The organism is Rhizobium sp. P2_G9 (assembly GCF_056403475.1).
Window position 1 is genome coordinate 57,672 of sequence record NZ_JBFUFK010000001.1, and the last position, 51,305, is coordinate 108,976.

78 protein-coding genes (1 of these 78 only partly in view) are annotated in these 51,305 nt (G+C 58.7%); 41 read left to right on the forward strand and 37 right to left on the reverse strand.

The window, feature by feature from the left end:
• Positions 1–34: the 5' portion of a sterol desaturase family protein gene (locus tag AC1DYF_RS00245; protein ID WP_477874020.1), read on the reverse strand. 974 nt of this gene lie to the left of the window's left edge; 34 of the gene's 1,008 nt are visible here — the first part of the coding sequence; it begins with the start codon at positions 32–34; the stop codon falls past the left edge of the window.
• A gap of 185 nt (positions 35–219) precedes the next feature.
• Positions 220–2,127, reverse strand: coding sequence for a heparinase II/III family protein (locus AC1DYF_RS00250; RefSeq protein WP_477874022.1), 1,908 nt, complete (start codon positions 2,125–2,127; stop codon positions 220–222).
• Positions 2,128–2,242: 115 nt separating this feature from the next.
• On the opposite strand from AC1DYF_RS00250, the gene AC1DYF_RS00255 reads away from it, so the two are divergent.
• A complete protein-coding gene (locus AC1DYF_RS00255) occupies positions 2,243–3,484 on the forward strand; it encodes a glycoside hydrolase family 5 protein (protein WP_477874024.1) in 1,242 nt (413 codons plus the stop codon).
• A gap of 155 nt (positions 3,485–3,639) precedes the next feature.
• Positions 3,640–4,113, forward strand: coding sequence for a VOC family protein (locus AC1DYF_RS00260; RefSeq protein ID WP_477874561.1), 474 nt, complete (start codon positions 3,640–3,642; stop codon positions 4,111–4,113).
• 9 nt (positions 4,114–4,122) lie between these two features.
• Here AC1DYF_RS00260 and AC1DYF_RS00265 read toward each other — a convergent pair whose 3' ends face one another.
• On the reverse strand, positions 4,123–5,217 hold the full coding sequence (locus AC1DYF_RS00265; RefSeq protein ID WP_477874026.1) for a glycosyltransferase family 4 protein: 1,095 nt from the start codon (positions 5,215–5,217) through the stop codon (positions 4,123–4,125).
• A 184-nt stretch (positions 5,218–5,401) separates the two neighbouring features.
• On the opposite strand from AC1DYF_RS00265, the gene AC1DYF_RS00270 reads away from it, so the two are divergent.
• Positions 5,402–6,847 (forward strand): lipopolysaccharide biosynthesis protein, encoded by a 1,446-nt coding sequence (locus AC1DYF_RS00270; protein ID WP_477874028.1) that lies wholly within the window; start codon positions 5,402–5,404, stop codon positions 6,845–6,847.
• Between the two features lie 16 nt (positions 6,848–6,863).
• Here AC1DYF_RS00270 and AC1DYF_RS00275 read toward each other — a convergent pair whose 3' ends face one another.
• The 3 genes from AC1DYF_RS00275 to wecB are packed head-to-tail and all read right to left on the reverse strand — an operon-like array spanning position 6,864 to position 10,118.
• Complete coding sequence (locus tag AC1DYF_RS00275) at positions 6,864–7,652, reverse strand: WecB/TagA/CpsF family glycosyltransferase (protein ID WP_477874030.1); 789 nt, start codon at positions 7,650–7,652, stop codon at positions 6,864–6,866.
• A complete protein-coding gene (wecC, locus tag AC1DYF_RS00280; RefSeq protein WP_477874032.1) occupies positions 7,649–8,971 on the reverse strand; it encodes a UDP-N-acetyl-D-mannosamine dehydrogenase in 1,323 nt (440 codons plus the stop codon). Before wecC ends, AC1DYF_RS00275 begins: the two co-directional genes overlap by 4 nt.
• Complete coding sequence (gene wecB, locus AC1DYF_RS00285) at positions 8,964–10,118, reverse strand: non-hydrolyzing UDP-N-acetylglucosamine 2-epimerase (RefSeq protein WP_477874034.1); 1,155 nt, start codon at positions 10,116–10,118, stop codon at positions 8,964–8,966. Before wecB ends, wecC begins: the two co-directional genes overlap by 8 nt.
• A 206-nt stretch (positions 10,119–10,324) precedes the next feature.
• Between wecB and AC1DYF_RS00290 the strand changes: the two genes are divergently transcribed.
• Positions 10,325–11,770 carry a glucosamine inositolphosphorylceramide transferase family protein gene (locus AC1DYF_RS00290; protein ID WP_477874036.1) on the forward strand — a complete coding sequence of 482 codons (1,446 nt, stop codon included), beginning with the start codon at positions 10,325–10,327 and terminating at the stop codon, positions 11,768–11,770.
• Here AC1DYF_RS00290 and AC1DYF_RS00295 read toward each other — a convergent pair whose 3' ends face one another.
• A complete protein-coding gene (locus AC1DYF_RS00295; protein ID WP_477874038.1) occupies positions 11,771–13,078 on the reverse strand; it encodes a VpsF family polysaccharide biosynthesis protein in 1,308 nt (435 codons plus the stop codon). It lies immediately after the preceding gene.
• 471 nt (positions 13,079–13,549) lie between these two features.
• Here AC1DYF_RS00295 and AC1DYF_RS00300 point away from each other — a divergent pair, with 471 nt between their 5' ends.
• A complete protein-coding gene (locus tag AC1DYF_RS00300) occupies positions 13,550–15,076 on the forward strand; it encodes a GumC family protein (protein WP_477874040.1) in 1,527 nt (508 codons plus the stop codon).
• The gene (locus AC1DYF_RS00305) at positions 15,073–16,191 is read left to right on the forward strand and encodes a glycosyltransferase (protein WP_477874042.1); all 1,119 of its coding nucleotides are present in this window, start codon (positions 15,073–15,075) and stop codon (positions 16,189–16,191) included. The genes AC1DYF_RS00300 and AC1DYF_RS00305 overlap by 4 nt, the downstream gene beginning before the upstream one ends.
• 19 nt (positions 16,192–16,210) lie before the next feature.
• Here AC1DYF_RS00305 and AC1DYF_RS00310 read toward each other — a convergent pair whose 3' ends face one another.
• The 28 genes from AC1DYF_RS00310 to AC1DYF_RS00445 form a co-directional block, all read right to left on the reverse strand.
• Positions 16,211–17,143 carry a UDP-glucuronic acid decarboxylase family protein gene (locus tag AC1DYF_RS00310; RefSeq protein ID WP_477874044.1) on the reverse strand — a complete coding sequence of 311 codons (933 nt, stop codon included), beginning with the start codon at positions 17,141–17,143 and terminating at the stop codon, positions 16,211–16,213.
• Between the two features lie 338 nt (positions 17,144–17,481).
• A complete protein-coding gene (locus AC1DYF_RS00315; protein WP_477874046.1) occupies positions 17,482–18,432 on the reverse strand; it encodes an integrase in 951 nt (316 codons plus the stop codon).
• Complete coding sequence (locus tag AC1DYF_RS00320) at positions 18,390–18,782, reverse strand: excisionase (RefSeq protein ID WP_477874048.1); 393 nt, start codon at positions 18,780–18,782, stop codon at positions 18,390–18,392. Before AC1DYF_RS00320 ends, AC1DYF_RS00315 begins: the two co-directional genes overlap by 43 nt.
• A 160-nt stretch (positions 18,783–18,942) precedes the next feature.
• On the reverse strand, positions 18,943–19,437 hold the full coding sequence (locus tag AC1DYF_RS00325) for a hypothetical protein (RefSeq protein WP_477874049.1): 495 nt from the start codon (positions 19,435–19,437) through the stop codon (positions 18,943–18,945).
• Positions 19,434–19,853, reverse strand: a complete 420-nt coding sequence (locus tag AC1DYF_RS00330) for a hypothetical protein (RefSeq protein WP_477874051.1) — start codon at positions 19,851–19,853, stop codon at positions 19,434–19,436. The genes AC1DYF_RS00325 and AC1DYF_RS00330 overlap by 4 nt, the downstream gene beginning before the upstream one ends.
• Positions 19,850–20,278 carry an HNH endonuclease gene (locus AC1DYF_RS00335; RefSeq protein WP_477874053.1) on the reverse strand — a complete coding sequence of 143 codons (429 nt, stop codon included), beginning with the start codon at positions 20,276–20,278 and terminating at the stop codon, positions 19,850–19,852. The genes AC1DYF_RS00330 and AC1DYF_RS00335 overlap by 4 nt, the downstream gene beginning before the upstream one ends.
• Positions 20,227–20,517 (reverse strand): hypothetical protein, encoded by a 291-nt coding sequence (locus AC1DYF_RS00340; RefSeq protein ID WP_477874055.1) that lies wholly within the window; start codon positions 20,515–20,517, stop codon positions 20,227–20,229. The genes AC1DYF_RS00335 and AC1DYF_RS00340 overlap by 52 nt, the downstream gene beginning before the upstream one ends.
• Positions 20,517–20,810, reverse strand: coding sequence for a hypothetical protein (locus AC1DYF_RS00345; protein ID WP_477874057.1), 294 nt, complete (start codon positions 20,808–20,810; stop codon positions 20,517–20,519). Before AC1DYF_RS00345 ends, AC1DYF_RS00340 begins: the two co-directional genes overlap by 1 nt.
• Positions 20,803–21,030 carry a hypothetical protein gene (locus tag AC1DYF_RS00350; protein ID WP_477874059.1) on the reverse strand — a complete coding sequence of 76 codons (228 nt, stop codon included), beginning with the start codon at positions 21,028–21,030 and terminating at the stop codon, positions 20,803–20,805. Before AC1DYF_RS00350 ends, AC1DYF_RS00345 begins: the two co-directional genes overlap by 8 nt.
• Entirely contained in the window at positions 21,027–21,359 is a 333-nt protein-coding gene (locus tag AC1DYF_RS00355; protein ID WP_477874061.1) for a hypothetical protein, read from the reverse strand. Before AC1DYF_RS00355 ends, AC1DYF_RS00350 begins: the two co-directional genes overlap by 4 nt.
• Positions 21,360–21,461: 102 nt before the next feature.
• A complete protein-coding gene (locus tag AC1DYF_RS00360; protein ID WP_477874063.1) occupies positions 21,462–21,866 on the reverse strand; it encodes a recombination protein NinB in 405 nt (134 codons plus the stop codon).
• 10 nt (positions 21,867–21,876) lie between these two features.
• Positions 21,877–22,359, reverse strand: coding sequence for a single-stranded DNA-binding protein (locus tag AC1DYF_RS00365; RefSeq protein WP_477874065.1), 483 nt, complete (start codon positions 22,357–22,359; stop codon positions 21,877–21,879).
• Positions 22,360–23,061, reverse strand: a complete 702-nt coding sequence (locus AC1DYF_RS00370) for a Rad52/Rad22 family DNA repair protein (protein ID WP_477874067.1) — start codon at positions 23,059–23,061, stop codon at positions 22,360–22,362.
• On the reverse strand, positions 23,061–24,002 hold the full coding sequence (locus AC1DYF_RS00375) for a Gabija anti-defense Gad2 family protein (protein WP_477874069.1): 942 nt from the start codon (positions 24,000–24,002) through the stop codon (positions 23,061–23,063). The genes AC1DYF_RS00370 and AC1DYF_RS00375 overlap by 1 nt, the downstream gene beginning before the upstream one ends.
• Positions 23,999–24,763, reverse strand: coding sequence for a hypothetical protein (locus AC1DYF_RS00380; RefSeq protein WP_477874071.1), 765 nt, complete (start codon positions 24,761–24,763; stop codon positions 23,999–24,001). The genes AC1DYF_RS00375 and AC1DYF_RS00380 overlap by 4 nt, the downstream gene beginning before the upstream one ends.
• Complete coding sequence (locus tag AC1DYF_RS00385) at positions 24,760–24,978, reverse strand: hypothetical protein (RefSeq protein ID WP_477874073.1); 219 nt, start codon at positions 24,976–24,978, stop codon at positions 24,760–24,762. The genes AC1DYF_RS00380 and AC1DYF_RS00385 overlap by 4 nt, the downstream gene beginning before the upstream one ends.
• A 3-nt stretch (positions 24,979–24,981) precedes the next feature.
• Positions 24,982–25,176 (reverse strand): hypothetical protein, encoded by a 195-nt coding sequence (locus AC1DYF_RS00390; RefSeq protein ID WP_477874075.1) that lies wholly within the window; start codon positions 25,174–25,176, stop codon positions 24,982–24,984.
• A gap of 2 nt (positions 25,177–25,178) precedes the next feature.
• Positions 25,179–25,457, reverse strand: coding sequence for a hypothetical protein (locus tag AC1DYF_RS00395; protein ID WP_477874077.1), 279 nt, complete (start codon positions 25,455–25,457; stop codon positions 25,179–25,181).
• Complete coding sequence (locus AC1DYF_RS00400) at positions 25,450–25,791, reverse strand: hypothetical protein (protein ID WP_477874078.1); 342 nt, start codon at positions 25,789–25,791, stop codon at positions 25,450–25,452. Before AC1DYF_RS00400 ends, AC1DYF_RS00395 begins: the two co-directional genes overlap by 8 nt.
• A complete protein-coding gene (locus AC1DYF_RS00405; protein WP_477874080.1) occupies positions 25,784–26,152 on the reverse strand; it encodes a hypothetical protein in 369 nt (122 codons plus the stop codon). Before AC1DYF_RS00405 ends, AC1DYF_RS00400 begins: the two co-directional genes overlap by 8 nt.
• Positions 26,145–26,486 (reverse strand): hypothetical protein, encoded by a 342-nt coding sequence (locus AC1DYF_RS00410; protein ID WP_477874082.1) that lies wholly within the window; start codon positions 26,484–26,486, stop codon positions 26,145–26,147. The genes AC1DYF_RS00405 and AC1DYF_RS00410 overlap by 8 nt, the downstream gene beginning before the upstream one ends.
• Positions 26,486–26,884, reverse strand: coding sequence for a hypothetical protein (locus AC1DYF_RS00415; protein ID WP_477874084.1), 399 nt, complete (start codon positions 26,882–26,884; stop codon positions 26,486–26,488). Before AC1DYF_RS00415 ends, AC1DYF_RS00410 begins: the two co-directional genes overlap by 1 nt.
• The gene (locus AC1DYF_RS00420) at positions 26,884–27,234 is read right to left on the reverse strand and encodes a hypothetical protein (RefSeq protein ID WP_477874086.1); all 351 of its coding nucleotides are present in this window, start codon (positions 27,232–27,234) and stop codon (positions 26,884–26,886) included. Before AC1DYF_RS00420 ends, AC1DYF_RS00415 begins: the two co-directional genes overlap by 1 nt.
• Before the next feature lie 10 nt (positions 27,235–27,244).
• Positions 27,245–27,448: a hypothetical protein gene (locus AC1DYF_RS00425; RefSeq protein ID WP_477874088.1), complete on the reverse strand. Its 204-nt coding sequence runs from the start codon at positions 27,446–27,448 to the stop codon at positions 27,245–27,247.
• A 23-nt stretch (positions 27,449–27,471) separates the two neighbouring features.
• Positions 27,472–27,819: a hypothetical protein gene (locus AC1DYF_RS00430; protein ID WP_477874090.1), complete on the reverse strand. Its 348-nt coding sequence runs from the start codon at positions 27,817–27,819 to the stop codon at positions 27,472–27,474.
• A gap of 129 nt (positions 27,820–27,948) precedes the next feature.
• Complete coding sequence (locus AC1DYF_RS00435; RefSeq protein WP_477874092.1) at positions 27,949–28,755, reverse strand: pentapeptide repeat-containing protein; 807 nt, start codon at positions 28,753–28,755, stop codon at positions 27,949–27,951.
• 30 nt (positions 28,756–28,785) lie between these two features.
• Positions 28,786–29,052 carry a hypothetical protein gene (locus AC1DYF_RS00440; RefSeq protein ID WP_477874094.1) on the reverse strand — a complete coding sequence of 89 codons (267 nt, stop codon included), beginning with the start codon at positions 29,050–29,052 and terminating at the stop codon, positions 28,786–28,788.
• Positions 29,052–29,339, reverse strand: coding sequence for a hypothetical protein (locus AC1DYF_RS00445; protein WP_477874096.1), 288 nt, complete (start codon positions 29,337–29,339; stop codon positions 29,052–29,054). The genes AC1DYF_RS00440 and AC1DYF_RS00445 overlap by 1 nt, the downstream gene beginning before the upstream one ends.
• 121 nt (positions 29,340–29,460) lie before the next feature.
• Between AC1DYF_RS00445 and AC1DYF_RS00450 the strand changes: the two genes are divergently transcribed.
• Positions 29,461–29,820 (forward strand): helix-turn-helix domain-containing protein, encoded by a 360-nt coding sequence (locus AC1DYF_RS00450; protein ID WP_477874097.1) that lies wholly within the window; start codon positions 29,461–29,463, stop codon positions 29,818–29,820.
• Positions 29,821–29,961: 141 nt separating this feature from the next.
• Here AC1DYF_RS00450 and AC1DYF_RS00455 read toward each other — a convergent pair whose 3' ends face one another.
• Entirely contained in the window at positions 29,962–30,642 is a 681-nt protein-coding gene (locus tag AC1DYF_RS00455) for an XRE family transcriptional regulator (RefSeq protein WP_477874099.1), read from the reverse strand.
• 93 nt (positions 30,643–30,735) lie between these two features.
• Here AC1DYF_RS00455 and AC1DYF_RS00460 point away from each other — a divergent pair, with 93 nt between their 5' ends.
• The 26 genes from AC1DYF_RS00460 (at position 30,736) to AC1DYF_RS00585 (ending at position 43,283) form a co-directional block, all read left to right on the forward strand.
• Positions 30,736–30,945 carry a helix-turn-helix domain-containing protein gene (locus AC1DYF_RS00460; protein WP_477874101.1) on the forward strand — a complete coding sequence of 70 codons (210 nt, stop codon included), beginning with the start codon at positions 30,736–30,738 and terminating at the stop codon, positions 30,943–30,945.
• A 62-nt stretch (positions 30,946–31,007) separates the two neighbouring features.
• Positions 31,008–31,763 carry an HNH endonuclease gene (locus AC1DYF_RS00465; RefSeq protein ID WP_477874103.1) on the forward strand — a complete coding sequence of 252 codons (756 nt, stop codon included), beginning with the start codon at positions 31,008–31,010 and terminating at the stop codon, positions 31,761–31,763.
• Positions 31,760–31,957, forward strand: a complete 198-nt coding sequence (locus AC1DYF_RS00470) for a hypothetical protein (RefSeq protein ID WP_477874105.1) — start codon at positions 31,760–31,762, stop codon at positions 31,955–31,957. Before AC1DYF_RS00465 ends, AC1DYF_RS00470 begins: the two co-directional genes overlap by 4 nt.
• Positions 31,958–32,317 carry a hypothetical protein gene (locus AC1DYF_RS00475; RefSeq protein ID WP_477874107.1) on the forward strand — a complete coding sequence of 120 codons (360 nt, stop codon included), beginning with the start codon at positions 31,958–31,960 and terminating at the stop codon, positions 32,315–32,317. It abuts the gene before it with no gap.
• Positions 32,318–32,770, forward strand: a complete 453-nt coding sequence (locus tag AC1DYF_RS00480) for a hypothetical protein (protein WP_477874109.1) — start codon at positions 32,318–32,320, stop codon at positions 32,768–32,770. It begins immediately after the preceding gene.
• Positions 32,767–32,913 carry a hypothetical protein gene (locus AC1DYF_RS00485; RefSeq protein ID WP_477874111.1) on the forward strand — a complete coding sequence of 49 codons (147 nt, stop codon included), beginning with the start codon at positions 32,767–32,769 and terminating at the stop codon, positions 32,911–32,913. The genes AC1DYF_RS00480 and AC1DYF_RS00485 overlap by 4 nt, the downstream gene beginning before the upstream one ends.
• Positions 32,914–33,108: 195 nt before the next feature.
• Complete coding sequence (locus tag AC1DYF_RS00490) at positions 33,109–33,459, forward strand: hypothetical protein (protein ID WP_477874113.1); 351 nt, start codon at positions 33,109–33,111, stop codon at positions 33,457–33,459.
• Positions 33,459–33,644, forward strand: a complete 186-nt coding sequence (locus AC1DYF_RS00495; RefSeq protein ID WP_477874115.1) for a hypothetical protein — start codon at positions 33,459–33,461, stop codon at positions 33,642–33,644. The genes AC1DYF_RS00490 and AC1DYF_RS00495 overlap by 1 nt, the downstream gene beginning before the upstream one ends.
• Complete coding sequence (locus AC1DYF_RS00500; protein WP_477874117.1) at positions 33,644–33,853, forward strand: hypothetical protein; 210 nt, start codon at positions 33,644–33,646, stop codon at positions 33,851–33,853. Before AC1DYF_RS00495 ends, AC1DYF_RS00500 begins: the two co-directional genes overlap by 1 nt.
• Positions 33,850–34,041, forward strand: coding sequence for a hypothetical protein (locus AC1DYF_RS00505; protein WP_477874119.1), 192 nt, complete (start codon positions 33,850–33,852; stop codon positions 34,039–34,041). The genes AC1DYF_RS00500 and AC1DYF_RS00505 overlap by 4 nt, the downstream gene beginning before the upstream one ends.
• Positions 34,042–34,302: 261 nt before the next feature.
• Entirely contained in the window at positions 34,303–34,707 is a 405-nt protein-coding gene (locus AC1DYF_RS00510; RefSeq protein WP_477874121.1) for a hypothetical protein, read from the forward strand.
• Positions 34,704–35,072 carry a hypothetical protein gene (locus AC1DYF_RS00515; protein ID WP_477874122.1) on the forward strand — a complete coding sequence of 123 codons (369 nt, stop codon included), beginning with the start codon at positions 34,704–34,706 and terminating at the stop codon, positions 35,070–35,072. The genes AC1DYF_RS00510 and AC1DYF_RS00515 overlap by 4 nt, the downstream gene beginning before the upstream one ends.
• 88 nt (positions 35,073–35,160) lie before the next feature.
• Positions 35,161–35,580: a hypothetical protein gene (locus AC1DYF_RS00520; protein WP_477874124.1), complete on the forward strand. Its 420-nt coding sequence runs from the start codon at positions 35,161–35,163 to the stop codon at positions 35,578–35,580.
• A gap of 3 nt (positions 35,581–35,583) precedes the next feature.
• Positions 35,584–35,784, forward strand: a complete 201-nt coding sequence (locus AC1DYF_RS00525) for a hypothetical protein (RefSeq protein ID WP_477874126.1) — start codon at positions 35,584–35,586, stop codon at positions 35,782–35,784.
• Positions 35,785–35,786: 2 nt separating this feature from the next.
• Entirely contained in the window at positions 35,787–36,188 is a 402-nt protein-coding gene (locus AC1DYF_RS00530; protein WP_477874128.1) for a hypothetical protein, read from the forward strand.
• 98 nt (positions 36,189–36,286) lie between these two features.
• Positions 36,287–36,946 carry a methyltransferase gene (locus AC1DYF_RS00535; RefSeq protein WP_477874130.1) on the forward strand — a complete coding sequence of 220 codons (660 nt, stop codon included), beginning with the start codon at positions 36,287–36,289 and terminating at the stop codon, positions 36,944–36,946.
• Positions 36,943–37,404, forward strand: a complete 462-nt coding sequence (locus AC1DYF_RS00540; protein WP_477874132.1) for a DUF1064 domain-containing protein — start codon at positions 36,943–36,945, stop codon at positions 37,402–37,404. The genes AC1DYF_RS00535 and AC1DYF_RS00540 overlap by 4 nt, the downstream gene beginning before the upstream one ends.
• A gap of 786 nt (positions 37,405–38,190) precedes the next feature.
• Complete coding sequence (locus AC1DYF_RS00545; protein ID WP_477874134.1) at positions 38,191–38,748, forward strand: helix-turn-helix domain-containing protein; 558 nt, start codon at positions 38,191–38,193, stop codon at positions 38,746–38,748.
• Positions 38,745–39,053, forward strand: coding sequence for a helix-turn-helix domain-containing protein (locus AC1DYF_RS00550; protein WP_477874136.1), 309 nt, complete (start codon positions 38,745–38,747; stop codon positions 39,051–39,053). Before AC1DYF_RS00545 ends, AC1DYF_RS00550 begins: the two co-directional genes overlap by 4 nt.
• A gap of 344 nt (positions 39,054–39,397) precedes the next feature.
• Positions 39,398–40,015 (forward strand): transcription termination/antitermination protein NusG, encoded by a 618-nt coding sequence (gene nusG / locus AC1DYF_RS00555; protein WP_477874138.1) that lies wholly within the window; start codon positions 39,398–39,400, stop codon positions 40,013–40,015.
• Positions 40,016–40,828: 813 nt separating this feature from the next.
• Positions 40,829–41,035 carry a hypothetical protein gene (locus AC1DYF_RS00560; protein ID WP_477874140.1) on the forward strand — a complete coding sequence of 69 codons (207 nt, stop codon included), beginning with the start codon at positions 40,829–40,831 and terminating at the stop codon, positions 41,033–41,035.
• A 274-nt stretch (positions 41,036–41,309) separates the two neighbouring features.
• Positions 41,310–41,696 (forward strand): hypothetical protein, encoded by a 387-nt coding sequence (locus tag AC1DYF_RS00565; RefSeq protein WP_477874142.1) that lies wholly within the window; start codon positions 41,310–41,312, stop codon positions 41,694–41,696.
• Between the two features lie 80 nt (positions 41,697–41,776).
• Positions 41,777–41,971 carry a hypothetical protein gene (locus AC1DYF_RS00570; RefSeq protein WP_477874144.1) on the forward strand — a complete coding sequence of 65 codons (195 nt, stop codon included), beginning with the start codon at positions 41,777–41,779 and terminating at the stop codon, positions 41,969–41,971.
• Between the two features lie 114 nt (positions 41,972–42,085).
• Positions 42,086–42,352, forward strand: a complete 267-nt coding sequence (locus AC1DYF_RS00575) for a helix-turn-helix domain-containing protein (protein ID WP_477874146.1) — start codon at positions 42,086–42,088, stop codon at positions 42,350–42,352.
• Between the two features lie 6 nt (positions 42,353–42,358).
• Positions 42,359–43,000: a hypothetical protein gene (locus AC1DYF_RS00580; RefSeq protein ID WP_477874148.1), complete on the forward strand. Its 642-nt coding sequence runs from the start codon at positions 42,359–42,361 to the stop codon at positions 42,998–43,000.
• Between the two features lie 16 nt (positions 43,001–43,016).
• Positions 43,017–43,283: a spike base protein, RCAP_Rcc01079 family gene (locus AC1DYF_RS00585; protein ID WP_477874150.1), complete on the forward strand. Its 267-nt coding sequence runs from the start codon at positions 43,017–43,019 to the stop codon at positions 43,281–43,283.
• Here AC1DYF_RS00585 and AC1DYF_RS00590 read toward each other — a convergent pair whose 3' ends face one another.
• On the reverse strand, positions 43,284–43,592 hold the full coding sequence (locus AC1DYF_RS00590) for a BrnA antitoxin family protein (RefSeq protein WP_477874152.1): 309 nt from the start codon (positions 43,590–43,592) through the stop codon (positions 43,284–43,286).
• Positions 43,593–43,655: 63 nt separating this feature from the next.
• On the opposite strand from AC1DYF_RS00590, the gene AC1DYF_RS00595 reads away from it, so the two are divergent.
• The 8 genes from AC1DYF_RS00595 (at position 43,656) to AC1DYF_RS00630 (ending at position 51,253) form a co-directional block, all read left to right on the forward strand.
• On the forward strand, positions 43,656–44,156 hold the full coding sequence (locus tag AC1DYF_RS00595) for a terminase small subunit-like protein (RefSeq protein WP_477874154.1): 501 nt from the start codon (positions 43,656–43,658) through the stop codon (positions 44,154–44,156).
• The gene (locus tag AC1DYF_RS00600) at positions 44,128–45,426 is read left to right on the forward strand and encodes a PBSX family phage terminase large subunit (protein WP_477874156.1); all 1,299 of its coding nucleotides are present in this window, start codon (positions 44,128–44,130) and stop codon (positions 45,424–45,426) included. Before AC1DYF_RS00595 ends, AC1DYF_RS00600 begins: the two co-directional genes overlap by 29 nt.
• 31 nt (positions 45,427–45,457) lie before the next feature.
• Positions 45,458–47,527: a portal protein gene (locus tag AC1DYF_RS00605; RefSeq protein WP_477874158.1), complete on the forward strand. Its 2,070-nt coding sequence runs from the start codon at positions 45,458–45,460 to the stop codon at positions 47,525–47,527.
• Positions 47,528–47,781: 254 nt separating this feature from the next.
• Positions 47,782–48,294, forward strand: coding sequence for a hypothetical protein (locus AC1DYF_RS00610; RefSeq protein WP_477874160.1), 513 nt, complete (start codon positions 47,782–47,784; stop codon positions 48,292–48,294).
• Between the two features lie 217 nt (positions 48,295–48,511).
• A complete protein-coding gene (locus AC1DYF_RS00615) occupies positions 48,512–48,745 on the forward strand; it encodes a hypothetical protein (protein WP_477874161.1) in 234 nt (77 codons plus the stop codon).
• A gap of 29 nt (positions 48,746–48,774) precedes the next feature.
• Complete coding sequence (locus AC1DYF_RS00620; RefSeq protein ID WP_477874163.1) at positions 48,775–49,776, forward strand: hypothetical protein; 1,002 nt, start codon at positions 48,775–48,777, stop codon at positions 49,774–49,776.
• Positions 49,777–49,816: 40 nt separating this feature from the next.
• Positions 49,817–50,812 carry a DUF5309 domain-containing protein gene (locus AC1DYF_RS00625; RefSeq protein ID WP_477874165.1) on the forward strand — a complete coding sequence of 332 codons (996 nt, stop codon included), beginning with the start codon at positions 49,817–49,819 and terminating at the stop codon, positions 50,810–50,812.
• A gap of 12 nt (positions 50,813–50,824) precedes the next feature.
• Positions 50,825–51,253, forward strand: coding sequence for a hypothetical protein (locus AC1DYF_RS00630; protein ID WP_477874167.1), 429 nt, complete (start codon positions 50,825–50,827; stop codon positions 51,251–51,253).
• Positions 51,254–51,305 lie beyond the last annotated feature (52 nt).

Below are 51,305 nucleotides of genomic sequence, written 5' to 3' on the forward strand. Positions count from 1 at the left end.
TGCGCGTGACCGCACTGACAAAATCAAACAACATGCCGGCTCCTTGGTCGCGGATACGATAACCGTGACAAGTGAGACATCCGAGGGACGGCCGGATGCCGCCTCACGTGGTTAATGCAGTTCTATGACATAGTTGTGCATCACGATACCGGATAGCATTTCCGGCGGGAAGCCGAATCAACACTGCGTTATCGCTAAAATATGCAAAACACGCCGATTTCAACCTTGGCGCTGTACCGGAAACAACCAGCTGCGGACACCACCTTCGTCCACTTTGCCCCGCCACGACACACGTTGGGCCGGCTCCCGGATGCCGAATCTGGGCGACACCCAGCCACCCTGACCCGGCCTGTCTCCTCCGGTGGAGATTTCGATTGCCGTGTCGGGAAGATGCATCTCCAGGAGTGGCTCGTCGCCGCGGCGCACCACCACCCGATTGCTGTCACGATCGACCGCAAGCCCGGCGGCAAGCTGAAAGACGATTTCCGCCTCGCGGGCGGCGCCGATCAGGCGGTCGATGACGGCAATTCCCCCTGTGTCTCGCGAAAGCGTGCGCTCGTGGACGACACTGTAGCGCCTTTGGTAGCCGTCCTGGCGAGCGCTCAGCCGCCAGTTCGGTTCAGGCCGGCTTTCGATCAGCTTCGCCTCAGCCTTGTGAGACCAGTTGAAGGCGCCGGCCACGGTGCTTTGGCTGACGCCGTCGATGTTGAGCGTATTGTGCGCGGGCGTCGACCGGAACCATTTGCGCCACACGCCGCCGGAACCGTAGAGCCAGGTGCCGGGATCGACGAGCACAGGCACACCATCGATCGATAGTGTCAGCGCCAACGCGTCGGCATGGCCATGGGCTGCAATCGACAGGTAGCCGAGTGGGCCATGGTCGAATGTCAGGCGGATGCGGCGGCTGTTGATCTCACCGTGCCAGACGCTCAAGCCTCCCTCCGGGAATGTCGTAAGTCCGGTGGGCGCTGGCATGGCCGCTGGCGGCGCGGCGAACAGCACGGCGCGGAAGTCGCCTGCCATGGGCAAAATACCGGGCTCGCGGCAGAAGCCGGCTATGGCGGCAGCGACGGACGCCGGATAGTCGGCCTCATTGCCCAGCGTCAACGCTCGCCCCTCGTCGTCATCGCCGAACGACACGGTCTTGTCTCCGAACTGACCAATGAAATCGGCGAACGCACCGAGACGTTGTTCGACCTGAGGCGAGAAGGGCTGGCCGGAGCCGCGCGCCGCCAGCGCACATAGCAAGACCAGTTCCGCCGTGAAGGCTGCATAGGTCGGGCTTTGCTCGGCACCGCTGCCATCCGGCAGGATCTGCTTCAGCATCTTCGCTTGCAGCACCTCATGGGCTGCACCCGAGGGTATTTCCAGCGCGAGACCGATCAGGAATTCGCCCGCCAGTTCCGCAACGAGATGATTGTTGGCCGAGGAGAAACGCGACTGAAAGCGCGGCAGCCAATAGGCGCTGGCGAGAAGAATTTCACCAACCCGTCGGCGGGTGGCATCGCTCATCCTGCCCTCCAGGAGGTCGCAGGTGACAATCAGGCTGATGGCGCGCAACGCCACCTCGATGCCCGACAACCAGCCGACGCCGCGGAATGGCGGGTTGGCGCGGTGCCAGCTTTCTATGGCTGCTTCGATCGCCGCGAGGCTGCGCGCGTCGTCTTCGAGCAGCACGTACGCTGCAAGCGCCGGCAGCATTTGCAGCCGGTTGATCTCCCACACGTATTTTATATCGCTGCGGCTGCCGTCGTGCCGGAAGTCGATGTCGAACGCATAGGCATCGGCGCCCGGCCAAAGTGTCCCGGTCACCGGGTCAAGCCGCCACAGATCGGGTGGAAACAGCGACGTGGGATCGCGCGCAGGCCAATCCTGGCCCAGCGCCGAAAACCGCCCGGCAAGCGTGGCTTCCGCGGCTCGCGCAATGGCTTGCCGCTGTGCTTCTGTCGCGGCAGTCACGCGCTCGCCAAAATCAGGAAATACAGGATGGATTGGCCTCGCCGCATAGCGCGTCCAGCCTTCGTCGCGACCGCGCGAGGCGGCACGGCTTCGATGCTCGACCAGCCGATGCAGTATTTCTGCCAACTCCATGTTGCGCAATCGATTGATGTACCAACCGAGTTTCATTGGGCCTCCAAGCCAGTCCATTCCTCGATACACCATGGCAGGCAAAAAGCCATGAACTGTCATTTGCTTTTCTACCGCTGCGGTTAATATTGCCGCGGGCGTCGAGGAGGTTGGCATGAAGAGACTATTTTGCATTCTGGCATTCTTCCTCGCCTGTTCCGCAATGGCACAGGCGGCGACCTTGCATCTGTCCCGCGGCGTCGGATTGCATGAATGGCTGAACTGGGCGCCGGTGATGCCTGACGGCTCCTATCGCTGGCCGCCGTATCGCAGCGAGGCGGAATGGCTCGGCGGCAGCCGGCCAATCACTGATTGGCCCGAGGGCGATCAATTCCTGCATATCCGCTCGCTGGGCTTCGATTTCGTCCGCCTGACCGTCGATCCCGGTCCATTGGTCGCAAGTGAAGGTGCCCAGAGGCAAGAGGCGCTCGCGGTGCTCGCCACGGATATCGACCGCGTTACATCCGCCGGCCTCAAGGTGGTTTTCGATCTGCATGCTGTCAGTCAGGTTCCGGCCTATAGCATGCAGATGATCTATGACGGCGCCGACAGCGATGGCGTCGCTCGCTACCGAGCCATGGTTAAGGATGTCGCGACCATGCTCGCTGGCATCGGTGCAGATAAGGTGGCGCTGGAGCCCTATAACGAGCCGGCTTATTATCCCTGCGGTGCGGGAGGCACGGACGATTGGCAGCGGATCATGGCGTCGACCGTCGCCGACATCCGTTCCGTGAGCCGGGATCTCACCATCATCGCCACCGGCGCCTGCGGCGGCAGCATCACCGGGCTCATCAACCTTGATGCCAATTTCGACGACCCGAACCTCTACTATAATTTCCACATGTACGAGCCGCACAGTTTTACCCATCAGCGCGCCGACGACAAACGGACATTCAGTTCCGGCCTGCCATGGCCCGCCGATACGGGGACGAGGGCTCAGGTTCTGGCGCATCTCAGGCAGCATATGGCCGCGGCTGGGCTCGATGAGGCCGGGCAGGCGGCAAACCTGGCTCTGGTCGGACCCGGCATCAACAAATATTTCGCCGAGAACTGGGGGCAGGAGCAGTTGCAGGCGCGGATCAAACAGGCCGTCGACTGGGCGCTGGCGCACAACATCCCGACCGAGCGGCTGTTCATGGGCGAATTCGGCGCCATGCTGATCTCCGACGACGGCCGCACCGGCGCCTATGATGCCGATAGGCTGCGCTATCTCACCGCACTCCGGCACGAGGCCGAGCGCTACGGCATTGCCTGGTCGATCTGGGAATATTCCAACCCCTACGGCATGAGCGTCATCCTGCCCAAAGGGCCAGCCATTCCGGATGCCGAGATGCTTCATGCCCTGGGGCTGCAATGATTTCAGCCGAACTATCGTTGCACAAAAGCGGAGGCCGATGGCGCGAGTGCATGCCCTTTTCGTATTGAACCGAAGACGAGGACCATGCATTTTCCCTTGGGCCGGGAAAGTCGGGACGGAACCGGCCTCGAAAAACGAAAGGAAAAGCAATGGCAATTCCCAAGAACACGATCTGCGTCTGGTATGACAAGGACGCCGAGGCCGCCGCCCGCTTCTACGCTGAGATTTTTCCCGACAGTTCGGTGGGCTCTGTTCATCGTGCACCCAGCGACTTCCCGTCCGGCAAGGCAGGCGATGTGCTGACCGTCGAATTCACGGTCGCCGGCATTCCCTGTCTCGGCCTCAATGGCGGCCCTATGTTCAAACACAACGAGGCTTTCTCCTTCCAGATTGCCACGGACGACCAGGAAGAAACCGATCGCTACTGGAACGCCATCGTCGGCAATGGCGGCCAGGAAAGTGCATGTGGCTGGTGCAAGGACAAATGGGGCATCTCCTGGCAGATCACCCCGCGCGTACTGACCGAAGCGATGGCTGCAGGCGGCGATGAAGCAAAGCGTGCGTTTGACGCGATGATGGACATGGGAAAGATCGATGTTGCGGCGATCGAGGCTGCTCGCCGCGGTTGACGGCCGGTTTTAGCGCGCCGCCTGCTTCCAGACGTCGCAGATCGCCTCGGTGAAGGGCGCAAGGTCCAGGCGTTCGCGATGAATGGCAAGGGCCGCGGCGCCGAGCCGCGCCCGCAGCGCCGGGTCTTCGATCAGGCGCCGCAGGGCCTCTGTCAGCGCGTCGACATCGCCGGGCGGGACCAGCAGTCCCGACTGCTCATCGACAATGATGTCTTCGACCGCGCCCACCGGGGTCGTCACCACTGCAAGGCCGGCCGCCATGCCCTCGATCACCGAGACCGGAAGGTTTTCGGCGAAGGATGGTAAAGCGAGGATGTCGGCCGACGCGATCAGCGAGGCGACCTCATCCGGACCAACCCAGCCGGGCAGGCTGACCCGTGTGGCAAGCGCCAGCGCCGCCGCCTTAGCCCGCATCGCCTCCACTTCGCCGTCGCCTGCGATCGTCGCCCGCCAGCCTTCGATCGAAGAGAGCTGTGCAAGTGCCTCGATCAGTTGCGGCGTGCCTTTTCGTTCGCCGACGCGGCCGAGGAAAAGGACATGCATCTGCTCGCCCCCACCGCGATGCGGCAGCGACGGCGTCTCCGTTGCATTCGGCACGATGACGATCTTGTCGGCCGTGCCAGGTGCCCTGGCCGTAACGAAATCACGCCAGATGCGCCCGAGCACGATGACGCGGGCGGCATGCTCGAACAGGCTGCGGATGCGCCGGCTGAGGAAGCCGCTTTCGGTCCAGAATGTCTGATATTGCGACCCGTGCAGGTGCAGCACATAGGCCATGCCGAGCATCCGGGCACAGGCGGCGATGACCAGTTTGCGATAGGTGCTGCCATGGCTCGACAGGTTGATATGCACCACATCCACGCGCCCTGCCACACGCGCTGCGACCATGCTTAGGCAGACGCCCGCCATGGCCAAGACCGAAAGCGCGGTCGGCCCGGAACCGCGGCTGACCAGGAATTGCGCCTCGATATCGCGGCCGCTTCGCCGGTCGAGCTCGCGTTTCAGCGCGCCCATGATCCGGTCGATGCCGCCCTGTCCGGATGTGCCAGAGGGGACGGTAACCAGAACATGCAGGGGTCGAGAACTGGAACGGCGTTGCGGCATGGCTGTTTCACTAGCATGCCCCCGGCACGCGGCAAAGCGGAGTGCAGCGGAAAGCGGGGAGGGCGGCGGCAACTGCGATGGCCTCGTTCGTGCGATTTCGAGCCGGATTCACCCTGCGCCGAGATTCCGCTATATTTCGCGTGGCGGTGAAGCTAAGCAGGATCGACGATCCAAGGATGATCCCTTGCTGCTGCGCTCCACCCTGATCTACGCTCCGGCGATCCTTCTGACGCGCATTTCGGCGCTGCTGCTGCTGGTCGTCGCCACGCGACTGATCGACCAGACGGAATACGGTCTGCTGACGCTGGTGGTCACTGTCGGCGAGATGACCGACGTTGCCGTCACCAACTGGCTGCGCATCGCGCTGCTGAGACTTGGCGGCAAAGGCGATATCAGCCGCGGCAGCCTCGCTTTGGCCGGCCGGGTCCTGATCGGCACGACGATGCTGGCGCTCGCCATCTCGGTCGCCGCCTCCGCCGTGGTCGTGCCTGAGCGCTGGATTGCCTTTGCGATTGCGGTCTCCGCCTATCTCGTCGCTGGCGCCGTCGGTCGTTTTGCGCTCACGGTGCTGCAGATGCAGCAGCGGCATTCCGCCTATTCCATGTTCGAATTCCTGCGCGCGGTTCTGCAACTTGTCTTGCCGGTCGCGGCGATCTTCGTCTTCGAAAAATCCTTCCTCGTGATGTCGCTGGGTTCGAGCCTGGGGGCGCTGACCGCCGGCATCCTTGCCGGCGCCATGGCCTCGCGCAGGATCGTCGCCGGTCCGCCGCGCTTCACCCATCGCGAATTCTTTGCGCTGGGTGTGCCGCTGATCCTCATGGCGCTGGTCGGCTTCGGCCTCAACAATGCCGAGCGCATCTTCCTGAAACTGTTTCACGATGCCGGCGCGGTGGCGACCTTCGCCGCGGCCTATGCGCTGGCGCGCCAGCCGATCGACATGGTCGCCAATGCCGTCAACATGGGCGCCTTCCCGGAAGTGGTGAGCCGCTTCGACGACGAGGGGCCTGCCGCAGCAGGCAGGCTGCTGTCGCAACTGATGGCGCTGCTGATCCGCCTCTGTCTGCCGGTGGCGGCGCTCCTTGTGGCGCTGGCCGGCGATATCGCGGCGCTGGTCCTGCCCGCCGGTTATCGAACCGATATCGACAGACTTTTCCTGATCATCGCTGCGAGCGTCATTGCGGCGAACCTGACCAGCTTCGTCTACGGCACGGTCGTGCATGCGCACAAGCGGCCATGGCTGCTGATCATCGCCAATGCCGTCGGCTCAGCGGCGACGATTGTCCTGTCGCTTATCCTGATTCCATCGATGGCGGCGGTCGGTGCGGCTTTCGCGCTTCTGGGTGGTTCGGTTGCGAGCCTGATCGCATGCATCACCATCAGCCACCGGCTGACGCCTGTGCCGGTGCCTTGGCGGGATGTTGGCATCTCGCTGCTGATTTCCGCCACGATGGGCGTCGTGGCGATATTCGTTGCCAATGTGATGGGGGCCGCACCCGCTATAGTCAGGTTGGCAGCCGGCGGGATCGCCGGAGGCGTCGTTTTCATCGCGCTGAATGCCGTGTTCCACAGGCAGGCAACGGTCAGGATTGCCGGTACCCTGCGGATGCGGCTCAGACGCTTCGCATCCTGACCAGGAAAGGCTCTATTCAACGCCTCGGTCGCTGCCGCCATTCCTGCCACAACAGAATGGCGTAAGCCGTATTGGTCTCGTAGTAGCGAGGCCAGAGCCGGCGCGGCTCCTGCGCCACCCGGAAAAGCCATTCGAAGCCTGCATTCTGGACCATTCTCGGCGCCCTGGCGACCTTGCCGCCATAGACATCGAAGCTGCCACCGACGCCCATGACGAAATTCGGTGTCAGCCCATCGCGGTTCTTGCGCAAAAAACGCTCCTTGCGCGGCGTCGGCATGGCGACGAACAGGCAGTCGGCGCCAGATCGATTGATCGCCTCAAGCACCTCCGGTTCGTCCTCGGGCGTGAAATAGCCGTTCCGCATGCCGGCGACGATAAGTTCGGGGTGATCCTGTTTGAGCCGGTGCTGCACGGCCTCCAGCACCACCTGTTCCGCACCCAGCAGATAGGGGCGGAAGCCGCGGGCAGCGCAGAGGCCGAACAGGCTGGTCATGATGTCGATGCCCGCCACCCGCTCTGGAATGGCGAGGCCGCAGAGCCTTGCGCCCCAAACGACGCCGGTGCCGTCTATGTTGATCATATCCGCCGTCGAGACATCGTCCCGAAGCTCGGGATTGCTGCGCATGTTGACGAGCTTGGCGACGTTGACCACCGTATGATGCAGCGGTCGCTTCAGTGTCATCGCCTCTTCGGCAATGGAAAGCGTTTCCGCCATCGACAGTGCATGCATCGGCGCTCCCATGAATTCCAGCCGCCGAGAAGCGAGCAGGACATGCTGCGACCAGCCGATGCTATGGACGTTCATTCCGCCGCCTCCGGCATCGACGAAGCGCGCGACCTGCTGCCTTCGATGCGGGCATCAGGCTTGCGCGCCTTGCGCCAGGTCCAGAGACCGCGCGTGTCGATCAGTTTCTTGTCGCGCAGGGCTTCGGGGTCGATGAGATTGAACTGCCGGTGATCGACCAGCAGCACGACGACATCGGCCTGGTCGATTGCCGACAGTGCGTCGGCGAAGACGATGCCGCGGCCCTCGAGCTCGCGCGGCAGCGCCCGGACATTCGGTTCGGCGGCGACGATCTTGATCTCCGGTACCTCTGAGAGAAGTTTCACCACTTCGACAGCCGGGCTTTCGCGCAGATCGTCAATGTTCGGCTTGAAACTCAGTCCCAGGCAGGCGATGGTCTGCCGGCGATTGCCGCCGAGCAGAGCAAGAATGTCCCGCACCACGGCATGCGGGCGCTCCGAATTGATGTTGCGCGCCAGATTCATCATCGGCGATTTCTCCGGCGCGGCATCGATGATGAAATAGGGGTCGATGGCGATGCAATGGCCGCCGACGCCCGGGCCAGGCTGCAGGATGTTGACGCGCGGATGCCGGTTGGCGAGGTCGATCACCTCCCATACATTCAGCGACAGGTGTTGGCAGACGGCTGCGAGTTCGTTGGCAAAGGCGATATTGACATCACGGAACGCGTTTTCGGCGAGCTTTACCAGTTCCGCACTTTCCGCCGAGGTGATGAACAGATCGCCCGCCACGAAGCTGGAATAGAGTTCGGCTGTCCGCTCCGACGACCTGCGGGAAAGCCCGCCGATCGATCGGTCGTTGTTGATCAGCTCGGTCAGCACCTTGCCTGGCAGAACCCGCTCCGGCGAATAGGCGACCGCCACATCCGCTTCGTCGCCATGGGTGAGCGGGAAGCGAAGATCGGGACGCAGTTCGGCAAGCAGCGTGGTCATCAGGCGGGTCGTGCCGACAGGCGAGGTCGATTCCAGCACGACCATGTTGCCCGGCGCCAGGATCGGCGCAATCGCGCGCGCGGCGGCGAAGACATGCGTCACATCCGGCTTGCGATCCTCTGTGATCGGCGTCGGTACGGCGATAATGAAGGCATCGGCCGGTTGCGGCGTGACGAACGCTTGGAGCCTGCCATTCGCCACCACCTTCTGGATCAGGCCGTCGAGATCGGGCTCGACGATGTGAATCTCGCCGCGATTGACCTTCTCGACCACGGCCGGATTGATGTCGACGCCAACCACATCGAAGTCGCGGCTGGCGAAGATGGCGCAGGTCGGCAGGCCGATATATCCCATGCCGATGACGGAGACGGTCCTGATTTCAGGCATGACGCAACAGCTCCTCGACGATCCGGCTGCTCGCCCGGCCGTCGCCATAGGGATTGTGTTGTTCGGCCATGCCGCGATAGACAGCCTGGTCGTCAAGCAGCACATTGACATTGAACAGGATTTTCTCGACATCGGTACCGACCAGGCGCGCCGTGCCGGCCGCCACGCCCTCGGGCCGCTCCGTATTGCCGCGCATGACCAGCACCGGCTTGCCGAGCGACGGCGCCTCTTCCTGCACGCCGCCGCTGTCGGTCAGCACCAGATAGCTCTGCTTCTGCAGGTAGAGGAAAGCCAGATAGTCCTGCGGATCGATCAGGTGGATGTCCTGCAGGCCGCCGAGCTGAGCGTCAACCACGGCGCGAACGCTGGGGTTGGGGTGGACCGGATAGACGATCTGCACGTCGCCCCGCGTCGCCAGCGCCTTCAGCGCCGTACAAATGCGGTCGATGCCGCCGTCGAAATTCTCGCGGCGATGGCCGGTGACGAGAATCAGCTTCTTGCGGCGATCGAGGAAGGGGAACCGCCCGGCAAGCGCCTCGCTCATCGGCCTGTCGGCGTCGATCTCCGCTGAGAAATGCATGAGCGTATCGATCACCGTGTTGCCGGTGACGAAGATCATATCCGGGTTCTTGCCTTCGGCGACGAGATTGTCGCGGGCCTGCTGCGTCGGGGCAAAATGCCAGGCGGCGATGTCGCCGACGATCCTGCGGTTCAATTCCTCAGGGAAGGGCGAGCCGATATTATGGCTGCGCAGGCCAGCCTCGACATGGGCGACCGGGATGCGCTTGTAGAACGCGGCGAGCGCCGCCGCCATCGCCGTCGTCGTGTCGCCCTGTACGATGACGATATCCGGTTTCGATTTCTCCAACACCTCGCCGACGCCGGTCAGCACGCGGCTCGTCACGTCGAACAGGGTCTGGCCTGACTGCATGATGTCGAGGTCGTAGTCGACCCTCAGGCCGGTGAGCGCGATGACCTGGTCGAGCATGTCCCTGTGTTGGGCGGTAACACAAATTTCGGTTGCAAGCCCCGTTGCGCCAAGTGCTGCGCGTGCGATCGGAAAACACTTCAACGCTTCCGGCCGCGTGCCGAAGACGATCAGCAGCCTTCGCTCTTTCGGAAGCGGGGGGTGCAAATTGAAATGCATGCTTTCGTCCTGCCACTTACAATTCGGTCAAGCTTGACTACTCGTAGATCTTGAAACTGATATTATCGGGCAGGCCGCGGGGCGACGTTCAGAGCTAATATATAGTTAATTTCGCCGGCAACGCGCCTATACGCGAGAATTTCCCCTTTCGCGCGCGTGGGTTAGCAGGAATTGTGGATGTGTTTTGAAATGGGATCGGGCCGAATTTGCACAACCTGACAATCATCAGCAAAGCCGCGGCGGCCCGTCGCTGGGAGGCCTCTCTTCAGGCTCGATTGCATGCCGTTGGCTATACAGTCTCGGTCGTCCATGCGGCACAAGCCGCGGCGGCCGGGCGACATGGATTCGACCATGTTCTGGCCATCGAAAGCCGCCGCTTCGGGCCGTCGCTCGCCAGTCTTGTAGCTCCGCTACAGACTGAGAATCTCGGAGTCGCCGAGCTCGTGATTGATCTCACTGGTTCTACGGCGGAGACAGACATACCGGTGCTGACATTCGAAATCTTCGGCTGCAACGACATTGCCGAAGGCATCACGGAAATGCTCGCCCGGCGGCAATTGCCGGAGCTCGTAACACGCTTAAATGGTGTTGCTGTCGGCCATGCGCGCCCAATGACAATAGACAATCTTTGGTTGTCGAAAATGTCGAATAATTTACTGGCGGCGGCAATTTCCTTGCTTTTGCAAAGTGTGAAGCGCTTTTTCGCCGGTCGGCTCCAGCCGGTCAGTGCTCCCGCCGTCCCGGAACGAAGCGGCGCTGGTTTCTTTTGGCACTACGCGCCCTTTGCCGCCCGAATGCTGGCCGATCGAATCGCTCGGAAGATAAGGCGTCGCAAGCGGCCATTCTACTGGCAGGTGGCCTATCGGCAGACCGGCGCAGCGGGTGTCGCTGAGACCCGCCGGCTCGACGGTTCGCCGTTCACTGTCCTTTCCGACGATGGAGAGAGCTTCTACGCCGATCCGTTCATGTTCGCACACGGCAACCGGTATTATCTGTTCGTCGAGGAATTCCCCTATGCGTCGGGCCGCGGCGTCATCTCGGTTGCGGAATATAGCGCGGACGGGCGTTTCGGTACGCCACGCGTCGTGCTCGAAGAGCCGCATCATCTCTCCTACCCGCAGGTGTTCGAGGAGGGCGGCGAGATTTTCATGATCCCGGAAAGCAGCGCCGCTCGCGAGCTCGTCCTCTACCGCGCCGACGTCTTTCCTGATCGTTGGGCGCGCGACACGGTGCTGCTTGCCGACATCGATATCAATGATGCGACCCTGTTGCGATCAGAACATCGCCATTGGCTGTTCGGCACGGAAAAATTCGGGCCGGGCAGTGCCTCGGACACCTTGATGGTCTACTCCGCTCCGGCTTTGAGGGGACCGTGGCGGCCGCATGCCCTCAACCCGATCGCCATCGATCGCGCCGCGGCCCGGCCTGGTGGCGCCTTCGTCCGGCGCGACGGCAGGCTGTTCCTGCCGGTGCAGGACGGAACGCATGCCTATGGCGGCGGGCTCGGCCTCATGGAGCTGCTGCGGCTGGACGACGAGGACGTCGCGTTCGGCCCGCCCGCGCCGATCGGTCCGGGCGATGCCTGGGCACGCAACGGCATTCACACGCTCAATCGTGCGGGCAATATGGAAGTGGTCGACAGTGCCGGCTGACTATGCGGTCGCGGACAACGAGGCTGACGGCCGTTCCTTTGCCCCCTTCGGCTCAAGGCCGGAGTCCGGCTGGCGCCGGTAGGCGATCAACAGCACGAACAGCATGGCGATCTCAGGGGTCTTCGAAGACAGCGTGTTGTTGGAGAGCGCGGCGATGATGAAGATGATCGTACCGACCCAGGCGGCGAGGGGCGCCCCGCGCAGCAGGCGCGCAAAAATCCAGACGACCAGGCCTGTGAAGAACAGCGCCATCGGCAGGCCGAACAGCATGGAGATCACCACCGGCGTGCTTTCGATGAAGGGCAGGTGCACCTTGTTGTTGACGATATACATGAGGTCTTTGACCGGCATGCCGAAGATCAGCTGCGACCAACTGGCATAGCCGAACACCCTGTAGATCGTCACGCGCGCCATAAAGTTTTCGTCGAACAGCGTGCTGCCGAAGCGGTCCATCAGGCCTGCAGCGAACATCACCGCCAAAAGCGCTGCCCCGAGCGGGATCGTCAGCAGAATGACGCCGAATTTCGCCTGCCTCTGGTGACGGTGCGACAGGCGCGGCCAGCGGGTGAAAATCAGCAGGATGAAAATCTCGACGCAGGTCAGCAACAGCGCCGTGCGGGCGCCGGAAGCGGCGCAGCCGATGAACAGCACCAGCACCATCAGGAGCCGCACCCACAGCCGCCAGCGCGTCAGTGCGGCGAAGCCGATCGCCGCGGCGCAGAGCGCGCCGAGCGCCAGCGGATGCATTGTCAGGCCGACCGGCCGGAAGACCAGCTCCACCCGGTCATAGGGCATGATGCGATGGTGGGTGACCGCTTCCGTGATGCCGATCACGGCGCTGGCGACCAGCATGATGACGGTGATGTCGCCGAGCAGCCGGCGCATGGACGCGGGCAGCGTCAGCGTGATCAGGCCGGCAGCGCCGGCGACCAGATAAGTATCGATGACGAAGCCGCTCGACCCGGCGCGGCCCGTGACGAACAGATAGGCGATGATGGCGATGAGCAGCAGCATGTAGACGAGCACGGCCTTGAACAGACCGACCTCGCTGCGCTCCAGCCGGAAGGGGCGGCTGAACAGGGCCAGCGGCAGCAGCAGGAAGATCGCATCCGTGCCGAAATGCAGTTTCTGATAAAACGGTCCGCTCTCGCCGGTATAGCCGACGAACATGTTCATCACTTCGGGCGAGACGTTGAACCTCAGCTGGAAGGCGAAGGCGGCGAGCAGGAAGATCGCGAAGGCCAGCGTATCACGCCGGCTCGCGTCGCGAGGCGCCGATCGTTCCGGCATGGCGCTCGAATAGGTCATGTCGTCCCCGGCGAGGCGTTGCAGCGAGACCGGCTCGAAGGGCCGGACTTGTCCACCTCTACTAAAGCGCCAAAGGGGTTTGCAAACAAGAGCGGCTGGGAAACAACGCCGCCGATCGCCCGTTGCAACCGGTCGGTGGCTCCTATCGTTGCGAATTCGGCGCAGGTTTTCCCGTTCCAGCAAGATGGGTTGCCGTCATCGTTCCAGAACGGCACATCGGCGCCGAATCGTCATGCCTGTTTGCGTCCGCGACCCGGCGGCGCTATCGTCGGGCGGGCGATCCAGATTGGAACAACTGTGATGGTGTTGTGCCTGAATAATGCGGATGGGGGCGAAATCGCATGTCGCATGCCCCAGAATAGAGCGGCGGATCCGCAGTTTAACCAGAGCGGCCGATTTCTTGCGGCATGTGCTACGCAGTGGTGTACAAAACGTTAAAGTCAGCCGTGTAGTGTACGAGGCGTTGATCCCATGGCCCGAGTGTTTTCAGACCAGTCGAACACATCGCAGGCGAATCCGGCGGCTCGGCCGTTTTCCCGTAGCGATTACGATACGGGCTATCGCGATCCCGGTCCGGTCATCATGCCGCGCACCGAGCCGGCATCGGAGGCGGTGACGATCGACAAGGTCGGCGACTTCCTCGAACTGGATTTCCGTCGCCTGTTCGTATGGCTGCGCAAGGGGGTTCGGACGGGTCTGGCGCTGGCATTGCTGGGCGCCGTGGCTGGCGGGGCCTTTGCCGTGCTCAGCAAGCCTCGCTACACGGTCGGCACGGATATCCTGATCAATCCCGCCAACCTGCAAGTGGTCGCCAACGACCTCTATCAGCAGCCTGGCCAGGTCGACGGCCAGGTGCTGGATGCCCGCAGCAAACTGCGCGTGCTCACGTCGGGCAATGTGCTCTCGCGCGTCGTCGATGAGTTGAAGCTGACCAACGATCCCGAATTTTTCGACCCGAAGCCGAGCCTGGTCTCGGAGCTTCTTGGCCGGCCCGCCGCCAAGCCCGATCCCAAGCTCGCGGCACTCGACAGCCTGCAGAACCGGGTCAGCACGCTTGCCGACGATACCTCTTTCGTCGCGACACTGTCGGTATCGGCCGAGACCGTCGACAAAGCCATTGCGATCTCCAAATCCATGGTCAAGGCTTTCCAGGATGAACTGGCGAAAGCCGACGCCGAGGGTGCCAACCGTGCCGCCGCGGCCTTGGATGACCGTCTCGGCCAGCTGAAACGCGACGTGCAGGCCGCCGACGAGAAGGTCGAGGCCTATCGCCGCAGCCACAAACTGGCCTCCAGCGACGGACAGCTCGTGAGCTCCCAGTTCATGACGCAGCTCAACAGCCAGATCGTCGCCGCCCAGTCGCGGCTGATCGCAGCGCAAGCCGCTTATGACGCCGTGGCCGCTGCCGGTCCCAATGCCGGCAGTTCCGATCCGGTCGCAGCTGCGGCCCTGGTCGCGCTGCGCAACAAGGCCGGCAATCTGCAGCAGCAGCTTGATGCCATGTCCATGACCTACGGCAAGCGTCATCCGGCTCTCGTGCAATTGCATGCCGAGCTCAACGCCGCCAATGCCCAGATCAAGGCCGAAGTGAACCGCATCCACGAAGCGGCGAAATCGACGCTCGACAAGGCGAAGTCGGGGCTTGATGGCCTGAACGCCAAGATGGACGATCTCAAGGGCAATGTCTTCAGCGACAGCGAATCCCAGGTGGCGCTGAGGGAGCTGGAGCGCGACGCTTCGTCGAAGACGGCCGTCTACGAGAGTTTTCTCGCGCGTGCACACCAGATCACCGAGCGCGAGCAGATAGACACCACCAATGTCCGGGTGATTTCGACCGCCGTGCCGCCGGCCGGCCGCTCATGGCCTCCGCGCACCAGCATCGTTGTCGGCGTTGGTTTTATCGCGGGCTTCATGCTCGGCTTGCTGTTTGCAGTCATCCGCGGCATTTTCCGTGATCTGCGCGAGCCACCGTTCCGGTCTGGCGAATTTCGCGCGTGACGGCCGAGAGCCGAAAGCGCCTCGTCTTCCACACGCCGAGCCTCAGGGGCGGCGGCGCCGAGCGCGTCTTCGTCCTCATGGCCAATGAAATGGCCGCGCGCGGCCACCACGTGACTTATGTGACCTGGAATGCCGAAGGTCCGAATACCGAGTTGCTATCGGGCCTGGTCAAGCTGGCGGACCTCGGCATGGCGATAAGAGGCGAAGGTTTTGGCAAGCTGCCGACTCTGCGTGGTCTCCTGCGAACTGCCGCATTCCTCAGAAGGGCTCGGTCCGACGCGGTCTACAGCGCGCCGGACTTTGCCAACCTGATCATTGCACTTGCACTGCGGCTTTCGGGGAGCTCGGCAAAATTCTTTCCAAGCTACCACGCTGCCTCGGCCCATCCGCGCATGGCGCTTGGCGCCCATGTTTCGATTTGGCTATCGAGGCTCGTCGCGACCCGTGCCGACAAGGTCATCGCGGTGTCCGAAGGTGTCGGCCGCGATCTGGTCGCCCGCGGTTTTCGATCGGAAAGAATCGTGGTGATCAACAACCCTCTGCCACCACCGACGCCGCATGCCGGTGTCGTCTACTCGTGGCGGATGGCGCTCCTGGCCATGGGGCACGGGCCGGTGATCGCCTGCATCGGCAGGCTGGTGCCGGTCAAGGATCATCGCACATTGTTTCGTGCCTTTGCCCGGCTCTGCGCCACGTGGCCTGCGCGCCTTGTCATCTTCGGCGATGGCCCGCTGGAAGCGGAGCTTCGCGCCTTCGTCGGGGAGCTTGGCATCGCCGACAATGTGCTGTTTGCCGGATATGTCAACGATCCCGCGGCCTGCTATGCGGTTGCTGATCTGGTGGTGCTGTCGTCGCTCACGGAAGGTTTTGGCAATGTGCTCATCGAAGCCATGGCTGCGGGCGTGCCCGTCGTCTCGACCGACGCGCCACATGGGCCGCGCGAAATCCTCGAGAATGGGCGCTATGGTGCGCTGGTGCCTGTCGGCAATGCCGAGGCGCTCGCTGCGGCCATGGACGAGGCGCTTGCCCGGCCGGTGGACGCCGACCTTCTAAAGCGCCGGGCGGCCGATTTTGAGGTGACCGCGATCGGTGACCGCTACGAGGCACTGTTGTAGCGCCTCCGATGGAGTTGCCTCAAATCACCGTTTTGAAATACTCGATCGTCTTCTTCAGCCCTTCGCGCAGCGGGATCTTCGGCTCCCAGTCGAGCACCTGCTTGGCGCGCGAAATGTCGGGGCAGCGCTGCAGCGGATCGTCCTGCGGCAGCGGGCGGTAGACCATCTTTGATTTTGAGCCGGTCAGTTCCAGCACGATCTCCGCCAGTTCCTTCATGGTGAATTCGCCGGGATTGCCGATATTGACCGGATAGGTCACGTCGTCGGGCGCGTCCATCAGCCTCATCATGCCTTCGATCAGGTCGTCGCGGTAGCAGAAGGAGCGGGTCTGGTTGCCGTCGCCGAAAATGGTGATGTCCTCGCCACGTAGCGCCTGGACGATGAAATTGGAGACGACACGGCCGTCGGCCTTGTTCATGCCGGGGCCGAAGGTGTTGAAGATGCGCATGACGCGGATGTTGACGCCGCGGCTGCGGTGATAGTCATACATCAGCGTTTCGGCGCCGCGCTTGCCTTCGTCGTAGCAGGAGCGGATGCCCATCGTGTTGACATTGCCCCAATAGGCTTCCCTCTGCGGATGCACCAGCGGGTCGCCGTAGATTTCCGAGGTCGAGGCCTGCAAGACCTTGGCGCCGGTTTTCGAGGCGAGCTCGAGCAGGTTCATCGTGCCGATAATGCTCGTTTTGAACGTATAGATCGGGTCGCTTTGGTAATGTACCGGCGAAGCCGGGCAGGCGAGATTGAAAATCTCGTCGAACTTGACGTCGACCGGGTCGATCACCGACTGCTCGATGACGGCGAAACTCGGATTGCCGCGCAGATGGATGATATTGTCGACGGCGCCGGTGAAATAATTGTCGAGGCAGGTGACGAAGAAACCGCGTTCGATCAGCCGGGTGCAGAGATGCGAACCCAAAAAGCCCGCGCCGCCGGTAACCAGAATTCTCTTCATGTCAGACCATCCCCCAAAGCCGTGTCCCTTCCGGCCCATAGAACCTGAGTCGGGTTTCTAAATGGTGTCCGCGACGGATTTCGGCGCGCCGGTGATTTTTCACAAGCGCTGACGCAATCACAGCAATATCACTGCTGTTATCGCAACTTCAAACTGGAGGGAAGGGGAAACAGGCGAAGCCTGAACAGCTTGGTCGGAGTGGAGTGATTCGAACACTCGACCCCCTCGTCCCGAACAATGATAGTGTCTGATTTGGCATTGTTTTTTCTACCATATTTCTATCGCCTAGAAAAGAACAAATCATGTTTGTTCCGCTCATTCGTTGGCAATCGTTGCCGTTATTTCTTAGGCTTCTTCCGACCGGCCTTCCCGGTCGTGAATGCCTTGCTGACGCCTGATTGGTGATCCGGATGATGATGCCCGTAGGTATCTTCAAGTGTCTCCAGCGTCATGCCCAGAAATCCCGCCGCTTCCCACTTCTCCGTTCCCGCCTGCATTAGCCACGTCGCTGCCGTATGGCGCAATGTGTGGCGCACGACGTCAACCCCCTCAGATCCAAGCACTTCCTTGACAAGGCGCTTGAACGCCTGTTTTGGGTCGCCAGCCTTGCCGTGAAACTCGACAACGTATTTAGCGCCCATTGCATGCCAGCGGCGCATATGGGCAAGAATGCGGTCAGGAAGACGGATTGGAGGAGCCTGTTTATTTTTGGCGACCGTCTCGTCATCCCAACTGCGATAGAACACGCCTGAATCCAGATCCACGAACGGCCGGCCTTCTTCCTTGACGAATGACGCCTGCCAGACGCGCGCCGATCGACTGCCGGTATAGAGAGCGACCAGCAGGAAACGCGCGACGTGAACAGAGGTCTTGACGGCGCTTTTGGCGCGCGGCGGCTGGTACGTCTTCTTGTACGCGACCCATATGAGTTTCGCGATCACATCGCGCTCAAGGTGCTTAACCCGGCCCTTCGGCTTGGAAGGAAGTGTGACGATCACGGAATGACGGGTGATATTGTCAGCAACCGCCATCCTGCACGCGGATCTTAAATCCTCAAGCTCTCGACGCGCGGCAGTGATGGTCGATCGCTGCTTCGCATATTCGGTGCAAGTCGTTGTCGTTATATCGTCCAGGGTTTTATCTCCCCAGAAATTCAGCAGTGCGGTGATCCGCTGTCCCAATTCTTTAGGGCGCTTTACCGTAGTCTCTTTGAGCGCGGCATATGCGGCTATCACTTCCGCCACCGTTACTTCTGAAGCGTCTCGGTGTTTGCTCTTCGGCTTTTCCATAAATCGGCTGGCGAGATATTCCGCGAATTTCCCTTCAGCCGATCCGCGATCGCTCGCGCCGCAGCCAGTGCTGATTTGTTTTCCTCCATCAAGGATGAGCCAGACGGCGGAGCGGTCTTCATCGGCTGGGCGGAGCCAGAGGCGGGCTGGTTTTCGCTGACGCGACATTTTTCCTGCATTTCCTTGATATAGGCGAGGGTGGTGAAATCCTTGCCAGCCATGCGCATAATGGTAAGGTGACCGCGTTTAGCTTCCTTCCTCAAGCCGCTCGTAGTCATGCCACCTTGCGGAAACGCAAGCGGTAGGATGTCGGCAAGCCGGATTGGCGTGTTCGGATCAATTTCCGTCATACCGTCACCTCCCGCATCTCAGGGGTCATCGTGCAGATCTCCCGGTTGGACGACGTTCGAGAAATCGCATCCGTGCAATTGCGTGCCGAAGAACCAAGCGAGGAGCCGTCCGGCTTTAGGCAATACGGGCATTCGCCTGGATATAGGCGGTGGATGAGCTTCATGTGCTGTCGCCTTCCTGCTGCTCTGCCTGTGGGCATAGACGGTCATAATCAGCCTCATCGACAAGCTCGACGTCGCATAGGTCGCAAGATCGATATACTGGGTGGGAACGAGCTTCAGGCCAGGAGCGAACCCATATCGCCATCCGCGCCGGTACATTTGGATCTGCCGGATCGGAGGCAAGGATTTCGACTTCTGAATTTTCATGAAGCCTATCATCACCGACCCATTTTGCCTTGATCGGCTTCACCGCCGCGGCTTGTGCCGCGAGCGCGGATTCGAGGGCGGCTCGGATTGCTCTTGCCTCTTCTCCGGGCACGCCGACAAATTGGCATCCACCGCAAATCTCACACCAATCTGGATCGTGGCCGTTCTCTCCAAAGCCATGATGATAGCCGCGTCCATCGCAGCGCTCGCACTTGAGCATGATCGGCTCGTTAATGACCTTGGTGAAGGCGGCAAGAGCTGCATCTACCATTTTGTCGGTGATCACGGCTTTTCTCCTAACCATTTTTCCGCAGCGCGTTCAGCGAAATATGCCGCAATGCATTCTTCCGAGCTTGGAAGCGGCACGCTGACCGTCATATCGAAATTGTCGTTGAACACGGCATCCGCTAAAACTCGCAAAGCCTGCCCTTGGCGCTTTATGACCGCCTCTGCTTCCTTGATCCGAGCCAGCGCCTCATTGTAATCCGAGATAGCCGCGTCTGTATTGCCTTGGGCTATGCGGAGGTCTTCTTCAGCCCTTTCGGCGCGTTGTCGTTCGGCTAGGAATTGATCGAGGGTGAAAAGCTCGGTCACGTTCGACACCTTGAGCGATGGCTCCGGCTTCTCCGGTGAACACCATGGCCCGTAATCTGCGATGTCGTAGCGCCACGCCGCCGGCTCTGGTAGGTCTTCTGCGGTCATGACACGATTTCTCCTGTGCGTCGGTCAATCACGGTGCCGTCCATCTTCTTTTTGAAGCGGGGATTCGACAGGCTGGATTTCTTCTTGCCGAGTACGCGCTTGATCTGATTGGCGTTGACCTTGGCGCGAACAGTCGCCTCGGTGCGGGTTTTCGCCTGATGAGCTTTTCTGGTGATCGCTTGGAGATTGGATTCCCGGTTTTCGCCACCAAGCCAAAGCGGCGTGATGTGGTCGAATTCGGCTTTCACGCCGTCGCGGAAGTCAACGCCGCTGATCGCGCACTTCCAGCCCTGCCGCTCGAGAACTCGACGCTTGCAGGCGTCCGTGGGCATCGCATCGTCATTGCGGCCGATCCATTCGTCGACCGAGCGCATCAGACCCGCGCCCCCACGCTCTTGCGGTACGGCAACGGCAATGTCGACCAATCGAATTCGTCCTTGAACTCGCCGCAGACGTGCTCTCGCTTGGTGACGACATGGCCGGCGGCGATCGGCGGAAAGCTTTGGCTGAAGCCAAGCACGGCCATGCGTTCTTGGCCAGATACCGGCGCCGACCGGGTGCAATCGCCTACCATGGACGAGATCGCTCGCCACCAATCGCAGCCGGCGCAGCATGGCCCATTGCGCCAGTAGAAGCGGTCAAGGTGTTCTTGAAGCTCCTGCATCACCGCACCTCCATGACTTCGATACCGGCGGCGCGGGCCTCATGCAAACGCTCGCCGCAAGAGCATCCGCATTCTCCTGCCTCAACACACTCCCCAACCGAGAATGAATCAGGTCGGCCGTTACATTGGCGAGGACACGGCGCATACCAAGAGGATTCGATCTGCGATAGTTCGAGCAATGTCTCAGGCGTATGCTTGCCGCCGTCGACAAGCTCCGGGATGACGATATAAATCAATCGCCATAGCGCACTGCTGAGTTCGTCGGTTCTGCTGCGGGCGAGAATGTCAGCCATTGCCATGGCCTCTCAAAAGCGCAGTCATGTAATCTTTCTTCGCCTGCCTGATGTGTTCGACGGGCTTGTGCTTCTTGACGGCGTCGTTCTCTGCCTGGTCGAAGCAGCGCAGTTCGGGATTGGTCTTGAGCAGCCGGTGATAGTTTGCCTCTGCTGTTCTCTTGTCTCTCCATATTTGCCATTGGCGGAGAATGCGGCGGATGAGATCGGAGGGGATCATGACCGAACCTCTGCCTTTCTTATAGCCTCGTGGGCGCAATATAGCGCAGCCATTGTCTCGCATGTGGATTCGAGCGAGTGACCCTGCGCCCACGCCTCTAAATGCTCGGTCACGCGCTTCAGGTTTTCTAGTAGATCCGGCGCGGCTGCGATCAATCTAGCGTCTGTTAAGCCCATACCGGTTCTCGGGTCATATCCAACGCAGGCAATATTCTCGTCTCGTTTTTTCGTCTCGTCGTAACGGTTCACATCGTGCCAATGGCCACCATCCATTTTCCTGCGAGTGCCTGCGACAAACCAAGGGCCTTTTGTGTATGCTGTCTCGCTCATCTCGCGTTCCTTCTCGAATTGATGTTGCCAGCGGAGCCCCTCGGTGGTTTCTCGGGAGGGTGAGCGCTGACGCCCCGCTGGCATCCGGCAGGCGGGCCGGAACTAAGCTGCTTCGTGTTCTTCCGATTTGACCGGTTCTTTCCAGACGACGCCGTGTCGATCGCCGTACTCGTAAATGCATGTGATCAGATCGGCCATTTGGCGCACTGTCAGCTTCGAGGAGCGAAATCCCAGAGGGAATGGCCCGCTATCGTCCAAACCCTCACAGAACTGAACCTGATGGCCTAGAGCGTGCATAAACGCGGCCTTCCATGTCTCGGGTGTCCAGCGCCTTCCTTCAGGCTTCGAGCGGCTCACATCCGAAAGCATGGCCCACATTTTGTCGTTTTGAATGTCGGAGCGCTTTGCCTCCTTGACCGACACGACTGCCATAGCTGGCGCCGCATCTATGAGAGACTTGGCAAACAGGCGTTGAGATTTGCCGGCAAGGATTACAGTTTGCGCCATGGTGATTTCCTCAGAAGGGGATCTCGTCGTTCATGTCATCCATGAACTGGCGATCGTCTTTGACGGGGTTTTGCTTCGGCTTATCGCGACCGCTGGCGCTGGCATAATCGCCGCCAGATCGTGACGGTTGCTCACTGCTGTTATTGCTGTCGAGCATGGTCAGCGTCGAGTTGAAACCCTGGAGAACGACTTCCGTCGAGTAGCGATCATTGCCGCCCTGGTCCTGCCATTTACGGGTCTGAAGCTGCCCTTCAACGTAGAGCTTTGCGCCCTTCTTGACGTACTGTTCCACGACCTTGCACAGACCTTCGTTGAACACGACGATAGTGTGCCATTCTGTTTTTTCGCGCTTCTCGCCAGTGTTTGAATCGCGCCATTGCTCCGACGTAGCAACCCGCAGATTTGCGATCGGCCGACCGTCTTGTGTTCTCCTGATCTCAGGATCAGCGCCGACATTGCCGACCAGAATTACCTTGTTTACACTGCCTGCCAATTAAGCCTCCATAGTGTGAAGACGACGGCCACCCGCGTCTGTGATATCGGTATCTCCCGGGAAGTGATCGTCTTCGAACTTCGCCTTGAGTTCATCTTTCTTCTTGGTGAAGCGCTGGCGGTTGAATTCGTCCATCTTGCCGACAGACTTGGCGTTGTCCGTCCAGAAGCTCCTGAGACCGGCATCCGTGCGAATGCTGCACAGTTCCGTCCACAGGCTCTCCAGAGCCTCATTGCGGGCGATTTCGGCGGCGTCCGCAACGTTTGTTTGTGTCTTGTCGTAGAGAGCCAAGCCAAACGGATTACCGAACGTCATGAGGGCGCGTTTCATCGCGTCAGATTCAGCCTCCTTGAGTGCGCTCTCATGTGCAAGGCCAAGATCAGCGTCTATTCCATGACCGGCGCCAGAGCCTTCGCGAACGATGCTGCCGACCGTGACGCGGACCTTTGCTGTATAGGTTACGCCCCAGCCGTCACGCTCATACTGGCCTTGGCCGATTTTCCTCTGGCGCTCGACCACGCACTTATAATCGATCGTTTCTCGGTCCCACGCGTCGAATCCGAAAATACGGTTCGCCTCGTCGATTGCATGCCAAGCTTCGATATAGCTCAGCTTCGATTTCCCTTGCTCGCGGATCTTGACATTGGCGCTTGAAAGCGGCGCCTTCAGTGCTGAAATCTGCGTGTCGCTGAAGCTTGCCATCAGAACATCCTATCGATGATTTCGACCAGGTAGGCGGAATCCACCTTTTCAGGGTCTTTCTCTTTGATCTTGGAAACGAGTTGGACGAAGTAGGCCGCATCAACGCCGGTCAATTGGTCCTGCAGAACCTTGTGGTCCTTCAGGTCAAGTTCGCTGATTTGCAGCATCATCTTGAGGATTTGCCCAGCGTTGACCGACCACCCGCGCTTGATGAATTTCCGCAGACGAATTACCGAGCAGATGGGGTACTTGCTGCCGACATAGCGCAACTCACGCGCCAACAGGCTCTCAAGCGCCGGCTGCCTAAGGACAAGTTCGTCATCTTTGCTCGTCCAATAATTGGTGCAGTGGACATAATCGTAGTTCTCGTGGATCTGGTCTGCGCTGCCGAAGAAGCGTAGAACGATCTGGACGCGTTGGCTCAAAGTTATGGCGTTGGTCGAAAGGAAGACTGGCCTGTATCTCGGCTTGCCGTCGTTGTCTGATTCGATGGCCATTTCGTGCGCTTCTTCCCGCGCCTCCTCGATGTCTCCCGCATCGCCTAGAACTTCGCCAACGTAATTGCCGCCTGCGTCCTCTGGCTGGCTCTCGAAGTACTCGTATGGCTGTGCCGCCCCATCCTCGCCAGCGATGCCGGCTGACTTGACGACGATGCGCACGCGGCCTTCGTTGTCGTCAACGAAGATCGGGACTGACACGCCTGCTTTGTTCTTCGGGTCGAAGCGCTTGACGTAATATTGCGCCACGGCCATCGTTGTCTCTTTATTGGCAAAGTAGAGATCAAAATCATTGACTGGCTCGCTAAGAAGCATAGAGGCGATACACCCGCCAGTGACGATGGTATTCTTCTCTGCCAGATTGCGAACGGCTTCGTCCTCGATAGAGGCGACCCATTCATCCACCTTGGCGCGGATGACCTTCTTGATGGTCTTGGCCTTCATAGCACCTTGTCCTCAATGATTTTGAAGCCCCGGATCGATTTCGCCCCGGCACGCACAGCCTTGTCGGCTTGATCCTGGACGAACTCCATTAGTTCGGTATTGCGCTCCTTCCAGACCCACGCCGCCGCCTCTCTGGCGTCCTCTACAACGGCCTTGTAGACGGTCCTGAGGCCCGTGGCGCGTCCGTCGCCCTTGGCGTGCGCCTTGACGTTCTCAGCCTTCCTGGCGGCTTCCTCGGCCTGCTTCGCCTCCTTGACCAACTGCTCGGCAATCTCGCGCTGTTCGAGGTTGGCGGCGTCACGCTCGCGCATTGCGGCAAGGGCTTCCTGCTGTTTGCGTTCGGCCTCTTCGCGGGCTAGGCGTGCCGCCTCTCGCTGTTCCTCTTCCAGCTTCTTCAGAAACGGCAGGAGAGCTGCATTGCAGGCATCTTCAGCCTTCAGCGCCAAACCGGTCACCGACTTGTTTTTGCCGATGAGTTGGTTATACCGATCCTGGACTTCCTTGACTGTCTCCTGGTGAGGCTTGATCTCTTTCTCGCGCGCTTCCTCGGCCCGGCTCTTTGCTTCCTTGATCTTTGCCTTGAGCGTGTTCACCGCGTCTGCCTGCTCCTGGGTCTCGACAGGAGTTCCGTCAAGCCAGAGCTTGGCTTCGCCATACAGATCGGCTATTGCTGTCTTCGACAGGTCAAAAGGTGTTGGCTCTGGAGGATTGTTGCCTCCAAGAACGGCACGTGGGTTTTCTGCTAGTGCTGTGGTGTTCATTCTGCCGCCTCCAGTGCGTAATCATCCGTCCAAAGCCAAGCTTCATCGCGATCTGCCTTGTCCGAATAGAACCGGCTATCGGCCTCTCTCTGCTCTGCCTTGGCGAGATATTCATTCCTGCGCTGCGGATATTGCTCTGCCTGTTCGCGCCAGTATGAAGCATCTTCAAGAGCCAGCTTTGCGAAGAGGCGAAGGTGTTCTGGTGTGTCGGTCATGTGTCAGGCCTCCTCTTCACGAGAGCCGAAAGGCGTCGCGGCGATGTATTCCTGATATTCCTCTGACGAGGCGATCGGCCGGATCTGGAAGCCAACGAAATCATGGTAAAAATCGTCGAGATATTCCTGCTCGCCTGTGCAGACGCCAAAGCAGCGGCCCTCTTTTTCAGCAACAAAGCAAAATGGTTCCTGCGCCATTGTCACTGATCCCCCTGAGCAATGTTATATTCGTGGATGTTCTCCGCTGCCTTGTTCATGAACAGCATCCCGTATAGTATGACATTCGCCATCAAGAGCGGCACTATGAGGCAGGCTGTGATAGCCTTGTCTATGAAGCGCCTGCGGTCTTTCATAGTCTCGACCAGGTCAGCCTTGCTATATCCGTCCAGGTTGATGACTGGCGGCGTGTAACCTTCGATCTGCGGCGCGCTGTAGGTGCTATGGCCGCTGGCCACTATATCGGTGAGGGGGCTATGCATCTGATACCTCCATGCCGTGATAGTGCGACATCCGAAGCTTTAAGAGCCTCTTCTGAGCGCTGCGAAGATTCCCGGTAAACATGGTCAAACCGGTTTGCTTCATGAGGTGGCGTGACGAGATGCAGGAGCGAAGTGAACTGCGCCGGCTGATGGCGTATTGTTCGCTCTCGGTGAGAGTGCCCCACCATTCGTTGTGCTCACGCACGGCGGCGTCTAGTTCGCGGTCCTGTTCTTCCTCGGACAATTCCAGCCAAGTTTTCCAGTCTGCTGCGTCCTCTTCATCGGTCTTATCGACGAAGGCGCTCCCGTACCGGTTCGGTAGACGCTCAGCCATTGTTCGTCTCCGTATTGCTAAGAGCGGCGCGCGCCCGGCGCAGATCCCCGAGATTGAATTTAGTAGGTTTCGAGCGCATGCCATCCGGCCAAGTTTCAGCGTATTCGCCGGCTTCCTTGGCAAACGGCCTGAGAAGTGCCTCCAGCCGTTCTATCCTCGCATCCTTCTCTGCTATCTCCTGGAGGGAGGGGAGCGAGACGGACAAACCTGACTGTTCGAGTTCATGGATCAAATGCACGAAGCAATTGAACTGCTCGGTGGTCATCCTATAGGCGTCTGAGTTATAGTTATATTCAGCATCAAGCATTGCCCTCTGCGCATGCTTCAGGGTCTCGTCGGAGACGATCTGGTGCTCAGTCATTGTCCGTCCTCCGCTTCTGGATGGGAGGGGCGGGAGGCTCAGCGAAGAAGATCTCATTCCATAGATCGGCCAATTGATTGTAAGCCGCCATGCTGCCGGCTTCGGCGCACCGCTCCATCCGCCGTTTGATCGATGCGCACACCAGATCGTAAGTATTGACCGCCTGAATGATTGATTCGAAGTTGGCGATCGTCACAGCCTCAGTCGGGTAATGAGTGCTGCTATCGTGCCAGCTTGACGTTGCCACCTGGCGATTATCTGCGCCTCGGATGCCAACAGAAAGGCCAGTTGATCCGCGCTTGATCGTCCATGGCGTGGGAGTGTGTTCGCTCATCACGCCCTCGTGTCTGTGGTTTCGGGGAGGGCGGGGACGGAACGGCCTTCAGCTTTGGCAATGGCAGATTGAATGACCCTCCAGATGTCGCAGGTGTCATCGGAAATTTTCCCGAGCCCGCCACACCAGTCACGATTTCCGTCAGGGCCGCCTGGGAAGCTTTCCAGCCACCAAGCGTCAAGGCTCTTGAGCGCGTCGAGCATTTCAGGAACTGCGGCTATCAGGCGCGCATTTGCTTGGCTTTCGAGTTGCGTCGGAAACCATGGGCTGTTGTCGTTCCAACTGAATGAGGCGATCTGCTTATCGCCGGCCTTGATGATGCAGGTCGGAGCGAAGCGATATTTTGCTTCCTTGGTCGCATCGATGTATTTCCACGGGCCTTTCGTGTACGTTGCCATCACAGCACCCCCGCTCTCGCCACTGAATTGGCATGGCGATGAGAATGGGAGGCGGCGCGTTCCTCGGCTTCTTCATCCCGAGCCGTGATCGCGTCGTGAAACTCGTTGTCGACCTCGTCGTTGATTGCGTTCTCAATGCCGGCGAGATATGCTTCGGCCTTCGGGTCGCGATGATCTTCAACGCACACCTCGACCAGATCGCGAAGGTTTCGGCCAAATTCGATCACCAGCGCGCGGATTGCCTTCTGGTCGTCTTCCATGCCGCAGCTATGGAGAAACGCTTCCTTGGCCGTTGCTGTGGCATAGGCTATGCGGTTCAGATGGATTGTGCGGTCTGTGAGCGTGGTCATCGTCGTGTCCTCAGAACTTCAACTGCCCAGCCGCGATCTGCCGTGCATAACGGGCGCGCTGGCGGGTGGATGAATGGGGATAGGTCTTGCCGGTCTTGGCAGCGTGCGGGCGCTTCCTGCCGAAGTCGTAGTCAGGCAGTGGATGGATGAGCGAGCTGAGCATCGCCAGCGAAGCCATCGATGACAGAATGTTCAAATGGGTGTTGCGATACATCGTCGTGTCCTTAAGCGGGTAGGTCAGGCTGAAGTCTTCTGGTCGACGCCCATAGGGCCGTAGAGCCAATCGAAAATTCTGAGGAGCGACCGACCGAAATAGGTGCAGGCGTTGAACCCGTCCTCGCCCTTGACGCAAACCTTCGCGCATGCGCCAATGTCGAGAAGCTCTGAGCGTTCTGACTTGGAGATGACGTCTCCGTCCCAGACAGGCCCGCGAGAATGAAGCTGGTAAAGTTGCTCGTGGATGCGCTGGTTGATGACCGCATAATCGATCATGTGGATCAGCTCGACACGCTCATGATCGTCAAGCAAATCGATCCGCTCGTTCAACGGGATAGTCGTCTGTCGATCTTTGGCGAAGTGTGCCATCGTCTCTCTCCGTCTCTTTCTGCCGTACCCTCGTTTCAGAGGGGCGGTGGTGTCAGTAGGTGTAACTTTCGGCTTCGAGCCAGTGATTCAGAAGTCGGAAGCTCTTCCTTGCACGTCGAGCACTTCTTATTAGACATAGGCGACCGCCTCCTCCTTCGTGATGAAGAAGTGGACGCCGTTGGAGCACTCGTCGCACCAGTTCTCGTCAAAGCCGTCCGGAGTGACCCGCTGGCCGGCGGCGTACTCGGTCTGGCCGTCGTGCAGGGAAATGCCCTTGTCGCCGCCGATGACTTCGATAACATCGGCAAATTCAGCCCTGCACTTCCTGCCGAATGCATGGGAACGCTTTGCTTCTGCCGGTATTTTGAGCTTGACGATCACGCCTTCGCGACATTTCTTCCAACCTATGAGGTCGCCCTCAGGGAGGATGCGCGTCATGGCAACGGCCAATTCAGAATTCTTGGCGTAGCTCAGGTCGGCGGAGCTCAGGTTGGCGTAGCTCAGGTTGGCGGAGCGCAGGTCGGCGGAGCTCAGGTTGGCGGAGCGCAGGTTGGCGTAGCTCAGGTCGGCGGAGCTCAGGTTGGCGGAGCTCAGGTTGGCGGAGCGCAGGTCGGCGGAGCTCAGGTCGGCGGAGCTCAGGTTGGCGTAGCGCAGGTTGGCGGAGATCAGGTTGGCGGAGCGCAGGCCGGCGGAGCTCAGGTTGGCGTAGCTCAGGTCGGCGGAGCTCAGGTTGGCGTAGCTCAGGTTGGCGGAGCGCAGGTCGGCGGAGCTCAGGTCGGCGGAGCTCAGGTTGGCGTAGCTCAGGTTGGCCTTTTCCTTAATCGCCCACTTCACCGCCATGCCAAGCTTCACGGACGGCAGCGCGTTTGCGTCGCAGTCGATTTCCGCCGTGAATTTGATTTCTCCGGTAAACCTGTCCAATACGTCGAATTTCATATCGCCCTCCTGGCTGTGTCGATCTGCCCGCTAAAGTGCTTCTCTCGCGGCTATTTGAATTTCGCTTTGCTTGTGGATGGTGTCGGCCCGAGCGAGCCGTTCAGCGTCTTCGGAAACAGGTGCCTGCTCGACCTTCGGGCTGAGGCGCTTGATTGCTTCCTGGTAAATCGTCCGGCGATATCCCGGCGACAGAGAGGACCAAGCCTTCTCATCGCCATTGAGGACGCCTGAAGGCAGGTCGCTCACTTCGGGGATGTCGGCTGCCTTGAATCCCCAATAGGGCTCTTGCTTCTTCATCACGCGGCCTCGCAAACGATCGAGGAGCCGCGGCCATGGTTCTTTCCGCCGCAGGCGCATTCGCACTTCATGATGCGGCCCGTAGCGTTCAGGCACCGAGCATCGCATTCGTGGCGCGAGGGGTTGGACTTGTACTCGATGACGCGATCAGCCTGGACGTAACCAATCCAGCCCTTGCCGGCGACGAACTTCAAATCTTCCTTCGAGACGTAGCCGTAGAACTTGCCAGCGTCGTGGTAGACGCCCTGGAGCTGATGCTCGCCGCTGAAGTATTTGAAGTTGGCCATTTCCGTCTCTCCGTTTCCGTTCCGTCTCAGCCGCTTCCGGGGGTAGTCGGGTTCGGCGGCTGATGGAGAGACAATACCGATTTGGTATGGACACGTCAATACCGTATTGGTATAAAAATTTATGGCAACGAATACCAAACCGGCATCGCCGAATTATTACAGTCGGCGACTCACTGAATTGTCTGAGCTTTATCCGCCTGCAGAGGTAGCGCCGTATCTTCGGATGCAGCGGCGCTGGGTGCGGCGCGTGACGCAGCTCGACATGTCACCGATCCAGCGCCTCGCGCTGCTTTTCATCGGCTCATTCATGACGCCGAGCCGGCCATATTGCTTCGCTGGAATGGACTATATCTGCAAGCACGTCGGCTGCGAGCGCACGACGGTCAATCGGGCTATCGGTGAAGCAGAGCGTATGGGGTTTATGGAAATAGACAGGCGAAAACGGGGCGGAAATGTCTACCGAATTCGGATGCCGGATTGATGTTTATGTTGCTCCCCAGCAACCTATTTTATGTTGCTGGGGAGCAACCCTATATAGACGGGAGCTGATATAGACGGATAGTTCTATTTTTTTATGGTTTGCTCTTGAGACGGTAATAATAGGAAGGGTGAGGGGAAGCCCTCAAGCATTTCCTGCCAGAGCGATATAGTGGACTGTCACGACAGCCGTTGCTGGGAAGCGTAATTCCTTCGGCGGATTGAACTGCTCAAGCACCAATTCATGCGAATTCTGCCGGCAGAACTTTTTCACGAAGGCCAGCAATGGGCCACCTTCCTCGAACTGAATTTGGGCAACGACATAGTCGCCGCGCTTCACACGATATTTCGGGTCGATATAGCAGGTCTCTCCGTCCTCGTACCTGGGCGACATGCTGTCGCCTGAGACCTGCACAGCGTAGACACCATTGATGCCAGCCAACGACGGTGGGGCCAACACGTGCCCAAGCAAACTTCCGTTCATATCAAACTCGCCATCAACGCCACCAACGGCACGCCCATAGACCGGGATCATCTTCGTCCCGCTGTCTACTTGACCGCGAACTATAGCGTTTGGCTTCTCGCTTGGCGAGTCAAATGGCAGAATGTTGCTGACAGGCGGATCGGGCGAAAGCATGACGTTGTCGAACAGCAAATCGACGGGGCGCACACCCAAATGTGGAGCGAGCCGTTCCGCCCATTCCTTCGATAGCTTTCGCTCGCTGTTTTCCAAGCGCCAAATCTGCGGCTGAGACGTGTTCGCCAGCGCCGCCAATTGCGGCTGCGACAATCCCTTCGCCTCTCGTAACTGCGCGAGTTTGCTCATGAATTTGTTTTATTCCAGAATGGAATTATTTTCAAAAACCAATATGGTATATTTTGCGCTTGCAAATGCATGCCAATTTGGTATGTATTCGGTATGACCCTCGAAGAATTCATCAAAGCGCAGATCCCAAAACTCTCGCACGCTTCATTCGGCGAGAAGGTCGGAGTCACGCAAGCGACGATCAACCGGTATGTGCGCGGGGATCGGTTCCCGTCGCCGGATATGATCCGCAAAATCCATGATGCAACCGACGGCAAGGTGACGGTCACCGATTGGTACACCAAAGCGGAGAATGCGGCGTGAGCAAGCAGCTTCAGTTCCTCGGCTATCACATGACGAAGCCAGTGATGAACCGGACGTTGAGCTTGATCGAGGCGTCCGTTGGACGGTTCGGTTTGCATAAGCGCTATTTCAAGACAGAGGAAACGTTCTGGAACGCGATCCACTTCGTGGTTGGAATGCGCCGCGAGAATGGCGAAAGCTATACTCAGGCGCTTGATCGTATCTATCGGGTATGGATGCCGATGTCGCGAGAAGCCAAGGCGCAGATCATCAGCGGCGTCAATCGTGAAGATCTCTACGCCGCCGCCAAGGTAAGCCAAGCAGACTATGCGGTCCTTAGCGACACGACGATGCTTCCGCGCGCGGAAAAGGTCAGAACGCCTCGCACGAAGCGGGTGAAGATAAAGAAGGGGCCTCCAGCGTCGTTGACGACGCCTGTCCGCCTCTGGGAACTCCGCGGCGGATATGCGCCTAAGCACTCCGAAAAAGACGAGTTCTACAAGTCGTGGGAATGGCGCACGCTTCGCATGAAGGTCATCAAGGAATTCGGTAGGTCGTGCCAATGCTGCGGCGCGGCTCCCGGACAGCTTGACGCGGCTGGAAAGCCAGTTCGGATCGTCGTTGATCACATCAAGCCGATCTCGAAATATTGGGCACTGCGGCTGGAAAAGTCGAATCTTCAGATCCTCTGCGACGAATGCAACATGGGGAAAGGCAATTGGGATGAAACCGATTTCCGCCCCGCCGAAGAGCCTGACGAGTGGGGCGAAGGCCCGACAGACGACATCGTTCTCGACGTGCTCGCGTCGATGGCGCCGGCCAATGGAGCCCCCGCATGACCGCACCCAACACAAACGCCTTTCTCGCGCAGAAGGTTGAGATCAAGAAGACCTACACCGAGGGCGTCTGCGAGGACGGCGCAGCAATTCTCAAGGACGGGATAATGCTGACGATCTCCCAAGTGCTCGCAGACCTCAATGACTACGCGTGGCTGAAGCATTGCATCGAACTCGCCAAGAAGCAGGGGGCTTGAATGTCCGTTCTCATAGCCAAATTCAGCAACGGCGTTGTCTCCAAGATAAGCAACAATAGATCCGCGCCGGCCTATTGCGGTCTGCTGCAATGGGAACTGTACGGGCGAGTTGAAAAGCAGGAGTGGTACTCCAGAACGCGCGCCGTGGTCGTTGGCAACATGAACGATTACGCCGCGTATCTCATGAAGAAATTCATGCGAGATTTCGAAATCCGTCACTACGAAATTGTCGATCTCGTGCCGGCAACCGCCGAAGAGACAATGGCCTATAAAGCGGAAATGAGCGAGCGGAATGCGATGTTCAATCGCAAGCCGACCAAGGCCAAAAACAACGTCGTACCATTTGCGAAGGGGGCCTAAATGCGCATCGCTGTCGACTGTGAATTCAACGGCTTTGGCGGACAGCTTATCTCCATGGCGCTCGTCGCTGAGGATGGGCGGGAATGGTACGGCGTTCTTCCGCAGCCCGACATCATTGAGACGTGGGTGAACGAGAATGTCTACCCGGTGCTCAATCAAGAGCCGATCGAACGACGCGAATTTCGGCAGCAATTCCGCTCCTTCCTTGAGCAATTTGATGACATCATCATCTTCGCCGACTGGTACACGGATCTCGTCCATTTCTTCGAGACGTTCGCCGGCAAGGATCATTCGGAAAGCTTCCACATCCCATGCACTGCGGTGCTGTTGCCCGACATGGAATTCCTGCCATCGGCGGTTCCACACAACGCTCTCGAAGACGCGCGGGCCATCATGAGAACGCTCTTGGCCGCCCCCGAGACCACAGCATCCACAGGGAGCGCGACGACATGAGCCATGCATTCTGCATTCTCGCCGGATTCTGCATTGCAGTTAGCCTGAATGGCGAAGAGCATCCAATTCCTCGCATGCTCTACGGAGCCAGTGCGATGGCCTTCAGTATTTTTGCGGCTGCCGCTTCGGCGAAGGGGATGTGACCCATGCCCCAATCCCCCAACATCCCCAAAGAGATTGAAGATGCCGAAGCGATTGCTGAAGCCGTCTTGAAGGCGGCAGGCTCTCGTCTCCAGCACTACGAGAGCTACAGCAGGGAACGTATTATCGAAGCCGCCCGTCTCGCTCTCCGCACCATCATAGCAGCAGCAATAGCCGCACAGAGGGGGGAATAGATCATGAGCGAGTGGATCAAGACGGCCAAAGTTGGCGACAAGGTGCAGTGCGTCAATACTTGGTCTTTGACTGATGGGCTTGGGCGTGGCGATGAAATAGGCCCGGTTGCGGGAGAGATTTATACGATCAGAGAGATCGGGTTTCTTTACCCGCCTATGCCGGAGACTTTGTGCGTTCGTCTTTGCGAAATCAAAAACCCGGAACGTATGTATTTTCACCCGAGATGTGGATTTAGCGAGAATTGGGAAAGCGCATTCGGTGCTTTCCGGTTCAGGCCAATACGGCCAACCAATATTTCCATCTTCACAGACATGCTCAAGACCGCTCCGGCTCCAATAGAGGAGACAGTCTAATGATCTACGCTCTATGGGCATTCGTGATCCTCATCGGTTCGGCAGTCGGCCTTCTTGTGCATTTCAGCCGACGCTCTAGTCAGGAAAGCATGATCGAAGACGCTGACCAGCTTGAGCAAGAGATGGCCTTCGGCATCGACAGAGACATGCACGAGACACAGCGCGCAGCTCGTGAGGTGGCGTGATGAGCCTGAGCTATGTTCCCGCGCCTGACTACGAGGAAATCTGTCGAGACGAGGCAAAACTGTCTGTCCTCCGGCTCTTCAGAATGGGCCACGGAACAGACGTGATCGCCAAGATCAAGGGCATGGATGAATACCGAGTCTACAATTTCCTGGCACAAGCTCGCGAGAAAGAGCGCGGCCAAATCGAACAACTAAGGGGCATCAAATGAGCGACAAGAGCAGCAGTTCATCTGGCGGTATTGGCTTCGGCGGTTTGCTGACGATCCTTTTCATTGGTCTGAAACTCACAGGCTACATCGACTGGTCATGGTGGTGGGTTCTTTCGCCGATCTGGATCGCGGCTTTGATTGTCATTCTGATCCTTACGGGCGCAGCAATTTACGCTGCGCGGCATTGAAATAACATGGATTGGGCGGCGGTCGCCAAACTCAACCGCCCTTCCAATGTGTGAATGAAGCAGATGTCCAATCCGCAAGCGGCGGACCAAGGGAAGACGGAGAGAGCATACGCAGGGCAGGATTGCTCTCTCCGTCAACCTGGCCGACGCAGGCGGGGAAACATCGGCAGACTAAATGGAAAGGCGCTTCGGTTTCCCTTTCCTAAACACTAGCGCCTCGGGATGTGACGATTGTTAAATCGCACAAAACGAGGAGCAGAGATGACTGAAGTTAGAGCAGATAAGACTCAAAACAAGACAGGGAAAATAGCGATGAGTTCGGATTCAATAACGATGGCGAAGGAGATGAGTACCTTCTTGCTGGCTAAGGAGTTTAGAGGCCCCGGTGATACCATAGAAGCCGCGGCCTACAGGCTTCAGAGCCGCTATGGAATCCCAGTGGCGACGACAGTGCGGCTCAGGAAGACGGAAGTGAAGGACATGTTCCTTTCCAGCTTCTTCCCGATCCTGAACGCGTATCTTGCGGTCAAAAGCAAGATGGAAGCAGCGGCAGAGCGGATGGAACAAAAATATGAAGAACAACGCGATAGTGCGGTTGATCCGCGCATTCTTCGCCTCAGCGATTTTGTGGCTGGCCGGCGCAAGGAAGAGGGAGAAGGACGATGAATAGCTTGTCGTGGATTTTGTACATCGCTGAAGTCGTCGGGAACTTAGGTACAGCGTTAGCGATACTCGGAATTGTGGGAACGGTCGCAGTCGTGGGCGCCAGCGGGTTTACTGGTCTCATGGGCACAATAGATGGGAGCAAGGATATCAAGGCGACTAGTGCCAATTTGCTCCTAAAACTGAAATGGACTGTGCCGATGATCATGATCAGTTGCGTCGTGCCATCGACAAACACGGTTTACATGATCGCTGCGTCACAAGCCGGCGAGATGGTTATCAAAGATCCCGAGATGCAAGGCATCTTCAACGACCTCAAGACAATCATCAAGCAGAAGATAAAGGACCAGCTTCCGAAGCAGTCCTAGGGTCAACGAGCGCGGGCGTTCCCTCCCTGTTTCCCGCGCCAACTGCTCGGCCTTCGGGCCGGGCTCTTTTCGAAAACGAGGTGAAGCGATGAGCATCACAATTGAAATCGCCGAGAAGACGAAAAAGGAAGTCGTCTATCTCAAAGCTGAATGCGGCGTCCGATATTGGGAAGGCGCCTCAGTCAACGACGTTGAAGACGAGGATGGCACGCTTATCCCTTGCCGCGTCAAGGACGCATGGTGCCCGTTGATCGATCTCGCCACCGGTATCATCAAGGATTGGCCGGCGGGGACCGCGGCAGACATTCATTACAAGGTCTGCGACAACGGCACCTATAAGCTCCTCGACGCCGACATGAACGTCGTCAAGTCGATTGAGGGGTATGTCCCGGAGATCATGAGCCCGCAGGATCACGGTCACGGGGACTACGCCATCATGCAAGTCGGTCCGGCCGGCGACATAGCCAATTGGCGCGTCACTCTCGATGAATTCGAAGGGGAAGGATGACCAATGACCGAGACACACAGCACCGAAGACAGCCCTCTGACCGAAGAGGAAACCGCCGCCATCGAGGCTATTTCGAACGCAGGCCAAGCGCTTATTGATCTCATCATAGCTCGTGGAGAACCCACCCGCGAGCTTATCAACGCCCGCAACAGAGCCGAAGAGGCAATCATGTGGGCAATCCGTGACATTACGGCGCGAGAATGACGATGGCAGGTGACGGAAACTTCAAATGGTATTGGGCTGGCGCCGAAGACGCAGAGCGTTGGCACGGTAACGAGGACAGCCGCGAAGCCGCCATTGTGGCAGGTCGCTCCGAGTTTGGCCGCGATGAGTTCTGGATTTGCGAATGCGACAAGGCGGTCATGACGGCCAATTTCCACGAGGACTTCATTGCTGAGAGGATCATGGACGACCTCACGGAATGCAATGAAGAATGCTTTGACGAGGAGTTTGACGGCGAAGCGTGGCCGCAGAAAGACGCGGCTTGCGAACTCGAAAAGGCAATCCAGAAGGCCGTCGAGGAATGGCTAGTCCGCTTCCCAGCAAAGACATGGTGCTTCGGCGAAACTCGGTCCCACGAGAAGATCAAGGCTCTCACAGACGCATAAGTTTCCCCCGTCGCTTGGTCTCCTCCCAGCTTTCCCAAGCGACCACCTTCCCACCGGCTTAACGGTCGGTGGGATCTTTCTCAGACAAGGCGGATCAAATGGCGCAGAACACATCACATGCAGTCATGGCCCAACGCATCGAGCCGCACGATAGCTTGGACGATTTTCCGACACAGCCGTGGGCGACACGGGCTCTGGTCGAGCACGTCATCTATCCATACATGGGCGGCTTCGCTCCGGAGAAGATCCTGAAGAAGTATACCGCGTGGGAACCGGCTTGCAACCGCGGCCACATGGTCGAGCCGCTCAAGCAATATTTCTGCAAGGTTATCGCGACTGACATTCACGATTACGGCTATGCCGGTCACGAGCGCACCGTTGATTTCCTTTTCCCCGGCTCGGAGCCGGCAGACCGACCGGAATGGATAATTACAAATCCGCCTTTCCGGCTTGCCGAGGAATTCCTGCAGCGCGCGTTCAAGATAGCGACAGAGGGCGTGGCGGTGATTGTGCGCACCTCGTTTCTCGAAAGCGTGGGGCGATATGAAAACCTGTTCAGCCGCAACCCGCCGTCATTCGTGGCCCAATTTTCCGAGCGTGTGCCGATGGTCAAGGGGCGGCTAACCGCTACCGGTTCGACAGCGACATCCTATTGCTGGCTCGTGTGGATGATGGGTCACGAAGACACACGCTTCGTTTGGATAAAGCCATGCAGGAAGCGCCTTGAGCGCGCCTCTGATTATCTGGAGGCAGCATGACCCGCATTTCCGCCAAGCAATATCAAGCCCTAGCTCCCAAGCCCTCCGCCAAGAAGCAATACGCCCTTGGCCGTCTAAAGCCAGGAACAATGAACAAGACAGAGACGAAATCGAAGTACGGCAACAAGAAAACGGTTGTCGATGGCATAGCCTTCGATAGCGCCAAGGAAGCGAAGCGCTGGCAGGAATTAAAGATCCTGGAGAAGGCAGGCGAGATATCGCACCTGGAGAGGCAGCCGTCGTTCAAGCTCTACGGCAAGAGCGGGCCAGTCATGATCAAATCGCCGCGGTACAAAAACGGCAGACATGCGACCTATCGCGCCGATTTTGCCTATTTCTGCGCCGCTCGCAACAAGCGGATTATCGAAGACGCAAAGGGCATGCGGACGAGGGAATACATCCTGAAGCGCGCGCTAACTGAAGCATGTTATCCGGCGATCGAGATCATCGAAGTTTAGCATCCCCACTCGAATAGATGAAGGTCTTCGAGTGACAACACACACAGAGCAAGGCGGAAAATCATGTCACGACAATCAGCCGAAATCACTATTGACCACGCCGTTCCCACCTTCGAGGACTTCTGGCGCCTCTATCCGCGGAAGGTATCGAAGCGGGCGGCAGAGAAATCATGGAAGCGTGAGGTTCTGTCAACGCCGCCAGATCAGATCATCGAAGGTCTGCGTCGGCAGCTTCCATTTTACGCGATACGCGACCAGCAATTCATACCACATCCTAGCACCTGGCTCAATAACGCCCGGTGGGAAGACGAAGTTCAAATCCCCGTCAAGACCGAAAAGAAGAGGAGCATTCTAGATGCAGCCCGAGACCGCTTTAGCTATAGCGACAATGATATCGGGGTTCGGGGCCTCCAGCATTGACGTTGATGCGCAGTTAGAAGCGTATCGTGTCGCCTGCGAGGATTGCCGGGAAGACGCCATCAAGACCGTCTGCAAGCGCTTCCTGCGTGGCGAGGTGGCGGGACATAAAGCCCATCGCCTTCCGACAGCAGCAGAGTTCGCCCAAGAATGCCGATCGGAACATACCGCCGTCACAGCAAGGGAAAATCGCGGGAAACTACTGCCACGGCCGGAAGAGCGCAGCAACGCACACACGCCAGAGCACCGCGAAAGGATGCTGAACCTGCTAGGCCTGTTGTCCAGAGCTTGCCGCGGCGATAGAGCCGCACAGAAGGCGCTTAGGCCGTGGGGTTGGCGATCGGAGGACGATGAAAGGCAGGCTGCAGAATGAACGAGATTGTCCAGCGTATCACATACGAAGAATTATGCCGCAAGGAAGCACTGGAGCGGCGCACTCGTCTGTTTGGCGCCGGCCGGTCTAAGAACCTTATTGCCGAGCAAAAGGCAAGAGAGCGCGAAGCATTCGAAGCCAAACAGCGCAGATCAGATCGTATCGCCAGACTTGAGCGCGAGGCAGAACAGCAGCGGGCGTTCGAAGCAAACAGGCGGCTGGTCGATGGCATTTCAACGCACGGAACAGCGCATGCGACCAGTTCAGATGAAACCTATGTGATTGATATTATCGAAGGCTATTTCGTTCTCGGCGATCCTCCTAAGCCATCAATGACATCGATCATTAACGCCGTGCTCGAAAAGCACGATGGCATCACGATCAAAGACATTCGCGCTCCAGGACGAAAGAAAAAGGTGGTTGCCGCTCGCCATGAGGCAATCGCAGCAATTCGACGCATCCGCCCCGATCTGTCCTTGACGACGATTGGAAGGTTTTTCAACCGGGATCACACGACAATCCTCAACGCGCTCAGGAAAGGAAAGGCAGGATGACCATCTGCCCCAACTGCGGTTTTAGGCATGCGAATGAAGATTACGCCTCTGAACTGGATGACGTCCATCTTCCTCACAGGCAATTCGACGTCGTTCTAAGGCTTAGGCAGGCAAGAGGGGCATTGGTCACGCATTCGATGCTGGTGGATTTCGTCTATGGAGACGATGAGAACGGAGGCCCGTCAGATGCACTCGCTTGCATATGGTCTCATCTCTCCAGAGCCAGAGAGACAATCAAGAAAGCCGGATGGACGATCGAGAATGATCGCTTTGTTGGCTATCGCCTAGTGAGAGTAACGCAATGAACGTGAGCATATTGAGGTGAGGACGAGATGGAAACGGATCTGGATCGGCACGATGAACAATTCGTAGCTATCGTAAGTCATAGGCGTCAAGCGAGGATGGCGAGGGTTGATGCACTTCCGGACGATCTGCGCGAGCTTGTTCACGAATATGGATTGTGCGTTGTTGATCAGTTCATGAGGCACGGCATTATGAAAGTCAGGGTCATCAGGCACTTGGTCGAGACTGTGCTGGACGAATTCAGCCCCACGCGCGGTTCAAAGTCAAAACAAGGAATTCGAACGGAGATAGTCCAACATCTAAAAAACCCGGAATGAAATAGGCCCAATCCTTCCGAACCGGGCCTATGGATCTGCATCGCACAAGGCGGATTCTAGCAAGGACGGCGGAGAAGATCAACATGTCATGGTTTGCTGTAACCACAATCCCGGGCTCTCAGAAGCCGCGGCGGGAATATGCCGCTGAGGCCACAAGGAGCCGCAAGGGCTATCGTATTATCACGAACATAGACCATGACGTCTCAGCGGTCGAACGAGCGCTCGTAGACGCTGGTTTTCAGTGCTACATGCCAGCCGAGAAGCGGCTGCTGCGGGACAGGCGGCACACTGACTTGTGGAAGGTGCGGCGCTTCGCTCTCATGGTCGGCTATGTCTTTGTCCAGAACCCACACAGCTTCGCAGCGCTGAGGGACACATGGGGCGTACAGGGCGTCGTTGCCGACCCGCACGGCAATCCAATGCCGATCCAATTGGAAGAAATCCTTATGCTGCGGGCTGCTGAGGCTGATGCCGAGAAGTTCTTCGACGCAAAGTCAAGACTGGCGCGACAGGTGCTCCGCAAGAAGGCAAAATCCGATCCTCGGCTGCGCATGTTGACCAACAAACTCGACATGGCCGGAAAGATCACGGTCCCCCTCAGCGAAATCATGGGGAGGACGTCTGAGACTCTTGAAAAGGTAGCATAAATCAGTTAGTAAGGCATAAGTGAATTTCATGGCTGTAAGTTGGATTCGTCCACGCCATGCCTCGACGCGTGAAATATCGCGTTGGGGAAATATTGCCTGCCGAATGCCGCATGTGACTACATTTTTGGTATGAACGTCTCATGCATTTCTCGTCGGCGGGATAGAGTTTGGGATAGCCCGGCTCATGGCCGGTGGCGGGGTAACGGAGAAAACCGCTCGCCTCCCAAAGCCTACAGCGGTCTAGCTTATGATCGGGACTGCTCGATCGAAAGCGTGATCACGCCGCTTGGGTGACTGGATCAGTTCTTGGAACAAGTGCCGAGGCATCGATCTGAGATAACTGGCAGCACCTTCACGCAGCGCCTCAGTGCGTTATCTGAGGCAACAGTTTCGAGGTTGCGCGCCAATCACTGAGCCCGTTTTCGGTGGCGCGCCTTTGCTCTAACGGGTGACGCGGTCAAATGGCCGGAATCTATGGGCAGCGCGCTGAGAAGCTCATAGCTGGTTCTCGCTCCAGTCAAAAGCGTCCAATTCCGCCCCTCCGTTCTATACGGGATAGGGGCAACACAGTTTGGAATGGTTCAGGCTCGGGCGACCTGAGTAGAGGGCACTGCAGAAGCCTTTTTCCGGTGAGAAAACGACGCAAAAACTCGCCATTCCAAAGCCAACTGAGGTGAACTATGGGCGACGAAACTATCGGTACTGGCGTTTAGCTATCCCGCCAATTCGTTTCCGGTCATCGTGTTCAGCGCTCTCCGCGGCCAGATCGAAGGCAGTGACGCTGAAAAACCGGGCAAGCAAGGAAGAGGCGCGATGAACACTGATATCGCCGACGATCGAGAACTACAGTTCCTCGTCACCAATCGCCGCAACGCGTTCCTTCGCAATTGCCGCATCCGCGATATCACCTGGCAAGAAGACGGCGCAAGTATGGGCTATATGATCACCGCAGATTTGGAACTGGTGAAGCTCCTCGCTCACTCGAAAGCAGAGGGTGCTCGCGAAGGCAATGGCGTATGATCCGCACGTTCCTTCGCCGCCTCGATCCTGGCGCGGCAATCCTCTGGGCAATCCTGATTGGCGCGACAATATCTCATTTCACGCCCGCTCACGCCGCCATCCACACAGACCGCCCAACACAAGAGACGGCACCGGTAGCGAGTAAGGATCAACCCGCCTGCCTGCAAACCACAACAGTCATGCGCTGGCTACGGGACAGCCAAGGCAAGTGGCACATCCTCGGCGCTCCTGTCGTCGGGATTGAGCCTTGCCACACATAGACGGAGGAATTCCAATGACGCTTGCAGAATTCAAAGCTTGGTTCAACGGCTTCACCGAGAGCATGGAAAGCAACCCGACTGAAAAGCAGTGGGAGCGCATCAAGGCTCGCGTGGCTGAGATTGACGACAAGCCGGTGACCTATCCAGTGTTCGTCGATCGGTACCGCTCATATTGGAATGGGCCGTATTGGGTCGGCGGTCAGATAGCAACGGCCGCAGGCGCTGCCTCGCTCCAAGCCTATTCCAATGCGGCTAGCTCGGTGGGCGCAAAGTATATGGGCGACGATATGGGCCTGAAGCATCACACGCCAGATGGCAAAACGGAATATGCACAGATGTTCAACGGCACCGCCGCAATGCTCGATCTCGGCAAAGCCGAATATTCCTCACTCGCCGCCTAAACCCTCAACCAAAGGAGAGACCGCAATGGCCAAGAAGACCAAGCCGAAGCCGTCGATGAAGCCCCGCCCGGGCTGCTGACATGCCAAAGCTGCCAGAAGGCTTCTGGGAAGCGACAGAAGCGGGCAACTACATGATCTGGGCGGAAGGTCACGAAGACAAGCCGACGCTCGCCAAAAGCCGCCTTGGTGCCGAATGGCAGGCTTTCCGCTTCCAGGCCATTTCTTGGCTGCGTCTATCGCCTCGGCGCGTAACAATTGGGCACCCGCTCAACTAATCCCCCTGCGCTTCTCCCTCCTCCCAAGGCTCAACAGGGGCGAACGCTGGTAACACAGCGCAGAGGCCGGCGGCGGACCATGTGGCCGGCCTCTAAATCAATCGAGGTAAGACGATGACCATCAACCGACTGAATTACAAGTTTTCGCCCGATGCGGCTGAAAACGGTGAACAGACGGCGGCGCAGCGTGTTCGCTCGTTCATCACCGAAAATCACCTGACGCAGAAGGAATTTGCGGCTCGGCTTGGCGTCTCGATCGGCGCCGTTGCTCAATGGCTCGCCGGGAAGCGAAGAGTTCCTGGCCCGGTGCAGGCATATCTCAATCTGCATGGACGCTACAAATTCCTGCAGGCGATGCACGATCTCCGCACACAAGGATAACGAACGATGGCACTCACCGGCCTCCATGTAACCGCGGCGCATGCCGGCGGCCCGCGGCAGCTTTGGAACGCGAAGCAGCCAGTTCTCGCCCATCCGCAATGGGCTGAGACGCTCGCGTCGAGCGGCACCACGGGCCAGTCGATCGGCGCTGATGGAATGATCCTACATTACAAGGCCGGCGCCGAAGGCTATCTCGTCCAGGCGCCGAGTCCTGATGCAACACAGGCAATCGGCACGACACCGAACACCGCCCGTATCCACATCTGGAACGCCGAAACGCTCGACGTCTACGCAAAGGCCGGTGACAAGGTCAATTTCGTCGCGGGGACGCTTGCAGGTCTGCATGTGACTTGCGCCTTTGCCGGCCGGCCGGACTCAACTCGCAATGCGGTGCAGCCCGTGCTGGCCTTCCCGGTCTGGTCTGAGACGCTCTCAGCGGACGGCACGACGACGCAGGCGGCGCCGGAGGACGGCTGCATTTTCCATGTCACCGTGTCGACCGAAAAGTATTTCGCCGTTGGTGTATCGCCTGATGCATCACTTGCCGTCAGCACGGCTGTGAGTTCGGCCCGCATTCATCTCTCGGCCGGCGAGAAAATCGATCTTTACGTCAGGCAGGGCTACAAGCTCGCCTGCCTCGCGGCCTGAGAAAGGACACGCACCCATGGCATCTCCAGAATGGAACCAAAGCGGCGCCAGCGCTCTCACTTTCGGCCGCAAGGGCGCAGCAATCACGCCTGCACCGGCGGATCTCGATCCCTTGCCGAAAGCCGTTGTAATGACCGCTGCGGGCGATATCACGATCGTGCCTCATGGCAATGCCAACGGGTCGACAATCACCTTCACGGGCTGCACAGTTGGCTTTATTCCGCCCTATGTCGTGCGTCGAGTAACGGCCTGCACCGGGACGTGCGCCAGTATTGATGCGTGATCAGATACCACGGTCTCGCCGCAAGGCGGCATTCATCAGGGCTTGCCAGCCTTCTCCGGTCTGGCGGTAGGCTTCAATCACATCTTGGTCGAGACGCAGCGTAAGCAGCTTCTTGGCCCGTCCAGACGGTTTAGGGCCGCGCTTCACATGGGTTCGCGCCGGCCGCGCTTCACCGCTAGCCACTGCGATGGCCTCATGCAGCCCTTCGATAATCTTCTCTGCGGGGCGCGGCTCTTTCGTCGGCTTGGCCACTTGTGCGGCGGCGGCTCTCTTCGCCTCGGCTCGCTGCATCTGCTCCCATATGCCCATGGGGGCCTCCGTAATTGCGTAACTACGGCAAAAGTAATTCGGTAACTACAGGATTTCAAGATAATGGCGGCAAGAACAGCCGGCCGAAAAGCTGGGCGGCCATCATCATATTCAGACGATGTCGCAACCGCCATCTGCCGGCGCATTGCTGATGGTGAAAGCCTACGGAAGATCTGCGAAACCGATGACATGCCGTCCAAGACGACGGTTATGGAATGGCTCGCATCTGATAAGCACGTTGATTTCCGCACCAAGTACGCCCGCGCGCGCGAACTCCAGGCTGACGCTCTCTTTGACGAGATGCTCGACATTGCCGACGATGGCTCGAACGATTGGATGGAGCGGAACTTCGGCGAGGACACGCGCTGGGTCGAAAACGGCGAAGCAATGCGGCGCTCCGATCTCCGGATCAAAACGCGTCAATGGATGGCCTCGAAACTGATGCCGAAGAAGTACGGGGAAAAAGTGACTTTGGCCGGCGATGCAGAAAATCCGGTTCGCATCATTGATCGCATTGAACTTGTCGCGGTGAAGAGTGGCAACGGCACAGATAAAGCTTCCTGAAAAGCTCCAATGGGTCTTTGACGGGGAGGCTGACGTCCGGGGCGCATGGGGCGGTCGTGGAAGCGCCAAGACACGCACGTTCGCCAAGATGACAGCAGTGCGGGCCTATATGTGGGACGCGGCGGGCAGGGCAGGGCAAATCCTCTGTGGTCGCCAGTTCATGAACTCGCTGGCCGATTCCTCGCTTGAGGAAATCAAGGAGGCGATCCGGTCGGAAAGCTGGCTCGAGCCGCATTTCGACATCGGTGAAAAGTACATCGCGACCAAATCGGGGCGCGTCTATTATTCCTTCGCTGGCTTGGATCGGTCGATTGACAGCATCAAGTCGAAGGCGCGCATTCTCCTCGGCTGGGTGGATGAAGCCGAGCCGGTGACGGAAACCGCGTGGCAGACGCTTATTCCGACGCTGCGTGAAGAAGACAGCGAATTGTGGGTGACGTGGAACCCACGCCGAAAGACGAGCGCCACGCATAAGCGGTTTAGAGAGACGACAGATCCGCGCTATCGCATTGTCGAGATGAACTGGCGGGATAACCCGTGGTTCCCGGCAAAACTTGAACGCGACCGCCAGCGCGACATGAAGGATCGCCCAGAACAGTATCCGCATATCTGGGAAGGCGATTTCGTCTCGGTGATCGAGGGGGCTTATTTCGCCAGGCATTTGCTCGACGCGAAGAACGAAGGCCGTATCGGGAATGTCGCCGCTGATGGGCTTATGCAGCGCCGGGCGTTTATCGACATCGGCGGGACAGGAGCAAAGGCAGACGCTTTTGCCATCTGGATTGCACAGTTCATCGGCAGAGAAATCCGTGTGTTGGATTATTATGAGGCTGTGGGCCAGCCGGCCTCGGCACATGTCGAATGGATGCGAAGCCGCGGTTATACGCCAGCACGCTGCGAGGTGATTCTGCCTCACGATGGCGAGACGCACGACAGGGTGCATGATGCTTCATACGAAGGATTTTTCCGCCAGGCTGGCTATTCGGTCTCGGTGATCCGCAATCAAGGTAAAGGCGCCGCGTCGAAGCGCATCGAGGCAGTGAGGCGCTTGTTTCCGTCGATCTGGTTCAATGAGGCAACGACAGACGCGGGGCGCGCCGCTTTGGGCTGGTACCACGAGAAGAAAGACGAAGAGCGCGGTGTAGGGCTTGGGCCGGATCACGACTGGTCTAGCCACGGTGCCGACGCGTTCGGGCTTATGTGCGTCGCCTATGAGGCACCGAAGGTCAAGGCGGACAATTGGGATTTCAAGTCAAGGAAGGTCGTCTGATGCGCAAGCCGAATGAAGGAACCGGCGTCTGATGGTCGACACCAATGAAGGCGTTGATAGCCCGGAACGCGGGACGATCTCCGCCCAGGTCTACGATATGGTCTCTGAGTGCGAGCGCTACCGTACCCAGATGTCAACCGATCGCAAGCGCGCCATGGAATACAGCGATGGCGAGATGAAAGACACGCCGGCCGACGAAAACCGGTCGCAGGTCGTGTCGCGTGACGTCCGCGCCGTCATCAAAAAGGTCAAGCCGTCGCTCGTCCGCACGATTTTGGGCAATGACAAGATAGTCGAATATCAGCCGGTGTCCGAAGGCGACGAATCCGGCGCCGAGCAGGCCACGGACTATGTGAACTACATCGTCATCCCGGAAAGCCTCGGTGACCAGGCGATCGAGGACGCGGCCGACGACGCGCTCCGCCTGCGCAATGGCATTATCCGTGTCTCGTGGCACAAAAAACGCTCGGTGAGCATTTCGAGGCATACGGGGCTTGATCAGGAAGCTGTGGTTCAGCTTGTCAGCGACGAGAACGTGACGGTGTTGGGCGCATCGCAGAGCGTCGAGCAAGTCGATACGCCGCAAGGCCCGCAACAAGTGCCAGTTTTCGACATCAAGATTCGCCGCGTCACAGAGACGGGGCAGACGAGACTTGAGGGCGTCGCGCCGGAAGAGTTCTTGATCCATCCCGACGCCTTGGACATCGACGACAGCCCGCTCGTCGGAATCAACAAGCGCATGCGGCGTTCCGAGCTCGTGGAAATGGGCTATGATCGCAAGCTGGTCGATGATCTGCCGACCGCTGGCACGAACACGCGCCAGGATGACGAGGAATTCGACCGCCGCCGTGATTGGGCGCATCGGGATAACCCCGTCGCCAAAGCCTCGCAGGAGGTGGAATACTACGAGCTTTACGCCCGGATTGATGAAGACGATGACGGCATAGCCGAGCTTCGCCGGATGGTTTATCTCGGTTCGATCATCGACAAGAACAAAGTCGAGGACGAAGAGACGGACGATGTGCCATTTGCCGATCTCGTCGTCGAGCGCCGGCCGCATCAGCGCGAGGGCAATTCGATCCCGGATGATGCCATGGAAATCCAGCGCATCAAGACGGTATTGCTGCGCCAGACGCTCGACAACATCTATTGGCAGAACAACCCTCAGCAGGCCGTGCAAGAGGGCACGATCATGAACCCCGAAGCCGTGCTGAACCCGAAGTTCGGTCAGCCTATCCGGATCGCTCAGGGCGTGAACGTCAACGAGGCAATCCAGGCCGTGCAGGTGCCGTTCGTCGCCGGCCAAGCGTTCAGCATGCTCGAATACCTGGACAACGAGCTGACCGATCGCACGGGCATTACAGACGCCTCCAGCGGGATTCCGCCGGACGCGCTGCAGAACATGACCGCGACTGCTTCTGCGCTTCTGGAGCAGGCCGGCATTGGGCAGACGGAACAGATGGTGCGGACATTCGCTCGCGGACTGAAGCGCCTCTTCGGCATCGTGCTCAGGACGATCATCAAGCACCAGGACAAGCCTAGGACGGTTCGGCTCCGCGGCCAGTGGGTGGAATTCGATCCGAGGCAATGGAATGCCATGATGGATTGCACCGTCAACACTGGCCTCGGCGCGGGCACCAGAGAGCGTGACGTCGCCATGATGACGTTTGTTGGGCAGCAACAGGAGAAGCTCATCGCCGCCTTCGGGCCACCGGGCCAAAACCCCTATATCACGCCCGACAATATCTGGAATTCGCTGTCTCGCGGCATCGACGCCGCCGGCCTGAAAACACCGGAGATGTATTTCACCAAGCCCGATCCGGCAAAACTCGCGCAAATGCAACAGCAGTCCGCAGCCAAGCCAGATCCAGCGATGGCGAAGGTGCAGCAGCAGGCCCAATCGGATCAAGCCAAGCTCGAACTGGAACAGCAGAAGGCGCAGACGGACGCTCAACTTGAGCAACAGCGCATCCAGCAGCAGGGCGCGCTGAAAATGCATCAGATCGAGACGGAAACCAATCTGAAGCAACAGGAAAATGTGGCGCAGATCATGACGCACCAGAATATCACGCCCGTGCGCTTCGGCGGGCAGCCAGGGTAGATGGCAAAGCGCCAAAATATCGTACTTTCCATGCGCGTCCCGCAAGACCGAGATGGGTGGCTTCAATCGCTCAGCAACTTTGGGATCGAGCCAAAACCGAATTGGGAGCGAAAGGATGCGGTGCTGGCGCTCTTAAGATGGGCCGGTGCGAACGTACTGGAAAATGAACCAGATATCAGGCGGTGATGCCTTGTTAAATTCCGCATCCAGCGGATAGGCGGCTGAGGCCGTCGCTTTCGTAAAGGACCACAATCATGACCATTGAATACAAGATCCGCGAAGTCACGCGCTACATCGTCACGCGCTTCGAAAACAGCAGCAAGGAAGTCGGCGAGTTCGACAACAAGGAACAGGCCTACGAGGTGGGAAACGCTATGGCTTTTGCTGAGCGCGAAAGACTCGGCTGGCCGCCCGGCGATGAGCGCATGATCTTCCCCGATCCGCACAGGAAAGAAGATCAGAAATATCATGTGGACGGCATTTCGACCGAAAGAACCACCGTCAGGTATGAGCGCGACCCAGGCGCGATGACCAGTGACCTCGTTTTCGCAAAGGCCGGAGAGCCAGTCACCACGCCGGACGGCAAGGTGATCTGCTATGTCAAAAACGATCTTCGTCGCCGTTACCCGATAATGAGCGGCGATTTCCACGAGTTCCAAGGCAATAACGAGCCATGGCGGCCGGGGATGCCAACAGACCCTCGTTGTGTTCGCGAGACGCGGATTGGTGGCATGCAAATCTGCATCAACGGCGAGTGGCGCCCATGACCGGCGAAGGGGTGAGGTTCTGAGCGATGAGGATCATCAAGCGCGAGGAACCTGTAGCGGATACACCATTGATTATCAGGATTGATGAATTCCTAGGTCTGATCAGGGATAGCCGGGAAGTGAAAATCCTACTGTGGGGATTTGCCGCCGGCATGTTTTGCATCGGTGCGTCAGTCGTGGCCGTTCTGTCATATCTCGGTTGGACGGACTGTCTTCAATGACGCCTGACGAAAAGCAGCGCGCCGCACAGGCGATCATCAGCGCACCTTTATTCAACATGCTTTGGGATGACCTTGAGGCGTCAGCAATCAATCGCTGCATCAACGCCAAACCCGAAGACCACGAGACACGTAGCGTGATGGCCGCCGAGGCCCGCGCGATCAGAAATTTCCGCGACAGGATCAAGAGCCTCGCTCAATCCACCGTCGAAGGAAAGAAGGCGCCGGCCTGATCCGGCAAAACCACTGAAGGAAAATATCCATGTCGACAGCAACCGCCAACACGGCCCCGGCCGTGAGCGATAGTGCCTCGCAAACCCTTTCTCTCGACGATGCAGCCGGCCTTGATTTCCACGATCCTGAAGAAGATCAGGACAACGGCGGAAATACATGGCGGCCGAACGCCGCTGGGGAAAAAGACGACTCCGCCAGCCTGGAAAAGGTTGCGGAAAGCCTTTCCGACGATGACGGCGAAGAGCCTGCTGGCGAGAACGAAGCCGCGGCCAACGAAGCCGACAAGCCAGAAGAACCGACCGACCCCGACCTAGCGCCCATCCTTCTCAAAGGCGGCGAGCAGGTCTCCCTCGGCGAGTTGAAACTCGGCTACATGCGGGACAAGGATTACAGACACAAGACGACGGCGGTTGCCACTGCGCGCAAATCGCTGGAGTCGACGGCAGCTCGCGTCCTCAAATCCGTGGACGCCGTCGCAGGATTTCTTGCACAGCAGCTTCCCGAAGAGCCTTCGCGTCATCTCGCGATGACAGATCCTCCAGAATATACGCGCCGCAAGGCGATGTTCGACGAGGGCGTCGAGCGCATACAGTCCATCCTGGCCTTCGCCAACGACACCAAAGCGGCGTCGAGCGAGATGAACCAGGAGAAGACACAGGAAGATCTGGCTCGCGAAAACGGTCTCCTGCTCGACGCATTCCCGGAACTCGAAAATCCCGAGGTGCGCCAGCAATTCTTCGCCGACGCTTTTAAAACGGGCGAAGAATTCGGGTTAACGCCCGATGAGATGGCCGGTTTCAACGACCACCGTTACTTCAAGGTGCTGCATTGGGCGAAAAAGGGGCTCGAAGCCGAAAAGGCCAAAGAGCAAGCCGAAATCGCCAAGCGCACGGCCTTGCAGAAGGTGGCCAATGCTCCGCCGCTCACGCCCAAGGCGAAGCAAACGGGCAAGCCCGCAGCGAATCGGGACGCGATGAGAAAGCTGTCAAACACCGGGTCGATCCACGATGCAATGAACATCGACTTCTGATCGGCCTTTGATCTGACACCCCCATCAAAGGAAAACAGCAATGGCTGTTATCACCAATACCTTCACGACTGCCAGTGCAGTCGGCAACCGAGAAGAGCTTTCGGACGTGGTGTCTCGCATCACGCCCGAAGACACCCCCATCTATTCCCTGATCGAAAAGGGCAAATGCGTCAGCATTCACCCGGAATGGGAAACCGACGATCTCGCCGCTCCTGGCGACAACGCCCACGAAGAAGGTGAAGACTACACCTTCGGACAGGTGACGCCGCCTGCACGCCTCGGCGACTACACCCAGATCGTGCGCAAGGACTGGATCATTTCCGGCACCCAGGAGGAAGTCTCCGAGGCCGGCAATGTGCAGAAGCGCAAATACCAACGCGCCAAGAAGGGCGTTGAAGTCCGCAAGGACGTCGAATATGCGATTGTGTCGAATACGGCTTCGGTCGGCGGCGCCACCCGTCGCCTCGGCGGCCTGCCGTCCTGGCTGATCACCAACGTCTCGCGCGGCGCTGCCGGCTCGAACGGCGGTTTCAGTTCTGGTTCCGGCCTGACGGTCGCAGCCACCAACGGCACGCAGCGCGCCTTCACCAAGCCCATCTTGGACAGCGTGATGCAGACGGGCTACAACTCCGGCGCCAACTTCACTTATGTCGTGGTCTCTCCCTATGTGAAGTCGGTCTTCGTCACCTTCATGTCGGACACCAACGTGGCGCAGTTCCGCTACGTCGTCTCCTCGGGCGGCCAGAAGAACGTGATCCAGGCTTCTGCGGATTACTACGAAGGCCCGTTCGGCAAGGTGATGATCATGCCCAACCGCGTCCAGGCGACAAATGCGGGTGTGGCGCGCAACGCCTTCTTCATTGATCCCGACTTCCTGTCGTTCGCGTGGCTCCGCAAGATCCAGGACGACAACGACATCGCCAAGACCGGCGACGCTGAGAAGGGCGTGATCATCGGTGAGGGCACCCTCAAGGTCAGCAACGAAAAAGGCCTCGGCGTCGCCGCGGACCTGTTCGGCCTGACTTCGGCATCGTAAGGAGACGCGCAAATGGATACCTACAAGCCTATTTCCATCACCGCGTCTGTGACGCTCGATCGCACCCGGCATATGGGTGCGCTCCTCGCCCTGAATGCTGCCGCCGGTCTTACCGTTACGCTGCCTGCGTCTTCCGGGTCCGGCGACAAGTTCGATTTCATCGTCGGTACCACCGTGACATCGAACAGCGACATCATCAAGGTCGCGAATTCGACCGACATCATGATCGGCAACTGCATCCAGTCGGCTGACTCCGGCTCGTCCGTCAATGGATGGGAAACCGGTGCGACCGATGACACGATCACCATGAACGGCACCACGACCGGCGGCGTCAAAGGAGACCGCATCACGCTTATCGATGCCATCTCTGGCTTCTGGGAAGTGGTCATGGTCGGGTCGGCAACCAATACCGAAGCAACGCCATTCTCGGCCACGGTGTAACGAAGATTCACATTGTCTTTTCAATGTGATATAAGATCGAAGCGGGCTCGGA

Coding starts and splice junctions, on each gene's coding strand:
- AC1DYF_RS00590 (WP_477874152.1), bottom strand. CDS start 43,592: ATGGGCATATGGGAGCAGATGCAGCGAGCCGAGGCGAAGAGAGCCGCC.
- AC1DYF_RS00315 (WP_477874046.1), bottom strand. CDS start 18,432: ATGGAAAAGCCGAAGAGCAAACACCGAGACGCTTCAGAAGTAACGGTG.
- AC1DYF_RS00490 (WP_477874113.1), top strand. CDS start 33,109: ATGAGCGAGTGGATCAAGACGGCCAAAGTTGGCGACAAGGTGCAGTGC.
- AC1DYF_RS00300 (WP_477874040.1), top strand. CDS start 13,550: ATGGCCCGAGTGTTTTCAGACCAGTCGAACACATCGCAGGCGAATCCG.
- AC1DYF_RS00480 (WP_477874109.1), top strand. CDS start 32,318: ATGCGCATCGCTGTCGACTGTGAATTCAACGGCTTTGGCGGACAGCTT.
- AC1DYF_RS00370 (WP_477874067.1), bottom strand. CDS start 23,061: ATGGCAAGCTTCAGCGACACGCAGATTTCAGCACTGAAGGCGCCGCTT.
- AC1DYF_RS00625 (WP_477874165.1), top strand. CDS start 49,817: ATGGCTGTTATCACCAATACCTTCACGACTGCCAGTGCAGTCGGCAAC.
- AC1DYF_RS00470 (WP_477874105.1), top strand. CDS start 31,760: ATGACCGCACCCAACACAAACGCCTTTCTCGCGCAGAAGGTTGAGATC.
- AC1DYF_RS00595 (WP_477874154.1), top strand. CDS start 43,656: ATGGCGGCAAGAACAGCCGGCCGAAAAGCTGGGCGGCCATCATCATAT.
- wecB (WP_477874034.1), bottom strand. CDS start 10,118: ATGCATTTCAATTTGCACCCCCCGCTTCCGAAAGAGCGAAGGCTGCTG.
- AC1DYF_RS00565 (WP_477874142.1), top strand. CDS start 41,310: ATGACGCTTGCAGAATTCAAAGCTTGGTTCAACGGCTTCACCGAGAGC.
- AC1DYF_RS00295 (WP_477874038.1), bottom strand. CDS start 13,078: ATGACCTATTCGAGCGCCATGCCGGAACGATCGGCGCCTCGCGACGCG.
- AC1DYF_RS00345 (WP_477874057.1), bottom strand. CDS start 20,810: ATGGCTGACATTCTCGCCCGCAGCAGAACCGACGAACTCAGCAGTGCG.
- AC1DYF_RS00340 (WP_477874055.1), bottom strand. CDS start 20,517: ATGCAGGAGCTTCAAGAACACCTTGACCGCTTCTACTGGCGCAATGGG.
- AC1DYF_RS00435 (WP_477874092.1), bottom strand. CDS start 28,755: ATGAAATTCGACGTATTGGACAGGTTTACCGGAGAAATCAAATTCACG.
- AC1DYF_RS00265 (WP_477874026.1), bottom strand. CDS start 5,217: ATGCCGCAACGCCGTTCCAGTTCTCGACCCCTGCATGTTCTGGTTACC.
- AC1DYF_RS00475 (WP_477874107.1), top strand. CDS start 31,958: ATGTCCGTTCTCATAGCCAAATTCAGCAACGGCGTTGTCTCCAAGATA.
- AC1DYF_RS00425 (WP_477874088.1), bottom strand. CDS start 27,448: ATGTATCGCAACACCCATTTGAACATTCTGTCATCGATGGCTTCGCTG.
- AC1DYF_RS00405 (WP_477874080.1), bottom strand. CDS start 26,152: ATGACTGAGCACCAGATCGTCTCCGACGAGACCCTGAAGCATGCGCAG.
- AC1DYF_RS00320 (WP_477874048.1), bottom strand. CDS start 18,782: ATGACGGAAATTGATCCGAACACGCCAATCCGGCTTGCCGACATCCTA.
- AC1DYF_RS00355 (WP_477874061.1), bottom strand. CDS start 21,359: ATGAGCGAGACAGCATACACAAAAGGCCCTTGGTTTGTCGCAGGCACT.
- nusG (WP_477874138.1), top strand. CDS start 39,398: ATGGATCTGCATCGCACAAGGCGGATTCTAGCAAGGACGGCGGAGAAG.
- AC1DYF_RS00535 (WP_477874130.1), top strand. CDS start 36,287: ATGGCGCAGAACACATCACATGCAGTCATGGCCCAACGCATCGAGCCG.
- AC1DYF_RS00330 (WP_477874051.1), bottom strand. CDS start 19,853: ATGACCGCAGAAGACCTACCAGAGCCGGCGGCGTGGCGCTACGACATC.
- AC1DYF_RS00410 (WP_477874082.1), bottom strand. CDS start 26,486: ATGAGCGAACACACTCCCACGCCATGGACGATCAAGCGCGGATCAACT.
- AC1DYF_RS00615 (WP_477874161.1), top strand. CDS start 48,512: ATGACGCCTGACGAAAAGCAGCGCGCCGCACAGGCGATCATCAGCGCA.
- AC1DYF_RS00520 (WP_477874124.1), top strand. CDS start 35,161: ATGAGCATCACAATTGAAATCGCCGAGAAGACGAAAAAGGAAGTCGTC.
- AC1DYF_RS00575 (WP_477874146.1), top strand. CDS start 42,086: ATGACCATCAACCGACTGAATTACAAGTTTTCGCCCGATGCGGCTGAA.
- AC1DYF_RS00630 (WP_477874167.1), top strand. CDS start 50,825: ATGGATACCTACAAGCCTATTTCCATCACCGCGTCTGTGACGCTCGAT.
- AC1DYF_RS00500 (WP_477874117.1), top strand. CDS start 33,644: ATGAGCCTGAGCTATGTTCCCGCGCCTGACTACGAGGAAATCTGTCGA.
- AC1DYF_RS00585 (WP_477874150.1), top strand. CDS start 43,017: ATGGCATCTCCAGAATGGAACCAAAGCGGCGCCAGCGCTCTCACTTTC.
- AC1DYF_RS00445 (WP_477874096.1), bottom strand. CDS start 29,339: ATGGCCAACTTCAAATACTTCAGCGGCGAGCATCAGCTCCAGGGCGTC.
- AC1DYF_RS00505 (WP_477874119.1), top strand. CDS start 33,850: ATGAGCGACAAGAGCAGCAGTTCATCTGGCGGTATTGGCTTCGGCGGT.
- AC1DYF_RS00485 (WP_477874111.1), top strand. CDS start 32,767: ATGAGCCATGCATTCTGCATTCTCGCCGGATTCTGCATTGCAGTTAGC.
- AC1DYF_RS00515 (WP_477874122.1), top strand. CDS start 34,704: ATGAATAGCTTGTCGTGGATTTTGTACATCGCTGAAGTCGTCGGGAAC.
- AC1DYF_RS00510 (WP_477874121.1), top strand. CDS start 34,303: ATGACTGAAGTTAGAGCAGATAAGACTCAAAACAAGACAGGGAAAATA.
- AC1DYF_RS00420 (WP_477874086.1), bottom strand. CDS start 27,234: ATGACCACGCTCACAGACCGCACAATCCATCTGAACCGCATAGCCTAT.
- AC1DYF_RS00275 (WP_477874030.1), bottom strand. CDS start 7,652: ATGAACGTCCATAGCATCGGCTGGTCGCAGCATGTCCTGCTCGCTTCT.
- AC1DYF_RS00605 (WP_477874158.1), top strand. CDS start 45,458: ATGGTCGACACCAATGAAGGCGTTGATAGCCCGGAACGCGGGACGATC.
- AC1DYF_RS00400 (WP_477874078.1), bottom strand. CDS start 25,791: ATGGCTGAGCGTCTACCGAACCGGTACGGGAGCGCCTTCGTCGATAAG.
- AC1DYF_RS00415 (WP_477874084.1), bottom strand. CDS start 26,884: ATGGCAACGTACACGAAAGGCCCGTGGAAATACATCGATGCGACCAAG.
- AC1DYF_RS00580 (WP_477874148.1), top strand. CDS start 42,359: ATGGCACTCACCGGCCTCCATGTAACCGCGGCGCATGCCGGCGGCCCG.
- wecC (WP_477874032.1), bottom strand. CDS start 8,971: ATGCCTGAAATCAGGACCGTCTCCGTCATCGGCATGGGATATATCGGC.
- AC1DYF_RS00360 (WP_477874063.1), bottom strand. CDS start 21,866: ATGGCGCAAACTGTAATCCTTGCCGGCAAATCTCAACGCCTGTTTGCC.
- AC1DYF_RS00545 (WP_477874134.1), top strand. CDS start 38,191: ATGAACGAGATTGTCCAGCGTATCACATACGAAGAATTATGCCGCAAG.
- AC1DYF_RS00530 (WP_477874128.1), top strand. CDS start 35,787: ATGGCAGGTGACGGAAACTTCAAATGGTATTGGGCTGGCGCCGAAGAC.
- AC1DYF_RS00380 (WP_477874071.1), bottom strand. CDS start 24,763: ATGAACACCACAGCACTAGCAGAAAACCCACGTGCCGTTCTTGGAGGC.
- AC1DYF_RS00255 (WP_477874024.1), top strand. CDS start 2,243: ATGAAGAGACTATTTTGCATTCTGGCATTCTTCCTCGCCTGTTCCGCA.
- AC1DYF_RS00450 (WP_477874097.1), top strand. CDS start 29,461: ATGGCAACGAATACCAAACCGGCATCGCCGAATTATTACAGTCGGCGA.
- AC1DYF_RS00620 (WP_477874163.1), top strand. CDS start 48,775: ATGTCGACAGCAACCGCCAACACGGCCCCGGCCGTGAGCGATAGTGCC.
- AC1DYF_RS00385 (WP_477874073.1), bottom strand. CDS start 24,978: ATGACCGACACACCAGAACACCTTCGCCTCTTCGCAAAGCTGGCTCTT.
- AC1DYF_RS00350 (WP_477874059.1), bottom strand. CDS start 21,030: ATGATCCCCTCCGATCTCATCCGCCGCATTCTCCGCCAATGGCAAATA.
- AC1DYF_RS00570 (WP_477874144.1), top strand. CDS start 41,777: ATGCCAAAGCTGCCAGAAGGCTTCTGGGAAGCGACAGAAGCGGGCAAC.
- AC1DYF_RS00455 (WP_477874099.1), bottom strand. CDS start 30,642: ATGAGCAAACTCGCGCAGTTACGAGAGGCGAAGGGATTGTCGCAGCCG.
- AC1DYF_RS00395 (WP_477874077.1), bottom strand. CDS start 25,457: ATGCATAGCCCCCTCACCGATATAGTGGCCAGCGGCCATAGCACCTAC.
- AC1DYF_RS00440 (WP_477874094.1), bottom strand. CDS start 29,052: ATGAAGAAGCAAGAGCCCTATTGGGGATTCAAGGCAGCCGACATCCCC.
- AC1DYF_RS00525 (WP_477874126.1), top strand. CDS start 35,584: ATGACCGAGACACACAGCACCGAAGACAGCCCTCTGACCGAAGAGGAA.
- AC1DYF_RS00375 (WP_477874069.1), bottom strand. CDS start 24,002: ATGAAGGCCAAGACCATCAAGAAGGTCATCCGCGCCAAGGTGGATGAA.
- AC1DYF_RS00250 (WP_477874022.1), bottom strand. CDS start 2,127: ATGAAACTCGGTTGGTACATCAATCGATTGCGCAACATGGAGTTGGCA.
- AC1DYF_RS00610 (WP_477874160.1), top strand. CDS start 47,782: ATGACCATTGAATACAAGATCCGCGAAGTCACGCGCTACATCGTCACG.
- AC1DYF_RS00495 (WP_477874115.1), top strand. CDS start 33,459: ATGATCTACGCTCTATGGGCATTCGTGATCCTCATCGGTTCGGCAGTC.
- AC1DYF_RS00550 (WP_477874136.1), top strand. CDS start 38,745: ATGACCATCTGCCCCAACTGCGGTTTTAGGCATGCGAATGAAGATTAC.
- AC1DYF_RS00310 (WP_477874044.1), bottom strand. CDS start 17,143: ATGAAGAGAATTCTGGTTACCGGCGGCGCGGGCTTTTTGGGTTCGCAT.
- AC1DYF_RS00560 (WP_477874140.1), top strand. CDS start 40,829: ATGAACACTGATATCGCCGACGATCGAGAACTACAGTTCCTCGTCACC.
- AC1DYF_RS00390 (WP_477874075.1), bottom strand. CDS start 25,176: ATGGCGCAGGAACCATTTTGCTTTGTTGCTGAAAAAGAGGGCCGCTGC.
- AC1DYF_RS00540 (WP_477874132.1), top strand. CDS start 36,943: ATGACCCGCATTTCCGCCAAGCAATATCAAGCCCTAGCTCCCAAGCCC.
- AC1DYF_RS00460 (WP_477874101.1), top strand. CDS start 30,736: ATGACCCTCGAAGAATTCATCAAAGCGCAGATCCCAAAACTCTCGCAC.
- AC1DYF_RS00430 (WP_477874090.1), bottom strand. CDS start 27,819: ATGGCACACTTCGCCAAAGATCGACAGACGACTATCCCGTTGAACGAG.